At 59.9% G+C, this 57,671-nt stretch carries 48 protein-coding genes and 1 tRNA gene (1 of these 49 running past the window's edge); 25 read left to right on the forward strand and 24 right to left on the reverse strand.

The features are described 5' to 3' along the window. Together AOA61_RS14030 and AOA61_RS14035 are read left to right on the forward strand one after the other, a co-directional pair. Positions 1-4,314 (forward strand): S-layer family protein (locus tag AOA61_RS14030; RefSeq protein WP_143521212.1); only part of this gene is annotated, 4,314 nt, incomplete at its 5' end. Between the two features lie 124 nt (positions 4,315-4,438). Then, positions 4,439-4,777: a hypothetical protein gene (locus AOA61_RS14035; RefSeq protein WP_032890080.1), complete on the forward strand. Its 339-nt coding sequence runs from the start codon at positions 4,439-4,441 to the stop codon at positions 4,775-4,777. A 40-nt stretch (positions 4,778-4,817) separates the two neighbouring features. Here the strand turns inward: AOA61_RS14035 and lapD are convergent, their stop codons facing one another. After that, on the reverse strand, positions 4,818-6,776 hold the full coding sequence (lapD, locus tag AOA61_RS14040) for a cyclic di-GMP receptor LapD (RefSeq protein WP_099601985.1): 1,959 nt from the start codon (positions 6,774-6,776) through the stop codon (positions 4,818-4,820). Between the two features lie 11 nt (positions 6,777-6,787). Beyond that, positions 6,788-7,504 carry a cysteine protease LapG gene (gene lapG, locus AOA61_RS14045; protein WP_032890085.1) on the reverse strand — a complete coding sequence of 239 codons (717 nt, stop codon included), beginning with the start codon at positions 7,502-7,504 and terminating at the stop codon, positions 6,788-6,790. 267 nt (positions 7,505-7,771) lie between these two features. Between lapG and bcsQ the strand changes: the two genes are divergently transcribed. Then, positions 7,772-8,731, forward strand: coding sequence for a cellulose biosynthesis protein BcsQ (bcsQ, locus tag AOA61_RS14050; RefSeq protein WP_032890087.1), 960 nt, complete (start codon positions 7,772-7,774; stop codon positions 8,729-8,731). A 241-nt stretch (positions 8,732-8,972) separates the two neighbouring features. Here the strand turns inward: bcsQ and AOA61_RS14055 are convergent, their stop codons facing one another. The 5 genes from AOA61_RS14055 to AOA61_RS14075 all read right to left on the reverse strand — a co-directional run bounded on the left by AOA61_RS14055 (position 8,973) and on the right by AOA61_RS14075 (position 13,136). Then, a complete protein-coding gene (locus AOA61_RS14055; RefSeq protein ID WP_099601986.1) occupies positions 8,973-10,160 on the reverse strand; it encodes a methyltransferase in 1,188 nt (395 codons plus the stop codon). Continuing rightward, the gene (locus tag AOA61_RS14060; protein WP_032890091.1) at positions 10,141-10,830 is read right to left on the reverse strand and encodes an ABC transporter permease; all 690 of its coding nucleotides are present in this window, start codon (positions 10,828-10,830) and stop codon (positions 10,141-10,143) included. Before AOA61_RS14060 ends, AOA61_RS14055 begins: the two co-directional genes overlap by 20 nt. After that, on the reverse strand, positions 10,830-11,522 hold the full coding sequence (locus AOA61_RS14065) for an ABC transporter permease (RefSeq protein ID WP_032890094.1): 693 nt from the start codon (positions 11,520-11,522) through the stop codon (positions 10,830-10,832). Before AOA61_RS14065 ends, AOA61_RS14060 begins: the two co-directional genes overlap by 1 nt. Positions 11,523-11,596: 74 nt before the next feature. Then, positions 11,597-12,349, reverse strand: coding sequence for an ABC transporter substrate-binding protein (locus tag AOA61_RS14070; RefSeq protein ID WP_095186162.1), 753 nt, complete (start codon positions 12,347-12,349; stop codon positions 11,597-11,599). A 13-nt stretch (positions 12,350-12,362) separates the two neighbouring features. Continuing rightward, on the reverse strand, positions 12,363-13,136 hold the full coding sequence (locus AOA61_RS14075; protein ID WP_065925764.1) for an ABC transporter ATP-binding protein: 774 nt from the start codon (positions 13,134-13,136) through the stop codon (positions 12,363-12,365). 554 nt (positions 13,137-13,690) lie between these two features. Here AOA61_RS14075 and gabP point away from each other — a divergent pair. Then, on the forward strand, positions 13,691-15,082 hold the full coding sequence (gabP, locus tag AOA61_RS14080) for a GABA permease (RefSeq protein WP_099601987.1): 1,392 nt from the start codon (positions 13,691-13,693) through the stop codon (positions 15,080-15,082). 113 nt (positions 15,083-15,195) lie between these two features. Here gabP and AOA61_RS14085 read toward each other — a convergent pair whose 3' ends face one another. Continuing rightward, positions 15,196-15,609: a hypothetical protein gene (locus AOA61_RS14085; RefSeq protein ID WP_099601988.1), complete on the reverse strand. Its 414-nt coding sequence runs from the start codon at positions 15,607-15,609 to the stop codon at positions 15,196-15,198. Between the two features lie 203 nt (positions 15,610-15,812). Between AOA61_RS14085 and AOA61_RS14090 the strand changes: the two genes are divergently transcribed. Together AOA61_RS14090 and AOA61_RS14095 are read left to right on the forward strand one after the other, a co-directional pair. Further along, positions 15,813-16,778, forward strand: coding sequence for an arsenic resistance protein (locus AOA61_RS14090; protein ID WP_099601989.1), 966 nt, complete (start codon positions 15,813-15,815; stop codon positions 16,776-16,778). An 87-nt stretch (positions 16,779-16,865) separates the two neighbouring features. Further along, entirely contained in the window at positions 16,866-18,470 is a 1,605-nt protein-coding gene (locus AOA61_RS14095; RefSeq protein WP_099601990.1) for a glycosyltransferase family 39 protein, read from the forward strand. Positions 18,471-18,535: 65 nt separating this feature from the next. Here the strand turns inward: AOA61_RS14095 and AOA61_RS14100 are convergent, their stop codons facing one another. From AOA61_RS14100 to AOA61_RS14120, 5 genes are all read right to left on the reverse strand, one after another. After that, entirely contained in the window at positions 18,536-18,856 is a 321-nt protein-coding gene (locus AOA61_RS14100; RefSeq protein ID WP_095186158.1) for a hypothetical protein, read from the reverse strand. A gap of 417 nt (positions 18,857-19,273) precedes the next feature. Next, positions 19,274-19,349 (reverse strand) — tRNA-Phe (locus tag AOA61_RS14105). A gap of 103 nt (positions 19,350-19,452) precedes the next feature. Beyond that, entirely contained in the window at positions 19,453-19,725 is a 273-nt protein-coding gene (locus AOA61_RS14110; protein WP_095186157.1) for an oxidative damage protection protein, read from the reverse strand. Beyond that, the gene (gene mutY / locus AOA61_RS14115) at positions 19,722-20,789 is read right to left on the reverse strand and encodes an A/G-specific adenine glycosylase (RefSeq protein ID WP_099601991.1); all 1,068 of its coding nucleotides are present in this window, start codon (positions 20,787-20,789) and stop codon (positions 19,722-19,724) included. The genes AOA61_RS14110 and mutY overlap by 4 nt, the downstream gene beginning before the upstream one ends. After that, positions 20,786-23,005, reverse strand: a complete 2,220-nt coding sequence (locus AOA61_RS14120; protein WP_099601992.1) for an AsmA family protein — start codon at positions 23,003-23,005, stop codon at positions 20,786-20,788. Before AOA61_RS14120 ends, mutY begins: the two co-directional genes overlap by 4 nt. Positions 23,006-23,330: 325 nt before the next feature. On the opposite strand from AOA61_RS14120, the gene AOA61_RS14125 reads away from it, so the two are divergent. From AOA61_RS14125 to AOA61_RS14155, 7 genes are all read left to right on the forward strand, one after another. Continuing rightward, positions 23,331-24,992 carry an OFA family MFS transporter gene (locus AOA61_RS14125; protein ID WP_032890119.1) on the forward strand — a complete coding sequence of 554 codons (1,662 nt, stop codon included), beginning with the start codon at positions 23,331-23,333 and terminating at the stop codon, positions 24,990-24,992. Between the two features lie 269 nt (positions 24,993-25,261). After that, entirely contained in the window at positions 25,262-25,858 is a 597-nt protein-coding gene (gene hisB / locus AOA61_RS14130) for an imidazoleglycerol-phosphate dehydratase HisB (RefSeq protein WP_028615365.1), read from the forward strand. After that, positions 25,858-26,496 (forward strand): imidazole glycerol phosphate synthase subunit HisH, encoded by a 639-nt coding sequence (hisH, locus tag AOA61_RS14135; RefSeq protein ID WP_032890121.1) that lies wholly within the window; start codon positions 25,858-25,860, stop codon positions 26,494-26,496. The genes hisB and hisH overlap by 1 nt, the downstream gene beginning before the upstream one ends. After that, positions 26,497-26,754, forward strand: coding sequence for a DUF2164 domain-containing protein (locus AOA61_RS14140; RefSeq protein ID WP_032890124.1), 258 nt, complete (start codon positions 26,497-26,499; stop codon positions 26,752-26,754). It begins immediately after the preceding gene. A 39-nt stretch (positions 26,755-26,793) separates the two neighbouring features. Continuing rightward, positions 26,794-27,531 carry a 1-(5-phosphoribosyl)-5-[(5-phosphoribosylamino)methylideneamino]imidazole-4-carboxamide isomerase gene (gene hisA / locus AOA61_RS14145; RefSeq protein ID WP_003187784.1) on the forward strand — a complete coding sequence of 246 codons (738 nt, stop codon included), beginning with the start codon at positions 26,794-26,796 and terminating at the stop codon, positions 27,529-27,531. 9 nt (positions 27,532-27,540) lie between these two features. Continuing rightward, on the forward strand, positions 27,541-28,311 hold the full coding sequence (hisF, locus tag AOA61_RS14150; protein WP_003171107.1) for an imidazole glycerol phosphate synthase subunit HisF: 771 nt from the start codon (positions 27,541-27,543) through the stop codon (positions 28,309-28,311). Positions 28,312-28,377: 66 nt separating this feature from the next. Next, positions 28,378-29,133, forward strand: coding sequence for an ABC transporter substrate-binding protein (locus AOA61_RS14155; RefSeq protein WP_032890125.1), 756 nt, complete (start codon positions 28,378-28,380; stop codon positions 29,131-29,133). Positions 29,134-29,194: 61 nt separating this feature from the next. On the opposite strand, the gene AOA61_RS14160 is transcribed toward AOA61_RS14155, so the two are convergent. The 4 genes from AOA61_RS14160 to gpmI form a co-directional block, all read right to left on the reverse strand. Next, positions 29,195-29,968, reverse strand: coding sequence for a divergent polysaccharide deacetylase family protein (locus AOA61_RS14160; protein WP_099601993.1), 774 nt, complete (start codon positions 29,966-29,968; stop codon positions 29,195-29,197). Between the two features lies 1 nt (position 29,969). Next, positions 29,970-31,286, reverse strand: coding sequence for a S41 family peptidase (locus tag AOA61_RS14165; RefSeq protein WP_027605074.1), 1,317 nt, complete (start codon positions 31,284-31,286; stop codon positions 29,970-29,972). A 30-nt stretch (positions 31,287-31,316) separates the two neighbouring features. Further along, a complete protein-coding gene (locus AOA61_RS14170; RefSeq protein WP_032890130.1) occupies positions 31,317-32,612 on the reverse strand; it encodes a murein hydrolase activator EnvC in 1,296 nt (431 codons plus the stop codon). 256 nt (positions 32,613-32,868) lie between these two features. Continuing rightward, entirely contained in the window at positions 32,869-34,395 is a 1,527-nt protein-coding gene (gene gpmI / locus AOA61_RS14175) for a 2,3-bisphosphoglycerate-independent phosphoglycerate mutase (protein ID WP_032890132.1), read from the reverse strand. Positions 34,396-34,546: 151 nt separating this feature from the next. Here gpmI and AOA61_RS14180 point away from each other — a divergent pair, with 151 nt between their 5' ends. The 3 genes from AOA61_RS14180 to secB are packed head-to-tail and all read left to right on the forward strand — an operon-like array spanning position 34,547 to position 35,738. Then, positions 34,547-34,960 (forward strand): rhodanese-like domain-containing protein, encoded by a 414-nt coding sequence (locus AOA61_RS14180; RefSeq protein ID WP_032890134.1) that lies wholly within the window; start codon positions 34,547-34,549, stop codon positions 34,958-34,960. A 1-nt stretch (position 34,961) separates the two neighbouring features. Further along, positions 34,962-35,216 (forward strand): glutaredoxin 3, encoded by a 255-nt coding sequence (grxC, locus tag AOA61_RS14185; protein ID WP_032890136.1) that lies wholly within the window; start codon positions 34,962-34,964, stop codon positions 35,214-35,216. Positions 35,217-35,258: 42 nt separating this feature from the next. Then, positions 35,259-35,738: a protein-export chaperone SecB gene (secB, locus tag AOA61_RS14190; protein ID WP_014716520.1), complete on the forward strand. Its 480-nt coding sequence runs from the start codon at positions 35,259-35,261 to the stop codon at positions 35,736-35,738. Between the two features lie 127 nt (positions 35,739-35,865). Here secB and AOA61_RS14195 read toward each other — a convergent pair whose 3' ends face one another. Next, the gene (locus tag AOA61_RS14195; protein ID WP_010563141.1) at positions 35,866-36,321 is read right to left on the reverse strand and encodes a tRNA (cytidine(34)-2'-O)-methyltransferase; all 456 of its coding nucleotides are present in this window, start codon (positions 36,319-36,321) and stop codon (positions 35,866-35,868) included. On the opposite strand from AOA61_RS14195, the gene AOA61_RS14200 reads away from it, so the two are divergent. Next, positions 36,320-36,760, forward strand: coding sequence for a hypothetical protein (locus tag AOA61_RS14200; RefSeq protein WP_095186151.1), 441 nt, complete (start codon positions 36,320-36,322; stop codon positions 36,758-36,760). The two genes, AOA61_RS14195 and AOA61_RS14200, sit on opposite strands and share 2 nt — an antisense overlap. A 617-nt stretch (positions 36,761-37,377) precedes the next feature. Here the strand turns inward: AOA61_RS14200 and ntrC are convergent. From ntrC to glnA, 4 genes are all read right to left on the reverse strand, one after another. Next, positions 37,378-38,814, reverse strand: a complete 1,437-nt coding sequence (gene ntrC / locus AOA61_RS14210; RefSeq protein WP_032890139.1) for a nitrogen regulation protein NR(I) — start codon at positions 38,812-38,814, stop codon at positions 37,378-37,380. Continuing rightward, positions 38,811-39,896, reverse strand: a complete 1,086-nt coding sequence (gene glnL, locus AOA61_RS14215) for a nitrogen regulation protein NR(II) (protein ID WP_032890142.1) — start codon at positions 39,894-39,896, stop codon at positions 38,811-38,813. Before glnL ends, ntrC begins: the two co-directional genes overlap by 4 nt. A gap of 311 nt (positions 39,897-40,207) precedes the next feature. Beyond that, entirely contained in the window at positions 40,208-40,744 is a 537-nt protein-coding gene (locus AOA61_RS14220) for a chorismate mutase (protein ID WP_099601994.1), read from the reverse strand. 206 nt (positions 40,745-40,950) lie between these two features. After that, on the reverse strand, positions 40,951-42,357 hold the full coding sequence (gene glnA, locus AOA61_RS14225; RefSeq protein ID WP_032890148.1) for a type I glutamate--ammonia ligase: 1,407 nt from the start codon (positions 42,355-42,357) through the stop codon (positions 40,951-40,953). 334 nt (positions 42,358-42,691) lie between these two features. Between glnA and thiI the strand changes: the two genes are divergently transcribed. Together thiI and typA are read left to right on the forward strand one after the other, a co-directional pair. Beyond that, positions 42,692-44,146 carry a tRNA uracil 4-sulfurtransferase ThiI gene (gene thiI / locus AOA61_RS14235; RefSeq protein WP_032890151.1) on the forward strand — a complete coding sequence of 485 codons (1,455 nt, stop codon included), beginning with the start codon at positions 42,692-42,694 and terminating at the stop codon, positions 44,144-44,146. A 139-nt stretch (positions 44,147-44,285) separates the two neighbouring features. After that, positions 44,286-46,106, forward strand: coding sequence for a translational GTPase TypA (typA, locus tag AOA61_RS14240; protein ID WP_032890153.1), 1,821 nt, complete (start codon positions 44,286-44,288; stop codon positions 46,104-46,106). Positions 46,107-46,309: 203 nt separating this feature from the next. On the opposite strand, the gene AOA61_RS14245 is transcribed toward typA, so the two are convergent. Beyond that, positions 46,310-46,744 (reverse strand): YkgJ family cysteine cluster protein, encoded by a 435-nt coding sequence (locus AOA61_RS14245; RefSeq protein ID WP_003187815.1) that lies wholly within the window; start codon positions 46,742-46,744, stop codon positions 46,310-46,312. Between the two features lie 239 nt (positions 46,745-46,983). On the opposite strand from AOA61_RS14245, the gene AOA61_RS14250 reads away from it, so the two are divergent. From AOA61_RS14250 to AOA61_RS14275, 6 genes are all read left to right on the forward strand, one after another. Further along, the gene (locus AOA61_RS14250; RefSeq protein WP_032890155.1) at positions 46,984-49,434 is read left to right on the forward strand and encodes a glycogen/starch/alpha-glucan phosphorylase; all 2,451 of its coding nucleotides are present in this window, start codon (positions 46,984-46,986) and stop codon (positions 49,432-49,434) included. A 157-nt stretch (positions 49,435-49,591) separates the two neighbouring features. Next, the gene (locus AOA61_RS14255; RefSeq protein ID WP_099601996.1) at positions 49,592-53,107 is read left to right on the forward strand and encodes a DUF2339 domain-containing protein; all 3,516 of its coding nucleotides are present in this window, start codon (positions 49,592-49,594) and stop codon (positions 53,105-53,107) included. Further along, positions 53,107-54,459, forward strand: a complete 1,353-nt coding sequence (locus tag AOA61_RS14260) for a DUF3999 domain-containing protein (RefSeq protein WP_099602036.1) — start codon at positions 53,107-53,109, stop codon at positions 54,457-54,459. The genes AOA61_RS14255 and AOA61_RS14260 overlap by 1 nt, the downstream gene beginning before the upstream one ends. Before the next feature lie 109 nt (positions 54,460-54,568). Beyond that, positions 54,569-55,579: a class 1 fructose-bisphosphatase gene (locus tag AOA61_RS14265; RefSeq protein ID WP_003237460.1), complete on the forward strand. Its 1,011-nt coding sequence runs from the start codon at positions 54,569-54,571 to the stop codon at positions 55,577-55,579. A 176-nt stretch (positions 55,580-55,755) separates the two neighbouring features. Next, a complete protein-coding gene (locus AOA61_RS14270; RefSeq protein ID WP_032890159.1) occupies positions 55,756-56,010 on the forward strand; it encodes a lipoprotein in 255 nt (84 codons plus the stop codon). Between the two features lie 30 nt (positions 56,011-56,040). Beyond that, positions 56,041-56,610 (forward strand): lipocalin family protein, encoded by a 570-nt coding sequence (locus AOA61_RS14275; RefSeq protein ID WP_032890161.1) that lies wholly within the window; start codon positions 56,041-56,043, stop codon positions 56,608-56,610. 114 nt (positions 56,611-56,724) lie between these two features. On the opposite strand, the gene AOA61_RS14280 is transcribed toward AOA61_RS14275, so the two are convergent. Next, positions 56,725-57,671: the 3' portion of a formimidoylglutamate deiminase gene (locus tag AOA61_RS14280; protein ID WP_099601997.1), read on the reverse strand. 418 nt of this gene lie beyond the right edge of the window; 947 of the gene's 1,365 nt are visible here — the last part of the coding sequence; its start codon lies off the right edge, out of view — the gene reads right to left on this strand; it ends in the stop codon at positions 56,725-56,727.

A 57,671-nucleotide genomic window follows, 5' to 3' on the forward strand; every position in this document is an offset into this window, starting at 1 on the left:
AGCTTCGTAGCCACTGATGAAGAAACCCCGACGGCCAGCCTGAAAGTTGATTTCACCACCGGCACCAATACTCAGGGTTACTACACCCTGTCTGGTACCAACGTTGTGCTGACGCAGAAGGGTGCGGACTTCGTCAACGCCGGTAATCAACTGCCGAAAATTGACCTGACCGTCACCGACGCCGACAACGCCACTTCGCATAGCGATGCTCAGCCGGTCGTTACTTTGGTCAACGACATCCCGGTTATCACCGTGGCTGCGACCACCATCGTGGAGAACAGCGCCAAAGTCGGCACCGTCGCCGGTAGCTTCGTAGCAACTGACGAAGAAACCCCGACGGCCAGCCTGAAAGTTGATTTCACCACCGGCACCAATACTCAGGGTTACTACACCCTGTCTGGCACTAACGTGGTGCTGACGCAGAAGGGCGCGGACTTCGTCAACGCCGGTAATCAACTGCCGAAAATTGACCTGACCGTCACCGACGCCGACAACGCCACTTCGCACAGCGATGCTCAGCCGGTTGTTACTTTGGTCAACGACATCCCGGTTATCACCGTGGCTGCTACCACCATTGTCGAGAACACCGCCAAAGTTGGCACCGTGGCCGGTACTTTCTCGGCAAGCGACGAAGAAACACCGGTCGCCCAACTGAAGATCACCTTCACCACCGGCACCAATTCGGATGGCTACTACAGCCTGTCCGGCACCAACGTTGTGCTGACGCAGAAGGGCGCGGACTACGTCAACTCCGGTCATCAGTTGCCGAAGATTGACCTGACCGTCACTGACGCTGACGGCGCCAACTCACACAGCACTGGTCAGCCGACCGTGACGTTGGTCGACGACACTCCGATCGCCAGCAACGGCTACATCCAGGGCGACGAAGACACCCCGATCGAATTGACCTGGGCGACCTTCGGCGTTAGCGATGAGGACTCCACAAACCCGAAAGTGGTGTTCACCAGCCTGCCTGCCGGTTCCATCGAGTACTACTCCAACGGCGCGTGGGTCAAACTCAGCGCGACTGATCTGAAAACCGATACCTCTGCCGGTAAGTCGTTCAGCCAGGCGGACTTCGACGGCCACAACGTGCGTTACACCCCAGCAGCCAACGAATCGGGTGACAACACCTTCGCGGCCACAGGTGTGGGCAACAAGCAGACCGATTACACCCAGCTGAAATTCCAGGCTACCGACGGCAATTCCTACAGCGACACCAAGGTCATCACCGTGGATATCCACCCGGTGGCGGATGTGCCGGTTGTGACGGTTGGCGCGTTCGGCGCTGTTCCTACAGGCTTGGTCATTCAAACCTGGACTGGCGGCACTCTGCGCACTGATCTGGGGACCAACGGTAACGGTGTGGTCAATTCCAGCGATCTGATCCGTGTGATCGACGCCAAGACCGCTGCCAGCGCCGTCACCACCGGCGTGACCAGCAGCGTCAGCAACAGCAATGTGGCAGACGGTACCGCGACCAAAGTCTCCGGTCTGATTTACCTGGAAGCCGGCAAGAGCTACACCTTCACTGGTACGGCCGACGACAGCCTGGCAATCACCGTGGGCGGCAAGTTGGTTGCCACCGAGACGTGGAGCAAGGGCAGCGCGATTACCGGGTCGAGCTACACCCCGACCGAGTCGGGCTACTACACCCTGGATATCTACCACTACAACCAGGCAGGCGCGGGCAACTACGACGTCAATGTGTCGATCAACAACGGCGTGTCGATGTCCCTGGGCAACAGCGGCCTGCAGACCTACACCAGCGTGGACGCGTTGAAAGCCGCCGGTGCGGTACTCGGCGATAGCCATATCGTCAACGGCGAAGGTTATTACACTGGCTACGTCTACAACCGTGGTCTGGAAGACACCGCGATCAAGGTCAGCCCGATCACTACCACGTTTGTCGACAACGACGGCTCGGAGTCGCACAAGGTGGAAATCAGCGGCTTGCCAGCCGGCACCGTGATTACCGACGGCAACACTGGGCACAGCATCACGTCGAACGGCAGCGGCACGCTCTACGATGTCAGCACCTGGAACCTGAAAACCCTGACCGTTACGCCGCTCAAGGATTCGACCGCCAGCTTCGACCTCACCGTGAAAGCCACGGCCACGGAGCTGAGCACTGGCGCTTCGGCGGTAACGACCGGCAAAGTGAGCATCGTGATCACTGCGGTCAACGATGCCCCAACCCTGGACCTGAGCACGGCTGACGGCGCTGTCGCCACCGGCTACAACACCGCTTACACCGAACGCAGCACCACGGGTGTGGCGATTACCGGCAGCGTGGCCATTGGCGACGTCGACAGCACGCAGATGCAAAGTGCGACCATCACCCTGAAAAACGCCAGTTCGGGCGATGTGCTGAGCTCCAGTCTGGTAGCGGTGGGTGGTACCTACAAAGGCATCACCGTGACCAGCGTCGGGACTGACGTCAGCGGCAAGATCGTGCTGACCCTGTCGGGCGTGGCGGATGCGGCGACCTACAAGACGCTGCTTGAGTCGTTCCAGTACTCCAGTACCAGCAAGTACCCGACGCTGGGCGACCGCATCATTGATGTCGCGGTGACTGACAATGAGGGTGGCAACAGCCTGAGTTCGTTGGCGGCAACGACCACCATCACGGTCAAGCCTCAGGTCTACACCCCTGTTACGGAAGGCGGCGCTGCGGTGGATACCATCGACCTGGGCTCCACCTCGACCCACAACATCGTGATTGGCGACAAAGGTGGCATCACCACCCCGGGCACCAACTACAACATCGCGTTCATCGTTGACACCTCGGGCAGTATCGGCTCGAGCGCGATGACTTCGATCAAGTCCCAGTTGTCGACCATCTTCGATACCCTGATCGCCAACGCCAAGTTGACCGGTTCGGGTGTGGTGAAAGTGTTGCTGGTGGACTTCGATACCAAGGTCGAATCGCAAGTGTCGGTCAACCTGGCTGACCAGGCGGCTGCCAAGGATGCGTTGCAGGCTGTGTTGAACAACATGAGCTCCAACTCGACTGACGTGACCAACTACCAGGACGCCTTCAACACTGCGACGGCCTGGTTCAAGAGCTCTGAAGCGACCAGCAACGCCAGTGCGAAGAACCTGACGTACTTCATTACCGACGGTGCGCCGAACGTCTACAACTACACGTACAACAACCCCACTCTTGGCGCGACCAGCCGCTACGGCGATACGGTTTACTTCGACAGCAAGGTCAATAGCAAAAACTACACCCTGGGCCAGTCCACTGAGGTCACCGCAACGATCTACGGCAAGACCCAGGTCATCGTTGACAGCGAAGGCAAGGTCTATTCGTACAACTCGTCCGGCACCAAGACCTTTGAAGGTTATGTCGTGTCCGACGGCCGCGGTGGTTTCGACGTGGCGGGGGCTGTCGGCAACAGCAGCTACTACTACGACTATCCGTTGGAAGCGGCCAAAGACGCTTACGCGGCGTTGATCACTGCGGTCAAGGGCGGGGTTGAGGTTCAGGCCATCGGCCTGGGCAGCAGCGTCGACAAGGACATGTTGCAGAAGTACTTCGATACCGACAAAACGGTCAGCACGATCGACACCGCGAAGCTGGCGGACACCATTACCGGCCACACCGCCGATACCGGTGCCGACAACGTTTCCGGCGGTTCGGGCAACGACATCATCTTCGGCGACCTGATCAGCTACAAAGGCCAGGAAGGCAGCGCGGCACTCAAGGCATTCGCTGCCGAGAAGCTGGCGACCACGGTCGATCAGATCGACGACCGCACCTTGCATCAGTACATCACTGAGCATGTGCAGGACGTCGGTGCTTTGGCCAACGCGTCGAACATCTACGGCACCAACGATGGCGGCGACACCCTGATCGGCAACGCCGGCGATGACATCCTGTTCGGCCAGGGCGGTAACGACACGCTCTCCGGCGGCGCAGGCAATGACATCCTGGTGGGCGGCAAGGGCAACGACATTCTCACCGGCGGCGCGGGTGCCGATACCTTTGTGTGGCTCAAAGGCGACACCAACACCAACGGTGGCTTTGATCGCATCACTGACTTCAAACACGGTGAAGGCGACAAGCTGGACCTGTCCGACCTGCTGCAAGGCAATAACGACACCAACTTGTCGAGCTACCTGAGGTTGACCACGGATGCGTCGGGCAACTCGACGCTGAGCGTGAGCAGCACCGGGTCGTTCACCGGCACCAGTGGCGGCACGGCTGATGTCACGATCAAAGTGGATGGCGCCAGTTGGGGCTCGGGTTCCGCCGCGATCAATAGCCTGATCGCCGGTGGCGACTTGACCGTCAAGCACCACGACTGATCACCATGGGGGCGGCAATCTTTAGGGATTGGCGCCCCCATGGCATCCGCTTCGGCGAAATGTGTGTAATCTCTGTGGGAGCCGTGTGCGGCGCCTGCAGGGATTTTTTATTGGGAGAGGGCTGATGTTCTACGTGCTACGCGATCAATACAACGCTTTGGTGCGTGTCGAGGCGCAGGCCTTCGCTGAAGCCACTGAGACGCTACCGGCGGACCATCACGAGATCCAGGCGTGGTTTGCCGACGATGAGATCGAGACCAGCCTCAAGCAGCTCAAGAGCAGTGACCTTGAGATGATCCGCGTACTGGACGACTTGATTCAGGTGCTGATCACCAAGAACGTAATGAGCATCACCGACTTGCCGCCGGCGGCGCAGACCAAGTTCCTGGAACGCACCCAGGCCCGGGCGGCGCTGGGCGGTTTGAGCGAGCTGATCAATGATGATGAAACTGGCCTGATTTGACGCGCACCTCCTTCACGGCTTAACCGTCAAGGAGGCGTGATTATTCTGTGCTCCACTTCCAGGGCGCCGGTTCACCGACCAGTTGGCCTTGCACCCCTTCAATCCCCATCTCGCGGATCACCCGCAACTCACCCTCGGTTTCCACGCGCTCGGCAATCAGCGGCAGATCAATGCTGTGGGCCGCTCGCTGGATGGCCTCGATAAAGAAGCGCTTGTGGCTTTCCTGGTCAATGTCGCGGATGTAACTGCCGTCGATCTTGAGGTAGGCCAGGCCCAGATGTGCGAGGTTACCGATCATGCTGAAGCGCCCGCCGAAGCGTTGCAGGCCAAGGCTGTAGCCCAGACCGCGCATGCGCCGGATCAGGCGTTCCAGTTGTGCCTGTTCGGGGACTTGCTCCTCGCCGATTTCCAGGGTCAGGCGCTCGCCCAGCAACGGGTGTTGCGACAGGCGCTCGAACATGTGCTCCAGGGCTTGCGGGTCGTTCAGGGTAGCCGCCGACAGGTTCAGCGCGACCGATTGGTTGTGCTGGCCCAAGTGTTTGATCACCAGATCGAGCATTACCTGGTCGAGCCGCGCGGTCCAACCGAAGCGCTCCAGCCACGGTAGGAAATGCCCGGCGGCGATGGTCTGGTCCTGATTGTCGAGCAAGCGCGACAGCACTTTGTAATGCAGGACCTGGCGGGTATCGCTGCTGCTCACCACCGGCTGGAAGAACAGGCGGAAGCGACCCTGGCTCAGCGCATTGTCGAGCAAGGTGTGCCAGCTGTGCGGGTCGTCACTGACGGTGTCGAGGGTTTGATGTGACAGGCAGACCCAGCTTTGCAGGCTGTTGGCTTCGGCCTGGGTGAGCGCTTGGTCAGCCAGCATCAGCAGGTCTGCCGAAGCGTCGCCGGGGTTGTAAGGGGCCAGGCCGATGTGGGCCACGGTGGGCATGTCGGTGGCGCCGGTTTCGTGCAGGCTTTGCAAGGTGGTTTCCAGTTCCTGGGCCAACTGCACTGCTTCGTCGCGCACCAAGCCTGGCGCGAGCACGGCGAACTCGCCACCCCGGCTGCGGGTGATCAGGTTATTGGTTTCCGGGTATTTGGCACAGGTACGCACCAGTTGTTGGCTGACGGCTTGCAGCAACTGGTCGGTGCGTTGCCCGCCCAGACGCTGATTGAGGCCGCCCAGGTCGTTGACCCGCAACATCAGCAGGTAGCCTGAACTGGACTCCTCCATGTTGCTGACCCTCGATTGCAACTGCATCTCGAAATAACGACGGTTGGCCAGGCCGGTCAGGCTGTCCTGGTAGGACTCCACCCGCAGCTTCTCGCTGCGTTCGGTCTGCTCGTGGAACAGCGCCTTGAGTTTCTCCACCATCTGGTTCATGGCCTGCACCACGCGGCGTAATTCCGGGGTGCGGGGCAGGTCGGGCAAGCTGAGGAACTCACGACGCGCGATGGCGTGGGACTGCTCGACCATATAGTCCAACGGTTTCAGCTGGCGACGCAGCAACAGCGCGCCCAGCACTGCACTCGCGGCGCCGCAGATCAACAGCCAACCCAGGCTGCCGAGCGCGCTTTGCCAGAGTTTGGCCAGGGCAAACATCGGGTGACTGACCACCTCAACCCGCGCCGCCTGCTGCCAGCCACGGCTGACAATGGCATCGCCGCCAGCCGGCGCGAGGCCGATCATCTTCACGAACCAAGCCGGAACGCTGCTGGCATCCGGCTCGGCGGCCCGCTCCACCAGGATCTGGTTATTGCTCAGGTCCACCACACGGATGCTTGCGTAGTAGCCACTGTCAAAGATCGAGCTGACCATCAGTTCGGTCATCGCCGGGTCATCGATGTTCGGCGTCAACGACAGGGCCAGCGCCGTGGCCGCGTCCTGCGCGTGGGAGCGCAGTTGGTTGACGTACTGGGTACGCGAACTCTCAAGGCTGACGAAGAAGCTACCGCTGAACGCGACCACCAGGAACACGCAGATAGCGATCAGCAATTGTTTGAACAGTGACATCGTAGCTCCTGTTAATTATCCGAACTGGCCGGAAACCCTTCAGCGGTCATTTTTTTCAAGACATCCTGCCAACGTGACAGGCGCTTGGTGTCACCGACTTTTTTGTTGCCCGCCGCGCCGGTCAACCACAGCCCTTCACCGTTGAACGCGTACACCGGCAGCAAATCCGCGCGCTGGCTGGCGGGCAAAATGGCGTCCATCAGGCTGTCCAGTACCAAGGGCATGGCTTCGGGGCTGGCATAGTACGTCAGCACCATGTGCGCGCGATTCTGGCGTAACGCTTTAACGTAGGTAATGCGCAGTTTTTCGGCGGGGACGCCCAAGTGACGCAGGCTGAAGTACTTGGCGATGGCGTAGTCTTCGCAGTCGCCTGCGCCTTTCCACAGGGACTGAATAGGGGTCGCCCAATAATCAATCTCGTGCCACAGGTCGATGTCTTCCTCGTAGCGCAACTGGCGGTTGAAGAACAGATTCACCACTTTGAGCTGCTCGGCCTCACCCACTTGCTTCTGCGTTGACAGCAATTGCTGCCATGCATCAATGCGCTGACGCCCGGGGCCCAGTGGCCCGTAAAGCGACTCGGCGCGGCGGCTGATTTGGCTGAAATCCCAGTCGGCGAGCAAATCGCCCAGCAGGCCGCCACCCAGCAACAGCGTGATGGCGAGGCCGTACAGAATCCGAGGGAATTTAAAGCGTATCGCCACTGCGATTACCCAAGCTTGCAGCATTGAAGGTGCGGCAATGGTGCGGTGATAGCGGGTAAAAAACAATGGCACGATGAAATCACTGCCAGTGAATTGTAGTAAAAGTCCGTCAGTAAATTGGCTGTTTTCCGCTCGTCTGAAAGGGTGGTGGTAATTTCATCAAAATAATGACACTTCTTTAACGCTGTCACAGAATGAAGTCATGAGAACGCCTACAAAAAGACCTGCGGCGAAGCCATACCTTGCCGACCTTTTCACGTCTTTATATGGCGCCGTGAAGGAGCTCCGGCCATGAGCCGCACTGATGATCTATTTGCCCTGTTCGGCAAGAGCGTTTCCCGTGATCCCAAGGGAAGAAACGCTCGCCTGCATTTTTTCGGCAGCGTTCCCTTCGACGATGGCACTCGGGTGAACCATAAAGATGGCTCGCGCATGAGTACTCATGCGTCCCACGCCAATGAACATCATCACAATGAGCCACTGACCACGCTACGCCCGACGGTAGTGGCGCTGGTGTCCATCAATGGTGGTGTTGGCCGCAGTACGCTGGCCACGGCACTGAGCAGCGGTTTGCAGCGCCTGGGTGAGTCGGTCGTGGCATTGGACCTGGATCCCCAGAATGCTTTGCGCCAGCACTTTGGTGTTGATCATGAGCTACCCGGTGTGGGTCGCAGTAGTCTGCTCAACGCGCCATGGAGGACCATCCTGCAATCGGGTTTTGCCGGTTGCCAGGTCATTCCCTTTGGCGACACCGACACCCAGCAAAGGGAAAACCTGCAACGCTGGTTGACCCGCGAGCCGAAGTGGCTGACCCAGCGCCTGTCGGCATTGGGGCTGAGTGAACGGCACACAGTCATCGTCGATACCCCCGCAGGTGACAACGTTTATCTCCATCAAGCACTGAGCGTGGCTGACATCGTGCTGGTCGTCGCCCAACCGAATGCCGCTTGCCTCGGCACCCTGGACCAATTGGATGAATTGCTGGCGCCTCATCTTGAGCGTGAGCGTCCACCGCGTTGCCACTTGGTGATCAACCAACTGGACGAAAACTCGACGTTCAACCTGGAAATGCTCGACGCCTTCAAGTTGCGCCGAGGTGAGTACCCGCTGGAAGTCGTGCACCGTGATCCGGCGATCAGCGAAGGCTTGGCCTTTTCTACGGACCCTTTGGACAACACGGCGACGAGCCTGGCCGGTGACGATATCACCGACCTTTGCCGGTTATTGATCGCTCGCAGAAAACGCGTTTAAAGCGCGGTTTATACGCTTACCTCCAGATGCTTATGCACAATCGGTTGGATGCAGTTGTGATGAAACAGCCATTTTGTGGAGCGGTTCTCAACACAGTGCAACTGCCTGTTTTACGTGCGTTTTATTGTGTGAACAAAAAATGAACAGCGTGGCTTTTGTTCTGCAGCGTAGAGCGCTACAGGGTCTGTAACGAATTCATCAACAGAGTTATCCACAGGTTGGGGTGCGACAATTTCGCCCTTTAATCGCGCTCGGCGAGCACCATCAAGTTGCGCGGCGTTAACGTCGGGTCGCAAAAGCTGCCGACCTCAACCCTGTAGCCACGTTCGCTGAGAAACAGTGCCCGATCCAGCACCAGCCATAACTCCAGCGGGCGCCGAAACAGACCACGCACCAACTCCAGGTTCCTGACCTCGGCCAAGCGCTGCCAACCATGGGCCTCCAACGCCGCCCAGTCTTGTTCGCCTGTGGATAACCCTTTGAGGCGTGCCAGTTCGCGGCAGTAGTCAGCGAAGGGTTTGTCCAGCCAGTGGGTGGGCAGGGACGGGGTAGGCAGGTACTCGTCGCAGCCGCGTAACAGGCGTTGCAATTGATCGAAGCCGAGGCGCCGGGCCATGGAGGTGTCCCGTTGCAGGCGCACGCGTTTGCCGGCGGTGACGGTTTCGCTGAGGGGCAGGCCGAGGTCGTCGAGCGACAACAGCAAGGTGGAAGCGCGGCCCGCGTCGGACAGCGGCTGGTAGGTATTCCCCTGGATGCGGTTATAGCAGCACGGCGCCAGTGCCAGTTGCTTGCAGCCGGCGGCGCTGGCCACTTGCAGCAGGCGTACATGCAGGTCGCCGCAGGCATGCAGGGCCACGGGGGTGTGTTCGGCGCTTATGGCTACATCCGCCATCACGTCTTGCAGACGATGGGTGACGGGCAGGCCGTGGTGCTCGCTCAAGGCTTGGCCCGAAGCGATCAAGGCCGGGTCGTATTCCAGGCAGGTCAGCTGCTGGCCTGTGTGCAGCAGGCGGCGGCCAAGGTGGCCTTTGCCGGCGCACCAGTCCAACCAATGCCGGGGTGTTTGCGCAAACTGCAGCGCCGCGCCGAAGGCTTCGATCTGTTGCCATTTGCGGCCGGGCACATCGACCTTCAGGCGGTGCGCGGCGGGTTGCAAGGGCTGCGTTGGTAACTTATCCACAGTGCTGAGTTGCAGCGCCTGCGATGCTAACTGTGGAAAAGGTGCGGGGGCGAGCAGGCCATGGGGCTGGTTGTGATTGGCTTCGGCATCGGCCAACGAGCGTTGGCGCAGCCACTGGGCCAGTTCGGGGTATTCGTTTTCCCAAGGCAACTGGCGCTGAGTAAAGGGCCGTGGTCGCCACAGCCCTTGATGCTCGATCAGAAACGCATCCAGCGCCCGGAAGCGCGCTTCAACGTCCCTGGCAGGCATCGACGCGCAGCCAGCGTTCCAGCAGTTTGAAGCCGCGTACCAGTAGGAAGGAGATCAATAGGTAGAACACACCGGCGGTGAAGAACATTTCCACCGTCAGGTAGTTGCGCGCAATGATCGTGCGGGCCATGCCGGTCAGTTCCAGCAGGGTCACGGTGCTCGCCAGTGAACTGGCCTTGAGCATCAGGATCACTTCGTTGCTATAGGCCGGCAAACCGATGCGCGCCGCGCGGGGCAGGATGATATAGAACAGCGTTTTGGGCTTGGACATGCCCAGCGCTCGGGCTGCTTCAATTTCCCCAGGTGGAATGGCCTGGATGGCGCCGCGCAGGATCTCGGCGATATAGGCTGCGGTGTGCAGTGTCATGGTGGCGGTGGCACACCAGAACGGGTCGCGCAGGTACTTCCACATAAAGCTTGAGCGGATGCTGTCGAATTGGGCCAGGCCGTAATAGACCAGAAACAACTGCACCAGCAGCGGCGTGCCACGAAAGAAAAAGATGTAGGCGTAGGGCAGTGAGCGCACATACCAGCGCTTGGATGAGCGCGCGATACCCAGCGGGATGGCCAGGATCAACCCGAGGATCACGGCAATGCTCACCAGTTCCAGGGTCAGGATGGCGCCCTGGATAAACTTCGGCAGCCACTTGATGATGACTTCCCATTCCATTACGTCGTCCTCACGAAGCCGCGGGCGGCGCGTTTTTCCAGGAAGTGCATAGCCACCATCGACAGTGAAGTCAGGCCCAGGTAAATGAACGCGGCGACCAGGTAGAAGGTGAAAGGCTGTTTGGTGACGGTTACGGCGATCTGCGCGTGGCGCATGATTTCTTCGAGACCGATGACCGTGACCAGCGCGGTGTCCTTCATCAGGATCAGGAACAGATTGCCCAGCCCCGGCAGGGCGATGCGCCACATCTGCGGCATGATCAAGCGGGTAAAGATCCGGAACTTCGACAAACCCAGTGCCACACCTGCTTCGCGGTGGCCCTTGGGGATGGAGATGATTGCGCCGCGCAGTACTTCGGTGGCGTAGGCACCGAAACACAGCCCCAGCGCAATGACGCCGGCGGCGAAGGCGCTGAGGGACAGGTCGGGAATGTCGAGCAACTCACCCAGTGAGCGCATGGCGTTGATCGTGCCGAAGTAAATCAGCAACACCCACAGCAGTTCCGGCACGCCGCGAACGATTGTCGAGTAGGTACCGCCCAGCCATTGCAGCGGCTTGTACGGTGAAGTCTTGGCCAAGGCACCGGCGAGGCCGAGTACCAGCCCCAGGCATAACGCCGTGAGCGCCAGTTTGACGGTCATCAGCGCGCCGGCGGCGAGCGCGGGGCCGAATCCGTAGAGATCGAAATTCATGGTGTTTTCATATCGCGGCAGGCATTGCTGGAAGCCGACGCGCTCAAGTGAGCGCGTCGGGCAGACCGTTCAGGTCATTCGATGCTGAACGGGAAGTACTTGTCGTTGATCTTCTTGTAGGTGCCGTCTGCCTTGATCTCTGCCAGGGCTTTGTTCAGGCGCTCGCGCAGTGGGTCGCCCTTGCGCACGGCGATACCGATCTTGTCGCTTTCTACAACCGGGTCGCCCTTGAACTCGTAGGCGGAGCCGTCTTTGCTCTTGAGCCATTCGTACTGCACGTACTTGTCGGCGAGGATGCCGTCGAGGCGGCCGGACGTCAGGTCGAGGTAGGCGTTTTCCTGGGTGTCGTACAGCTTGGCTTCGGTGTCCGGCAGCTTGTCTTCCAGATAGGTACCGGCCAGGGTTGCACGCTGTGCACCGATGACTTTGCCCTTCAGGTACTCGGCGTCAGTTTTGAAGTCCGCAGTGGCTTTAGGTGCGATGAACTGCAGCTTGTTGGAGTAGTACGGGTCAGTGAAGTCGACGGCTTGCTTGCGTTCATCGGTGATGGACAGTGAGGACACCAGGAAGTCGAACTTCTTGGCGTTCAGGGCCGGGATAATGCCGTCCCAGTCGGACACATACACTTCGCACTTTTCGACTTTCATCTTGGCGCACAGGGCATCGCCGATGTCTTTGTCGAAGCCGACGACGTTGCCGCTGGCGTCTTTATTGTTGAAAGGTGGGTAAGCCGCTTCGATCCCCATCTTCAAGGTTTCTGCCATGGCCGTGGCGCTGAACGCCATCGAGACGGCCGCGGCCAGAAGGAATTTTTTATAGTTCTGCATGCATGTTGCTCCGTTAGCGGTTGCTGGACATGAATTGTTTGCAGCGCGCCGAAAGCGGGTTTTCAAACACCTGCTGTGGCGATCCTTGCTCTTCGATCAGGCCTTGGTGGAGGAACACCACTTCACTGGACACTTGGCGGGCGAAGCCCATTTCATGGGTGACCAGCAGCATGGTGCGGCCCTCTTCGGCCAGCGCGCGGATCACATTAAGTACTTCCTGAACCATTTCCGGGTCAAGGGCAGAAGTGGGTTCGTCGAACAGGATGACTTTGGGCTGCATCGCCAGGGTACGCGCGATGGCTGCCCGTTGTTGCTGGCCGCCGGACAATTGCGCGGGGTAGGCGTGGCGCTTGTCGGCGATGCCGACCTTGTCCAGCAGGGCCTCGGCCACTTCTATTGCCTCGGCCTTGCTCTGGCCGAGCACACGGCGGGGGGCCTCGATGATGTTGTCGAGGATGCTCATGTGTGGCCACAGGTTAAAGTTTTGAAATACAAAACCGATTTCGCTGCGCAAGCGGTTGATCTGCTTGCCGTCGGCGGCCATCAGTTCGCCGTTTTTCGCGGCCTTCAGCTTGAGTTCTTCGCCGGCCACCAGGATCTGGCCCTGGTGTGGGTTTTCCAGCAGGTTGATGCAGCGTAGGAACGTGGACTTGCCGGAACCGGAGGAACCCAGGATCGAGATCACATCGCCGTCGCGAGCGGTCAGCGAGATACCTTTGAGTACCTCCAGCTCACCATAGCGTTTGTGCAAGTTGCGGATTTCAAGCGCGGGCGTGGCCTCGGCCATGTGCGGTCCTCATTGTGTTCATTGCATTCCTGCTGTTGGGCCGCCTTCCTGGCGAGGCGCCAAGCTAGCATAGCGTCTTGATGGCAGCCAACAGCGTGGCCGGCGGTAAATGGGGCGTGTGCGGCAGGGTGTCGCATCGGCACAGCAGCGTGTCGCGCCCTCAACAACCGAACAACCGTTTGAACCCGATAAACCGCAGGCTTTGCGTAAAAAAGGGCGCGATGGTGCCAGCTTTGGCCGGGTGTTGGAAGGGTTAAACGGGCAAACGGTACCCATCGGCCCCTTTATGGCGCGTCACGTACTTTTTGTGTGTGTTTTTGGTGCGCTTGTTCGTCTTGAATGTGAGTCGCACGGTAACGCTATAGCGGAATGCCATTGTTCTCAATGACTTGCGACGACTGTCGAATCGTCCTACAGCCCGCGTCAATTGCGACTTCGTAACATTTTGGCGCAAATCTTGCGTAAAAAATAAAGAACGCCCTGTTGGTTTCTTTTCACGAAGAAGACACCAGGCCGGGTGGACCGTTTTCGCAATTCCTCGCAAAGGTGTGTCAATGAGTAGTACGCAAAGCTCCAATGACCTCGAACAGGGGCTCAAACCGCGTCACGTCACCATGCTGTCGATTGCCGGCGTTATTGGTGCCGGTTTGTTTGTTGGCTCCGGCCACGCGATTGCTGCCGCCGGCCCGGCCGTACTGCTGGCGTATGCCGCTGCGGGTACGCTGGTGGTATTGGTGATGCGCATGCTGGCCGAAATGGCCGTTGCCTCGCCGGACACCGGTTCGTTTTCCACCTACGCCGACCGTGCGATTGGTCACTGGGCCGGTTTCACCATTGGCTGGCTGTACTGGTGGTTCTGGGTGTTGGTGATTCCGTTGGAAGCCAACGCTGCTGCGACCATCCTCCACGCTTGGTTCCCTGATGTGGCCATCTGGGCCTTTACGCTGATCATCACGTTGCTGCTGACCGCGACCAATCTGTTCAGCGTGAAGAACTACGGTGAGTTCGAGTTTTGGTTTGCGCTGATCAAAGTCGTAGCGATCGTGGGTTTTGTGATCCTCGGCTTGGCGGCGATTTTCGGCTTCCTGCCGACCAGCCAGGTCAGCGGCGTTTCGCACCTGTTCGACACCCAAGGCTTTATGCCCAACGGCATGGGCGCAGTACTGGCGGCCATCCTGACCACCATGTTCTCGTTCATGGGTACCGAGATCGTCACCATCGCCGCGGCGGAATCGAAGAACCCAGGCCAGCAAATCACCAAGGCCACCAACTCGGTGATCTGGCGGATTGGTTTGTTCTACCTGTTGTCGATTTTCATCGTCGTGTCCCTGGTGCCGTGGAACGATCCGACACTGGCGGCGGTAGGTTCCTACCAGACCGTGCTGGAACGCATGGGCATCCCGAATGCCAAGCTGATCGTCGATCTGGTGGTGCTGGTTGCCGTGACGAGCTGCCTGAACTCGGCGCTGTACACCGCGTCGCGCATGCTGTTCTCCCTGGGCCGTCGCGGTGACGCTCCGGCAGTGGCCAAGCGCACTAATAAGAGCGGCACGCCTTACTGGGCTGTGTTGCTGTCTACTGGTGCTGCGTTCCTGGCGGTCTTTGCCAACTATGTGGCGCCGGCAGCGGTGTTCGAATTCCTGCTGGCCAGCTCCGGCGCCATCGCGTTGCTGGTGTACCTCGTCATCGCTGTGTCGCAACTGCGCATGCGTCAGAAGCGTACGGCGGCGGGCGAGAAAATCGTCTTCAAGATGTGGCTGTTCCCTGGCCTGACCTATGCGGTGATGGTGTTTATCGTGGGGACGCTGACGATCATGCTGTTCCAGGAAGCGCACCGGGTCGAGATTATCGCGACCGGCGTTCTAAGCTTGCTGGTAGTGGCGGCGGGGGTGTTTGTGTCGAGCCGTCGCAAGGCGCAGAGAGCAGGCGCTGCGGTGCTTAACTGACCGCAGTCCCAATGTGAGAGGGGGCTTGCCCCCGATAGCGGTGCGTCAGTCGACATCTAATTGACTGAAAACACGCTGTCGGGGGCAAGCCCCCTCTTACATTTTGTTTTGCGTCAGTCCTGGGAAGTCACCAGCGCCTGGGATGCGGCGACGTAATCCGCCTGGAACTGCGGCGACTCGACCCACGCCAGTGCGGCGGCTTCATCGTCGCTGTCCGTGGCCCACTGCCGATATTCGATCAGCGCTGCCAGGATGAAGTCGGTGGCTTCTTCTTCACCTTCCTGTTCCAGCACCAGCGCCAGCAGCGGGTGGGCCAGGAATGCCGCGCACAACGCCTGTTGGCTGGTCTCGCCAGCGACGCGCATCTCTTCAAACAGCTCAGTCAAATCGACCGACTCTAGGTCAATGCGACTGTCATCGCCTGCAAACGCATCCGGCTTGGTCGCTACGGCGCGCTGAGTGCGGTTTTGCTTAGTCTTGGTCTTTGCCCGCTGGGCACGTTTTTGCTGCTTGTTCGGCGAAGCCATGGGCTCGACATCCTAAGGTTCTGGATCTGGGTGGGGTATTGAAGCGCAGGTTGGAGGAAATCCCAAGGGCATCCTCAGAATTGGCGGCGTTGGCGCGTCGTTACGCTCATGGCTTCTGCGGTTGTTGTGAACGGGTAGTACGGGTCGACCCTGTGCGAGTAGGCGCATAAGCTGGTGCCTTCGCAATTTTCTCGAGCGCCTTCATGTCCCGCGACACCCTCGAACACAACCAGATCCCCATCTACTTTGTCGCCATCCTGCTGGCTGCCGTCGTCGGCCTGTTCGCGCCCCACTCCGCCCACAACCTCAACGTATTGATCACCCCCGTCATCGCAGTGCTTATGTACGCGATGTTCCTGCAAATCCCCTTTCTGGACTTGCGCGAGGGCTTGAGCCACAAGCGCTTCCTGTCGGCGTTGTTGTTGGCCAATTTCATTCTGGTGCCGCTGCTGGTGTGGGTATTGACCCGTGGCCTGGTGGAGCGCCCGGCGTTGCTAGTGGGCGCGTTGTTGGTGTTGCTGACGCCGTGCATCGATTATGTGGTGGTGTTTACCCATATCGGCAAAGGCGATTCGCGGTTGATGCTGGCGGCGACGCCGGTGCTGTTGTTACTGCAGCTGGCGCTGTTGCCGGTGTACCTGGGGTTTATGCTGGGCGCGCAGTCCGAAGTAGTGGTTGCGGTGGGACCGTTTGTTCAAGCCTTTGTAGAGTTGATCGTGGTGCCGATGGTGCTGGCGGTGCTCACGACGTCCCTGGCGCGGCGCTACGCAATTGTCAATGCGTGGAATAACGCCTGGGCCTGGTTGCCGGTACCCGCCATGGCGCTGGTACTGTTCGTGGTGATCGGCTCGCAAGTCACCTCGGTGGTGCGCGATATCGGCCTGTTGGTGCCAGTGATTCCGGTCTATCTGGGCTTTGTGCTGCTGGCGCCACTGATGGGGATGCTGGCGGCGCGGCTGTTCGCGCTGCCGGCGGTCACGGCGCGGGCGGTGACGTTCAGCGCATCCACGCGCAATTCGCTGGTGGTATTGCCCCTGGCGCTGGCCCTGCCTGAAGACGTACGGGGGTTGGCCGCCACGGCGGTGATCCTGCAGACCTTGGTCGAGTTGGTGGCTGAGTTGATCTACGTGCGTCTGATCCCATGGGCGGTGTGGCCCGCAGGTCGGTAGCTGGGTGAATGTTCAGGTCTGTTCAGGCGATGTTCAGGGGCGTGCTCGGCACCATAAGTCAGCGCTTCCCACCTGACAGGCCTACCGATGGATCAACGCAACCGTTTTCGCCTGGAATCCCTGGGCATTTTCCTGTTTGCCTTGCTGCTCTTTACCCTGGGGATCTGGGATCAACAGCCCCAGGGATTTGACGGACGTTGGGCGCTGTTCCTGCAAGAAATGTTTCGCCATGGTGCGAGCCTTTTTCCCACGACCTACGGTCAGCCCTACGCGGACTACCCTGGCACCGCTACCTTCTTCAGTTTTGTGTTTGCCCGGTTATTCGGTGCGCCCAATCACCTGGCGAACGTACTGCCCACCGCACTGGCGTCTGCTGGGGTGATTGCGCTGCTCTATCGCCTGCTGGTTCCTGCGAGTCGGCAGTGGGCGCTGCTCTCCGTTTTGTTGACCCTGCTCACCACTCAACTGCTGGAAAAGTCTCGTTCGGTTTGCCTGGATCAGATGGTGGCTTTGCTCTGCGTTGGCAGTTTCTACCTGCTGCACAGTGGCGAGCGCCTGGGCTCGCGATTGAGGCAGTTGGCGGTGTTCCCGCTGTTCATCTTCGGCTTCGCCATACGTGGGCCATTGGGGTTGATTGAGGTCTGCGGCGTGGTGTGTGTGTATTGGGCGCTTGGTAATCCGGGGCAACGGGTCAGGCAGGTGCTGATTCACGGCCTGGTTGGTCTGGCGTTGTTGGCGGTCTGTTGGTGGCTGCTGATAAAGCTGGCGCGCATCAGTGGTGGTGATGGGTTCGCCGAAGAGGTGTTCAGGATGCAAGTGGGCGGGCGCCTGGATGAAAGTGGCGAGCCGTTCTATTTCTATCTTCAACTGAGTTTGTACCGTTACTTCCCTGTGGTGCCGTTGGCGCTGGCCACGCTGGTTGCGTTGCGTCATCGCTGGCGTGAACGGTTTGATGAGCCCGTGCAATTGGTTGCGCGGCTAGGCGCTTGCGGCCTGATGATTTTGATTGGGTTGTCGGTGCCGCACTTCAAGCGCGCCTATTACATTCTGCCCATGGTGCCGATGTTTGCGGCTGTCGCGGCCTATGGGCTCCTCCAGGCGCAAGGCTGGCTTGTGGGCGTGCGTCGATGCTATGAGGGGCTTGTCGCGGCGCTACCGGCGTTGTGTGTGGTTGTAGTATTTGTCTGTCGGCATGGGTGGCAAAAGCACGGTTACTGGCCAGACGTTTCGCTGCCGTTGTGGGTGGGCGTGCTGGTGGTGCTGCAAGTCGCTGCGTTGATCGCCTGGCGGCGCATCGCGCGGCTGGTGTCGCTCAGCTTGATTGCGTTGGTGGCGCAGTGGTTGCTGCTGGTGGTCGTGGTGGAGCCGGCCAAGGACTTACAGTTCGATACCCGGCAGTTTGTCAGCCAGGTTGAAGCGCTACGTGCCACGCGGCCGGGCCCGCTGGTGTTTATCGACCTCGGTCGGGATACCTGGGCGGTGCGTTACATGATGAACCTGGATCACGACGAGCAACCGGTGTTCATTGGTGGTCATGAGCTTGAACAATTAGCTCGTGTGCATCGGCCAGCCTGGGTGGTCGTGGCGCGCAAGGAGGTCGCACTGCTGGCGGGGACGTCGCTGGAGCATCAGCCTCCCGACTTTGAAGGACGGTTGAACGACAATCCGTTGCTGGTGTTCTTGTTGCAGTGAGTCAGCCGGTCAGCAAAAAGCCTGCATTCAGCAGGCTTTTTGTCGGATACGGTTTCCGCCTTCGATTACGCGGCTTCCAGCTGTGGGATCTGCATGCCGATCTTCGCCGACGCGAAGTTCATATCGCCACTGGCAATGGATTGAGCCTTGAAGCCTTGGCCGATCAGATCCTTGATGTAGAGCTTGTTGTAGATGAACGCAAAGACGATGTTGCTAAGGCCCATGGTCACCATCGCAATGACGAACTGGATCACGCCATATTTCACGTCGCCGCGAAACAGTGCCGGGAAGCAACCGAAAAAGAAGGTTGTCCACGAAAAACCGACTGGAGCTTCCTTCATCGCGCCCGTATTCGGGTTTTTGAAAATGATCGATGTGTATGCCATTTGTTTCTCCATGTGCCCGTATGAGTAAGCGATACGCTGGGCTGCGCATCGCCGGATGATGTGTCCTTGTGCCGCTGCGCTTGCGTGCGCTCCCTCACCGCTTGGGCGTGACCCTGGGCTGTGTTGAGGTGGGGGAGAGAGGCTGCAGCGTGTAGAGGGAGGCTCGTGGGGATACAGGATCCGCCGTCGTTGCCTACTCCGATACTAGGTGGCATTGGCTGACGGGTTACAGGAGGGATGCATCCGCATACTGTTAATCGCCTACCTTGGCACATTTTGAATCATATCATAGCGCTACTAGTGCGCGGCGTAACGAAGAGGCGGGTTAGGAGGTTAAATCCTGGGCAACAAAAAACCCGCACTTGGCGGGTTTTTTGTGTATTTCAGATGACGTTTGCACCACCTGAAACTAATTAGTGGTGCCCAGAGACGGAATCGAACCGCCGACACGGGGATTTTCAATCCCCTGCTCTACCGACTGAGCTATCTGGGCAACGGGGCGCATTAAACTGGTTTTTCAGGGGGTCGTCAAGCAAGTTTTCAAAAAATATTTAATTATTACCGTCGCTTACGTGCCGACCCCGGTTTTTGATCAATTATTGAGCAGGTGGTACGTAGCCGTCGGCCTTGGCGTAATCCTCGCCGGAAAAGAACTTGTCCATCTCGCCCGCAAGGTATTTACGATCTTCTGCGTTCATCATGTTCAGGCGTTTTTCGTTGATCAGCAGGGTCTGGTGTTTAAGCCAGTCGCCCCAGGCTTTGGCAGAGACGTGATCGTAGATGTCCTGGCCCTTGGCACCTGGGTACGGAGGGCGCTCCAGGGCTGGCAGTTCTTCTTTGTACTTGCGGCACATTACGGTGCGGGTCATGACGACACTCCTGCGTTCAATACTTCAGCCGCGCGCTTCAGCAGTTTCTTTACCGGGGCGGCAAGGCCCAGGCGCGGCGGGGTGGCGAGGTTATACCAGAGCCAGTCGGCCTCGGCCACGTGATGGGCGGATTCCTCGACCTGGACCAGCCAGGGTTCGATAGCCAGTTGAAAGTGGCTGAACGTGTGGATCAGCCCTGGCAGTTCCTGGTGCTTGCCCAGTTCGAGTGCGTGTTGTGTGGCCAAGTGTTCGAGGTCTTGCAGGTCGTCCAACTCGGGCAGGCTCCACAAACCGCCCCACAAACCTGTGGAAGGGCGGCGGTAAAGCAGGATCGCGCCCTCGGCGTTGGCCAACATCGGCATCAGCGTGCGCTTTTGCGGGACGGCCTTGCGCGGCTTGGGAATCGGGTAGTGTGTTTCAAGGCCGAGCATGTGGGCTTCGCAGCCCTTTTCCAGCGGACATAGCAGGCAGCTGGGTTTGCTGCGCGTGCACAGGGTGGCGCCCATGTCCATCATCGCCTGGGTGTAGGCGTTGACGCGATCATGGGGCGTGAAGCGCTCTGCAGTGGCCCACAACTGCTTGGCCACCTTCGGCTCGCCTGGGTAACCCTCTTGTGCAGTAAAGCGCGCCAGCACGCGCTTGACGTTGCCGTCGAGGATCGGTGCGCGCAGGCCCATGCTCAGGCTGGCGATTGCGCCGGCGGTGGACAGGCCGATGCCGGGCAGGTCAGTGAGCTTTTCGACATCCTTGGGAAATTCGCCGCCGTACTCGGCCACGATGATCTTCGCAGTCTTTTGCAGGTTGCGCGCCCGGGTGTAGTAGCCAAGGCCAGTCCACAGGTGCAGCACTTCATCTTCCGGTGCGGCGGCCAGAGCTTCGACCGTTGGCAAAGACGCCATAAAACGGTCGAAGTAATTGAGCACGGTGCTCACCTGAGTCTGTTGCAGCATGATCTCCGAGACCCATACCCGGTAAGGCGTGATGCCCTGTTGCCAGGGCAGGTCATGGCGACCGTGGCGGTCGTACCAGTCCAGCACCGCCTGTGAAAACTGCTCGTTTCTCATCGCTTGAACAGGCCCTTTAATGCATCTTTCAATTGCGGGTTTACCTTGTCGAGCTTCTCTTCCAGCTTCTCGCTGAGCTTGTTACCGGCCGCCTTGATCGCGACTTGGCTCAAGCCATCTTTATCCAGGCGGCACGCCTTGGCACCCAATTCCAGCGGGCCGCGGCAGCGCAGCGGTACTTCGATGTTGCGGAAGTTGGAGCCCACTTCGCAGGCCGGATCCGGCACTTCGCGCTGGTCGCCTTCGACGATGATGCCGACGCGGTAGTCCATGCCCAACACGCGCAGGTCGATGTCACCGTTGCCGTTGACGGCCAGGCCCGGAATGCGCACTTTCAGGTCAGGGTTATTGGCCACGCCATTACGGAAGGTCAGGTTGCCCTTCAGCTCTTGGAAAGGCGTGTCTTTGCCCCGCTGTTCGCCGCTCAGGGTCTTGCGATTGAGCATGGCGATGCCTGTACACAGCTGCTGTTCAAGGTTGGCATTGAGCAGCACACCGTTGTTGATCACAAAGCTGGCAGTGCCGTTGAGGCTGTCGATCAGCGCCTTTTGGCTATTGCCACGGCCGCTGAGGTTGCTGTCGAGGGTGACCTGGCCCTTCACGGGTGGGGTTTGCCCCTGGGCCTGCAGGATGCGTTCGACCGGCACTTGCTTGATCCGGCTTTGCAGTGCCAGCACTGGAATATCCTGGCGCACATCGAGTGTGCCGTTGGCTTGGAAGCTGCCGTTGTAGAGGCCGCCACTCAGGGTGTCGAGCTTGAGTTGGCCGTCGATGCCGGACGCTTTGAGCACGGCATTCTGGATCGGCAATTTGCTCAAGGTCAGTTGGCCGAAGGCGAGATCAGCATCGACATCCAGTTTGCGCAGGTGCGCCAGAGGCAGCAGCTTGTCGGTGCTCCAGGCGCCTTTGGTAGGCGCATCCGGTAGCGGTGTGGTGCCGCCGGCAGCCATGGCGCCGGCTTCGCTGTTCTGCACTTCGGCTTGGCGGGCGGCGGTTGCGCCTTTGGCAGATTCGGACTTCGCCGGCAGGTAGTTGTCGGCGTTGAAGCTGTCGCCCTTGAGTTGCACGCGAAGCGACTGTTTGGCGAAATCGTCCACGGCGACGCGGCCGGTGAAGGTGCTGCCGTCGAGCTTCAGGTTCAGGTCTTCCAGGGCCAGGCTGGTTGGCGTGCCCTTGAGGCGGCTGACCAGTTCGACTTTGCTCAGGCTGCCCTCGGCCATCGGTGGCAGTGGGCTGCCGACGCTGTCGAGGAACTTGGCCAAGTCGAACTGGGCGATGGACAAGGCGCCGCTGAGCTGTGGGGTCTTGTCCAGGTCATTGACCTTCAGCTCGCCCAAGGCGCGCAGTTGGTTGGCCGACAGTTTCAGGTTGGTCCATTCGGCAATGTTGGCCGCTTGGTCCACCAGCAACTGACCCTGGGTGGAGAAGGTCACGGTCTTGCCCTGCAGCGGCTCGCCAGTGGCTTCGCCGCTGATACGCATGTCTTCGAACTGGTAGCGCTTGAGGGCGCGCTGAATGCGCAGATTGCCGTTGAGCTCGGTCTTGACGCGCATTACCGGCTGGTTGCTGCCGAAGAAGGCGGTGAGCTTCACCGGAATGCTGGCGCCTTCGTGCACGGCACCGGCGCTCAACTGGATGCTCTCGGCGCTGAACTGTTTGCCGGTCTGCTCATCGTTGTATTCGATGCGGGCGTTGTTGACCGTCAGGCTGTCGATATCCAGGCGGATCGGCTGGGCCGGCTTCTCTGGCTTGGCTTCGGGTGACGGTTGCGCCGGGGGCGGCGTGGTGGGCGTATCGGTGGTGGCTACCGGTGCAGTCTTGCCGATGTCTTCCCAGTTGCCGTGACCCTGCTTGTCGCGGTTGAGGCGCAGGTTGAGGCCTTCGACACGCACGTCGCTCATCTGCACTTCGCGGCGCAGCAGCGGTAATACGCGTACTGACAGGCCGAGCATCTGAAGGTCGGCGAAGGGCTGGGTCGGGGTGGTCAGGGTCGCCACGCTGGCTTCGTGCAGTTCAAGGCCGAGCCAGGGGAACAGGCTCCAACCGATATCGCCATTGAGCGTCAGCTCGATGTGGGCCTTGTCGCGGGCAATCTGGCGAATCTCTTCTTTGTAGTCGTTGGGATCGAAAAGATGGGTCAGGGCGAAGCCCAGAGCCACAATGATCAGCAACAGCCCGAGAAGTACCAGACCCAGGATTTTGCCGAACGCTTTCATGGGCGAGTCCTTGTATGTCGATTTTAAAATTTAGCCGCAGAGTATAACGCCCGATGACCGGCGTCAGGTCACCGATCGTTACATTGTATCCGCGGGCCAGGTAGCGGGATTCTGGCGTCAAAAAAAGAGAATTTCCTGAAAAAAGTGATATCAGTTTGGTTTTTCCGTCATCCGCAGGTGCTAATCTCTGCGTGTTCGTCCGCCTTCTGCGACCTATCGTCGCGCCAAAATGGAGCTTCACTCATCAAAAACGGCCACGCTCTGCGTGCAAGGCCGAGGGAGAGAGCGCCTGACGGACGCATACTAATAACTGGGGGAAACACCAATGAGCACTAGCACTGCGGCCGGTTCTACCGCCGCACAGCCTGCGTTCCTGTCCAAGGAGCGCATCATCGCCAAGCCCGGGTTCAACCGCTGGCTGGTTCCACCGGCCGCCCTGGCCATCCATCTCTGCATCGGCATGGCCTATGGTTTTTCGGTGTTCTGGCTGCCGCTGTCCAAGGCGCTGGGTATCACCAAGCCCGTTGCCTGCGCGCCAGACATGAGCTTTATCGCCCAAGTCTTCTCGTCCCAATGCGACTGGCCCATCTCCATGCTGGGCTGGATCTACACCCTGTTCTTCATTTTCCTGGGCTGCTCGGCAGCGATCTGGGGCGGCTGGCTGGAACATGCCGGGCCGCGTAAGGCGGGTGTTGTATCGGCGTTGTGCTGGTGCGGCGGCCTGTTGATCTCGGCATTGGGTATTTACACCCACCAGATCTGGCTGATGTGGATCGGTTCCGGCGTCATTGGCGGCATCGGCCTGGGCCTGGGCTATATCTCGCCCGTGTCGACCTTGATCAAGTGGTTCCCGGACAAGCGTGGCATGGCCACCGGTATGGCGATCATGGGTTTCGGTGGGGGCGCGATGGTCGGTGCACCCCTGGCCGCAGCGCTGATGGGGCACTTCGCTTCGCCGACCAGCGTGGGCGTCTGGCAGAGCTTCCTGGTGATGGCCGCGATCTACTTCGTGTTCATGATCGGCGGTGCGCTGTCTTATCGCGTGCCACCGACCGGCTGGAAGCCTGAGGGCTGGACCGCGCCGGCGAAAAAAGCCAGCAATGCGATGATCACCCACCGTCACGTGCATGTGAGCGTGGCGTGGAAAACCCCGCAATTCCGTCTGGTATGGCTGGTGTTGTGCCTGAACGTATCGGCCGGTATCGGCATCCTCGGCATGGCTTCGCCGCTGCTGCAGGAAGTGTTCGGTGGCAAGCTACTGGGTGTTGATGTGCCGTTCGGTCAACTGGATGCCGGGCAACTGGCGTCGATCGCCGCGATCGCCGCGGGTTTCACCGGTCTGTTGAGCTTGTTCAACATCGGCGGCCGGTTCTTCTGGGCGTCGTTCTCCGACTACCTGGGCCGTAAAAATACCTACTTCGTGTTCTTCGCCCTGGGCTTTGCCCTCTACGCGCTGATCCCGAACCTGGGGCACCTGGGCAACGTGGCGCTGTTCGTGGCCGCGTTCTGCATCATCCTGTCGATGTACGGCGGTGGTTTTGCCACCGTTCCGGCTTACCTGGCCGACCTGTTCGGCACCCAGATGGTGGGCGCGATCCACGGTCGCCTGCTGACCGCTTGGGCTGCTGCGGGCGTATTGGGCCCGGTGTTGGTGAACTACCTGCGTGAGTATCAACTGAGCATCGGCGTTGAACGCGCTGCGGCCTATGACATCACCTTGTACATCCTCGCCGGCCTGCTGGTGTTGGGCTTTATCTGCAACATGCTGGTACGGCCGGTGGCCGACAAGTACTTCATGACCGACGCCGAACTGGCTGCCGAACAGGCGCTGGGCCATGACAAGGGCGCGGATGCCACCACTTCCCTGGAGTGGAAAGCAGCCCCCGGTACGGTGCCATTGGCCATTGCGGCCTGGCTGGTGGTGGGTATTCCGTTGGCGTGGGGTGTGTGGGTGACCCTGCAGAAGACGGCGGTACTGTTCCACTAACACCGCAAAACCATTGTGGGAGGGGGCTTGCTCCCGATAGCGTCAGATCAGTCAGCCACTAGGCGACTGAGCCACCGCCATCGGAAGCAAGCCCCCTTCCACATTGGCCGTGCAGAGTTTTCATAAGTGGATTCGCACTTGTATGCACATGTCTATCCCCGACACCCCCCGCTTCAACTCGTCAGTCTTATCCCCTTCGATGTTTCTGTTTAGCGCCCGCGCCCCTATAATGGCTGCCTTTTTCGCCCAATGATTTTGCGGAGCTGGTGATGGCCGAACGTAAGGCGTCCGTCGAGCGCGACACTCTGGAAACCCAGATCAAAGCCTCGATTAACCTGGATGGCACCGGAAAGGCCCGATTTGATATCGGTGTACCTTTTCTTGAGCACATGCTGGACCAGATCGCCCGTCACGGGCTGATCGACCTGGATATCGAAGGCAAGGGCGACCTGCACATCGACGACCACCACATGGTGGAAGACGTAGGCATCACCCTCGGCCAGGCATTTGCCAAGGCCATCGGCGACAAAAAAGGCATCCGTCGCTACGGTCACGCCTATGTCCCGCTGGACGAAGCGCTGTCGCGAGTGGTCATCGACTTCTCCGGCCGCCCAGGCTTGCAGATGCACGTGCCGTACACCCGTGCCAACGTGGGCCGCGGCTTCGACGTCGACCTGTTCCAGGAATTTTTCCAGGGTTTCGTCAACCACGCGCTCGTCAGCCTGCATATCGACAACTTGCGCGGCACCAACACCCACCACCAAATCGAAACCGTGTTCAAGGCTTTCGGCCGCGCGCTGCGCATGGCTGTAGAGTTGGATGACCGCATGGCCGGGCAAATGCCCTCGACCAAGGGCGTTCTGTAATGCAGACGGTCGCGGTTATCGATTACGGCATGGGTAACCTGCACTCGGTGGCCAAGGCCCTCGAACACGTAGGTGCCGGCAAGGTGCTGATCACCAGCGATGCCAACGTGATTCGCGAAGCTGACCGCGTGGTGTTCCCCGGTGTCGGCGCGATTCGCGATTGCATGGCCGAGATCCGCCGTCTGGGCTTTGATAGCCTGGTGCGCGAAGTCAGCCAGGATCGCCCGTTCCTCGGCATCTGCGTGGGCATGCAAGCCTTGCTCGACCGCAGTGAAGAGAACGACGGCGTCGACTGCATCGGCCTGTTCCCTGGCCAGGTGAAGTTCTTCGGCAAGGACCTGCACGAAGATGGCGCCCACCTGAAAGTGCCGCATATGGGCTGGAACGAAGTCAGTCAGACGGTGGATCACCCGCTCTGGCACGACATCCCGGACCTGGCGCGTTTCTATTTCGTGCACAGCTACTACATCGCCGCCGGTAAGCCGGGCCAGGTGGTGGGTGGCGGGCACTACGGCGTCGACTTCGCCGCAGCGTTGGCCGAAGGTTCGCGTTTTGCTGTGCAGTTCCACCCGGAGAAGAGCCATACCCATGGCCTGCAATTGCTGCAGAACTTCGCCGCGTGGGACGGGCGCTGGTAAATGGCCAGGAAGCCGAAGCTGCCGATCTTGAACCTCACGCCTGAGCAGGAGAGTGAGGCTACCCTCAAGATCAAACGCTTCATGGAAGATCGCTTCGAGCTCAAGCTGGGCTCGTTCGAGGTCGCCGAGATTCTTGAGCTGTTCACCACCGAAGTGGCTCCGCACTATTACAACAGGGCGATTTTCGATTCGCAGACGCTCCTTAAAGAAAGGTTCGAAAGCATCGAAAGCGACCTGTGGTCGCTTGAGAAACCCTGATTTCCCAAGCATTGCTGAATATCGAATAAGGTTTGCCAGATGCTGATTATCCCCGCTATCGATCTCAAGGACGGCGCCTGCGTACGTCTGCGCCAAGGCCGCATGGAAGACTCCACCGTGTTCTCCGATGACCCGGTGAGCATGGCTGCCAAATGGGTAGAAGGGGGCTGCCGTCGTCTGCATCTGGTGGACTTGAACGGCGCCTTCGAAGGCCAGCCGGTCAACGGTGAGGTGGTTACCGCCATCGCCAAGCGCTACCCGAATCTGCCGATCCAGATCGGCGGCGGTATCCGCTCCCTGGAAACCATTGAGCACTACGTCAAAGCTGGCGTGAGCTACGTGATCATCGGCACCAAGGCTGTGAAAGACCCGGCCTTCGTTGCTGAAGCCTGCCGCGCGTTCCCAGGCAAAGTTATCGTGGGTCTGGACGCTAAAGATGGCTTCGTCGCCACCGACGGCTGGGCTGAAATCAGCACCGTGCAGGTCATCGACCTGGCCAAGCAATTCGAAGCCGACGGCGTGTCCGCCATCGTTTATACCGACATCGCCAAAGACGGCATGATGCAGGGCTGCAACGTACCGTTCACGGCCGCGCTGGCTGCGGCGACGAAGATCCCGGTGATTGCTTCCGGCGGTATTCACAACCTGGGCGATATCAAGTCGCTGTTGGACGCCAAGGCGCCAGGGATCATCGGCGCCATCACCGGCCGCGCGATCTATGAAGGTACTCTGGACGTCGCCGAAGCCCAGGCTTACTGCGATGCCTACAACGGCTGAGGACTGACCATGGCGCTGGCCAAACGCATCATCCCTTGCCTGGACGTCGACAATGGTCGCGTGGTCAAGGGCGTCAAGTTCGAGAACATCCGTGATGCCGGCGATCCGGTGGAAATTGCCCGTCGCTACGATGAGCAAGGTGCCGATGAGATTACTTTTCTCGACATCACCGCCAGCGTTGATGGCCGCGACACCACGCTGCACACCGTCGAGCGCATGGCCAGCCAGGTGTTTATCCCGCTGACCGTGGGCGGCGGCGTGCGCACCGTGCAAGACATCCGCAACCTGCTCAACGCTGGCGCGGACAAGGTCTCGATCAACACCGCAGCGGTGTTCAACCCGGAGTTCGTCGGCGAAGCCGCGCAACATTTCGGCTCGCAATGCATCGTAGTGGCTATCGACGCCAAGAAAGTCTCCGGCCCGGGCGAAACCCCGCGCTGGGAGATCTTCACCCACGGCGGTCGCAAGCCGACTGGCCTGGACGCGGTGGAATGGGCGATGAAGATGGAAGGCCTGGGCGCTGGTGAGATCCTGCTGACCAGCATGGACCAGGACGGCATGAAAAACGGCTTCGACCTGGGCGTGACCCGTGCCATCAGCGACGCGCTGGGCATTCCAGTGATCGCTTCCGGCGGCGTCGGCAACCTGCAGCATCTGGCCGACGGCGTAATCGAAGGCCACGCCAGCGCAGTGCTGGCGGCGAGTATTTTCCACTTTGGCGAATACACCGTTCCTGAGGCCAAGGCCTATATGGCGGCGCGCGGTATCGTCGTTCGTTAAACGTTGCTGGACACCATGGCGGGCGCGCGGCACTCTCTGCGCTTGCCATGGATTCCGGTAGCCTTCATGTTCAAGACCCTCTTACTTGCCCTCGCCAGTTCGTCCCTGTTGTTAGTCGGTTCGGCCCATGCCGAGGAGCCGTCCGACGCCTCCCTGGTGTTGCTGACGGAAAACTTCCCGCCGTACAACATGGCGAAAAACGGCAAGAACTTCGCCAAGGAAGAAAACATCGAAGGCATCGCCGTGGATATCGTGCGCGAAACCTTCAAGCGTGCGGGCATTTCCTACAACCTCACCCTGCGTTTTCCTTGGGAGCGAATCTACAAGCTCGCCCTGGAAAAACCCGGCTATGGCGTATTCGTAATGGCACGTTTGCCGGCTCGCGAAGCGCTGTTCAAGTGGGTCGGCCCCATTGGCCCGGATGATTGGGTGCTGCTGGCCAAGTCGGACAGCAAGATCCAGCTTGCCGAACTTGAGCAAGCGCGGCGCTACAAGATCGGCGCCTATAAAGGCGATGCCATCGCCGAGACCCTGGAGAAACAGGGCCTCAACCCGATCGTAGTGCTGCGTGACCAGGACAATGCGCAAAAGCTCGTGGATGGCCAGATCGACTTGTGGGCTACCGGCGACCCGGCCGGGCGTTACCTGGCACGCCAAGTTGGGGTGACCGGGCTCAAGACCGTGCTGCGATTCAACAGCGCCCAGCTCTACCTCGCGTTGAACAAGGATGTGCCGGACGACTTGGTAGCCAAGCTTCAGGCCGCGCTGGACCAGTTGCGTAAAGACGGCGTCGTCGACGAGATCACGGCGAAGTATCTGTAAAAGACCCGAAATTCTGTAGGCGCTGGCTTGCCAGCTCTTACTGGGGATCGTTGCGGAGTTTCTAGCGGTAAACCCCGTCCTTCCCGTGTCCAGCCATGGCTTGATTGCTGCGCACGCTGATCATCAGCTTAATATCAATCCACTCGATGCCCTGGGCCTTGAGCTTGGGCAGCTCGCGCTCCAGCACTGCCAGGGTTTGTGGGTAAGGGTGGCCGATCATCACGGCCGAGCCTTGTTTGTGGGCCAGCTTGATCGCGGTTTGCAGCTGTGTGGTGATCGCCGCTTCGGTGCGTTCGTCGTCCAGAAACACGTCCCGCGAAACACTCGCCAGACCGATCTTCTGTGCCTCGGCGGCTGCCACGGTCTGCGCGCTGGTACGGCTGTCGACAAAGAACTTGTTGCGCCGCTGCAGCTCGGCCATCAACCAGGCCATTGCCGCAGGTTGAGCGGTCATGCGGCTGCCCATATGGTTGTTGATGCCGGCGGTGTAGGGCACGGCGTTGAACGCGGCGTCCAGGCGTTTGGCGAGTTCTTCGATAGGCAGCTCAGGGTGCCAGGCGAACGGGCCGGTGGCCGGGTCCATGGGCATGTGCAGGATCACGATCTTGCCGGCCTTGTGGGCTTCGCGGGCGAATTCTGCAGCGTGGGGGGTGTCGGGCATGATCGCCGTGGTCACCGGCCCAGGCAGGGCCAGCACGCGGCGATCCCGAGGCAGGTTTTGCCCCAGGTCGTCGATGATCAGTGTCAGATAGGCTTTGTGAGGTTCGCCTGTGGGAGTCGCTTGGGCGACTCCCACCAGGCTGCACAGCAGAGCAAGGATCAGGGCAAATCGCATATCAACGGCTGCGCGTGATGCTCAGCCCCTTGAGCAGGCTCAGCGCCTGAGCCAGTTGATAGTCGTCGTCCTGTGGCATCGGCTTGGCTTTCTTGCTGCTGCCGGTCGGCTGGTCGGCACCGCCGTTGCCATTGCCCAGGTGGCCTTGCAGGTCTGCCTCTTTGTAGTACTCGCTGTCGATCTCGTTAGTGATCTTGGCCTTGCGCACTTCGATGTCCGGCACGATGCCCTGGGCCTGGATGGAGCGGCCGTTCGGCGTGTAGTACAGCGCAGTGGTGATCTTCAATGCGCGATCGTTGTTCAGCGGTAACACGGTCTGCACCGAGCCTTTGCCGAAGCTGGTGGTGCCCATCAGCACGCCGCGTTTCTGGTCCTGCAGGGCACCGGCGACGATTTCCGAAGCCGAGGCGCTGCCGCCGTTGATCAGCACGGCCAGTGGCACGTTCTCGCTGAGGTCGTTGCCGGTGGCCGAGAAGCGCAGCTCGGAGTTGGCGATACGGCCCTTGGTGTAGACGATCAGGCCTTTGGTAATGAAGTGGTCGACCACTTCCACCGCCGACTGCAGCACGCCGCCTGGGTTGTTGCGCAGGTCGAGCACGATGCCGCTGAGTTTCTTGCCGTTGTCCTTGCGCAACTTGGCCAGTGCCTTGGCCACTTCGTCGCCGGTCTTGACCTGGAATTGGGTGATGCGGATGTAACCGTAGCCCGACTCCAGCAGCTGACTCTTCACGCTCTTGACCACGATGGTCGCGCGGGTGAGTGTCACGTCGAACGGGTTGCCACCGTCGCGTACCAGGGTCAGGGTGATTTTCTGGCCGATCTTGCCGCGCATCTTGTCCACGGCTTCGGTCATGGTCTGGCCACGGGTCGGCTGGCCGTTGATCTTGACGATAAAGTCACCCGCCTGGATGCCGGCCTTGGACGCCGGGGTGTCGTCGATGGGTGACACCACCTTGATGTTGCCGTCTTCGGCGCCGACTTCAATGCCCAGGCCACCGAATTCACCGCTGGTGCTTTCCTGCAGTTCAGCGAAATCTTCAGGGCCCAGATAGGCGGAGTGCGGGTCGAGGTTGCTGAGCATGCCCTTGATGGCATTCTCCAGCAGAGTCTTATCGTCTACTGGTTCGACATAGGCTGCCTTGATGCGGTCCATGACCTCGGCAAAGGTGCGCAACTCGTCCAGCGGCAACGGGGCCTTGGTGGTCGCGGCCGTGGCAGCAGGTGCAGCCGGAGCGGCCTGGTCGGCGAAAGCCAGAGGCGCGCCGATCACCAAGGCGATCGTCAGGGCCAGCGAAGTGAGGCGGGACAAATGCAGCATGTCGAACGAACTCCTAATGTAGATGCGGCCCTATCCTTGGGAACGGCACCATTGTGCGGGATCGCTCGGGCGACCCTGCTGACGAATAGCGAAGTACAGCGCCGGGGTGTCCTGGCCACCACTGTTACCGACAGTGGAGATGGATTCACCGGCTTTTACAACATCACCTGCCGACTTGAGTAACGTCTGATTGTGGCCGTAAAGGCTCAAATAGCCATTACCGTGGTCAAGAATCACCAACAAACCGGCGCCCCGCAGCCAATCGGCAAACACCACGCGCCCGCCGTGAACGGCGTGGACCTGGCTGCCGGCGGAGGCGCTGATCATCACCCCATCCCACTTGGCGCGGGTGTCGTCGCCACGAGTTTCACCGAAGCGTGCCAGTAGTCGACCATCAACAGGCCATGGAAGTTTTCCTCGTGCTGAAGCAAAAGGGCCTCCGAAGGACTCGCCGGCGCTGGAAACCAACGGGCCAGGCGCTGCATGTGCCGGTTTACGTGGCGCCGGAGCGTCAGTGGTGGCTGCCAGTTCGGCCTCACGCTGACGCTTTTTTTCGGCTTCCTGCTGGGCGATCAGCGCTTTCTGGCGCGCTTCTTCGGCCTCGCGTGCCTGGCGCGCCAGGGTTTCTTCGATGGTCTTGAGCACTTTGGCCAGGTCGGCTTGGTCTTGCTCGCGGGCCTGGAGCTTGGCGTCGCGGGCTTTCACGTCGTCATTGAGCTTGGCCAGGGCCAGCTGGCGCTCCTTGCGGACCTTGTCCAGCTCATCGCGCTGGGTGTCGAGGGCGCTTTTCTGGTCTTCCAACTGCGACTGCTGGTTGGCGATTTCCTGTTCGACGTTGACCAACTGGCGCAGAGTCTCGTTGAAGCTTTTCAATTGCTCCAGGCGGGCTTTGCTCAGGTAGTCGTAGTAGGTCAGGGTGCGCGCGAATTTCTCAGGGTTCTGCTGGTTGAGCAGCAGCTTGAGGTATTCCTGGCGGCCACTCTGGTAGGCGGCGCGGGCCTGGATCGCGATCAGACGTTGCTGTTCAACGCGTGCGCTCTGGAGTTTTTTTTTCTCAGCGTCGAGTCGCTCCAGTTCCGACTCGCTCTTCTTTAATTCTTTTTGCAGCTCCTGGACTTGCTTCTCTAGCTTGCCCATTTCGGTTTCCGTGCCGCGCAGGTCTTTCTGCACCCCGGATTTTTCTTCCTGGAGCTTGCCGAGCAGTTTTTTCAGCTCGGTAATGTCCTGACGCGTAGCGTCCAACTGTTGTTGGGTTTGTGCGCGCTCATCGGCAAACGCCGGTTGGAGCAGGCAGACAAGAGCAAGGGTAATCAAGGCGCGAAGCATAGAGGCGGGCGACACCAGGGAAAGGGACGGCCTAGTATGCCCGCCAAGCGCTGCAAAAAAAACGCCCAATTGGGGCTGGCGGGCAAGATAGGCGCCGAGTGGCGGGGGGATGGCAAAAAGACATCTTCCAAACACGGGAGATCCAATGTGGGAAGGGTTTGCCCCCGATTGCAGTGTGTCAGCTGAATATGTGTTGGCTGACCCATTGCTATCGGGGGCAAGCCCCCTCCCACACTGTTCAGTGGTGTGGTTGAAATCAAACCAGAATCGAGGTCCCGGTCATCTCCGCTGGCTTCTCCAGCCCCATCAGCATCAGCATGGTTGGCGCCACATCCGCCAACACCCCGCCGTCACGCACTTTGAAGTCGCGCTTGCCCACGTAGATGAACGGCACTGGCTCAGTGGTGTGAGCCGTGTGTGCCTGGCCGGTGGACTCGTCGGACATCTGCTCGCAATTGCCGTGGTCGGCCGTGATCAGCGCTTCGCCGCCGACTTTTTCCAGGGCGTCGACGATGCGACCGACGCACAAGTCCAGGCATTCCACGGCCTTGGTCGCGGCTTCCAGGTTGCCGCTGTGGCCAACCATGTCGCCGTTGGCGTAGTTGACCACGATCACGTCGTAACGCTGGTGGTCGATGGCGTCGACGATTTTATCGGTGACTTCCGGCGCGCTCATTTCCGGCTGCAGGTCGTAGGTGGCGACTTTTGGCGACGGGATCAGGATGCGCTCTTCGCCTGGGAACGGTTCTTCACGGCCGCCGGAGAAGAAGAAGGTCACGTGGGCGTATTTTTCAGTTTCGGCAATGCGCAGTTGGGTCTTGCCGTTTTTCGCCAGGTAATCGCCGAGCACGTTGTCCAGGCTGCCCGGAGCAAAGGCGGCGGGGGCCGGGATGCTCGCGGCGTATTGGGTCAGGCCGACGTAGTGCACTTTTGGCTGGCGGGCGCGTTCGAACTCGCTGAAGCCGTCTTCGACGAACACGCGGCTCAGCTCGCGGGCACGGTCGGCGCGGAAGTTCATGAACACCACGGCGTCGCCGTCTTCGACTTTTACCGGCTCGCCGATGGTAGTGGCCTTGACGAACTCATCGCTTTCGCCACGGGCGTAGGCGGCTTCCAGGCCTTCTTGGGCAGTGGCGGCGTTGAATTCGGCCTGACCGTCGACGATCAGGTTGTAGGCTTGGGACACTCGGTCCCAACGGTTGTCACGATCCATGGCGAAGTAACGGCCCACGATGCTTGCAATGCGGCCCTTGCCCAGGGCGGCGAATGTGGCGTCCAGCAGCTCGATGGACGATTGCGCGCTTTTTGGAGGAGTGTCGCGACCGTCGAGGAAGGCGTGCAGGTAGATCTTCTCGGCGCCGCGCTTGAAGGCCAGTTCGGCCATGGCAACCAGATGGTCTTGGTGGCTGTGTACACCGCCGTCGGACAATAGGCCCATGAAGTGCACGGCCTTGCCGTCGGCTACTGCTTTATCTACCGCTGCGCAGATGGTCGGGTTCTCGAAGAACTCGCCGTCGCGGATCGCTTTGGTCACGCGTGTGAAGTCTTGATATACCACTCGTCCGGCGCCGAGGTTCATATGGCCGACTTCCGAGTTGCCCATCTGCCCGTCGGGCAGGCCCACGTCCATGCCCGAACCGGAGATCAGGCCGTTGGGGACGCTGGCGGTCAAGCGGTCCAGTACAGGCTTCTTGGCCGCGTATACCGCGTTGTCGTGGTGGCTTTCACTGTGTCCGAAGCCATCGAGAATTATCAGGACCAAAGGTTTAGGCGTAGTAGTCATAGATCCTCTCGCGGCGGTAATAAAGGAAGGCAATTGAAAAGGGAGTGGCAGTTTAAAGCGAAGTTCCGACCACGTCACCGCTTTACGGGGGTTGGCCCCCCCTGACGGCTGTGTATACTTACCGCCATTTTAACGCCCTGGAACCTCCTTGATGGTTGATCACCTGATTGCATTTGCCACTGCCCACTATCTGCTCGTGGGTGCCTTCGTCATCCTGCTGGCGCTGCTGATCGCTCACGAATTGAGCCGTGGTGGTCGCAGCCTGAGCACGTCGGAGCTGACCGCGCTGGTCAACAAGGATGAGGCCATTGTGGTGGATATCCGCCCAGCCAAGGAATTCGCTGCCGGCCATATCGTCGGTGCACTGAACATTCCACAGGACAAGCTGATCGCGCGCCTGGCCGAGCTGGAAAAACACAAGGCCAAGACCATCATCCTGGTCGACGCCCAAGGTCAGCACGCCGGCACTCACGCCCGCGAAATGCTCAAGACCGGTTTCACCGCGGCCAAGCTGTCCGGTGGCATCAGCAGCTGGCGCGCCGATAACCTGCCGCTGGTGAAGTGATATGAGCCAGGTTGTCGTCTACTCCAGCGATTATTGCCCTTATTGCATGCGAGCCAAGGCTCTGCTGGATAAGAAGGGCGTTGCCTTCGAAGAGATCAAGGTCGACGGCAAGCCCCAGGTGCGCGCCGAAATGGCCCAGAAGGCGGGACGCACGTCTGTGCCGCAGATCTGGATCGGCGCCAAACACATCGGTGGCTGCGACGACCTGTTTGCCCTGGAGCGCGCCGGTAAACTCGATGCGCTGCTGCTCGTCTGACTCCTAAACCCTAAAAGACCCCAAGATCAAGAAGGATCTGCGATGACTGACCAACAGAACACCGAAGCAGCAGAAGCTCAAGGCCCACAGTTCTCGCTGCAGCGTATCTACGTGCGTGACCTGTCGTTCGAAGCGCCGAAAAGCCCGGCCATCTTCCGCCAGGAGTGGACCCCAAGCGTTGCGCTGGACCTGAACACCCGTCAAAAGGCACTGGAAGGCGACTTCCACGAAGTTGTGCTGACCCTGTCGGTCACCGTCAAGAACGGTGAAGAAGTGGCCTTCATTGCTGAAGTGCAACAGGCCGGTATCTTCCTGATCCAGGGCCTGGACGAAGCGTCCATGAGCCACACCCTGGGCGCGTTCTGCCCGAACATCCTGTTCCCGTATGCCCGTGAGACCCTGGACAGCCTGGTCACCCGTGGTTCGTTCCCTGCGCTGATGCTGGCTCCGGTGAACTTCGATGCCCTGTACGCTCAAGAGCTGCAGCGCATGCAACAGGAAGGCGCACCGACGGTTCAGTAATCTCGAACCCGACGCAGAACCCAATGTGGGAGGGGGCTTGCTCCCGATAGCGGTGGATCAGTCAGATAGATGTCGACTGACACTCCGCCATCGGGGGCAAGCCCCCTCCCACATTTTGTTTGGTGTGTTATTTGAAACCGAGTTGGCGCCAACCTTCGTACACGGCAACGGCTACGGTGTTGGACAGGTTCAGGCTGCGGCAGCCTTCGCGCATTGGCAGGCGAAGGCGATGCCCATCGGGCAGGGCGTCGAGCACCTCGGCCGGCAGGCCACGGCTCTCCGGGCCGAACAGGAAGGCATCGCCCTCAGCAAAACTGGCATCATGGAACGGTCGCGAACCCTTGGTGGTGAACGCGAACAAGCGCGGATGCCCCAGGCTTTCCAGGCAGCTGGCCAAGTCGGCGTGGCGCTGGAGCGTGGCGTACTCGTGGTAGTCCAGCCCGGCACGGCGCAGACGCTTGTCGTCCATGTCGAAGCCCAGGGGCTCGATCAAATGCAGGTGGCAGCCACTGTTGGCGCACAGCCTGATAACGTTGCCGGTATTCGGCGGAATTTCTGGTTGAAAAAGGATGACGTGAAACATGCACGGCTCCGAAGGCAAAGATGCGCTGCATTCTACCCCTGAAGAAGACCCAAGACCGAAGCTATTGCCAAGGGTCATGGGCTCGCTGGCGATTGTCGGCTTGATGGTGGGTCTGATGATTGGCCGGCTGACCACAGCGGACCCGGTCGAACTGCAACAGGTAGAGACGACCACGGATGGCGTAGTGGTGTGGTTCAACAGCGAACCCAAGCTGCACGGCGAGCATATCGATGGCACCGTGGCGTTGCTGTTTGATGCCCAAGGCAAGGCCAGCACCGGGCAACTTAAGGTCAACGACAAGGACGTGAACTGGCGCGTGCGCAAGACCGATGGCGGCCTGCTGCTGAACCTGGTCGCGGCTCGGCCGTTGCGCGGGGAGTGGAAGGGAGAAGAGGTCGATGACCGCTGGCGGTTGGAGATCCATCTCCAGGAGCAATAAAAGAGGGAATCCCCGGCCTGCCTGTACCAAGGTCCCCAAAACGGGCTGGGGCTATGGGCGCTGTGCCACATAAGTCCCGGTGTAAAGAAGGGAGTTCCCGGCCTGCCTGTACCAGGGCTCCCAAAACGGGGTGAAGCCATCAAGGCTTCGGTGTTAAAGAGGGAGTCCCCGGCCTGCCTGTACCGAGGTTCCCCAAAGCGGTGTGGAGCGCGACGCGGTTCGCATCAAGCACCCCGGGTGTAAAGAGGGGATTCTCGGCCTGCCTGTACCAAGGTCCCCGAAACTGGGTTGTACTTGGGTTGTTGCAGGGCGCGTGCCAGAGTGGCTAAGTTGTGCCAAAAAAATTCTTCAAAAAGCGCAAAGCCCCGGATTACGGGGCTTTGGTGTTTTCGGAATTCAGCATTCTCTTAACAAAATGGTTGGTTCGGGCGTGGAACGTGTGCGCGATGCTAGAACAGGGTGCATTGAAGCGGTGCACGGTTCTGAGTCCGTGTGGAGGTCTAAATGTGGGAGGGGGCTTGCTCCCGATGGCGGTGTATCAGGCACAGATGTTGTGACTGACCTACTGCTATCGGGAGCAAGCCCCCTCCCACATTAGACCTCAGTGGATTCGAGATTCAGGCGTCGTCGCCCTCATCGTCGTCACCACCGTCCACTTTCATGCCCAGCTCCTTGATCTTGCGCGTCAGGGTATTGCGACCCCAGCCCAGCAACACCGCAGCATCGCGCCGGCGGCCGGCGGTGTGCTTGAGGGCGGTCTCGATCATGATCCGCTCGAACGCTGGTACGGCGCTGTCCAGCAGGTTCGACTGGCCCCGTGCCAGTGCCTGGTCGGCCCATTGACGCAGCGCCTGCTCCCAGTTGGTCACTGGTGCCGAATCCTGCGGCAGGCTCAAAAGCTCCGGCGGCAGGTCGCCGATATGCACTTCGCGCCCGGACGCCATCACCGTGATCCAGCGGCAGGTGTTCTCCAACTGGCGCACGTTGCCTGGCCATGGCAGGTTCTTCAGGTATTCCTCGGTCTCGCTTTTCAAAAGCTTCGGCTCGACCGCCAGCTCCAGGGCGGCGCGGCTGAGGAAGTGGCGGGCGAGGGTGGGGATATCTTCGCGGCGGTCCGACATGCGGGGGATGTGGATGCGAATCACGTTGAGGCGGTGGAACAAGTCCTCACGGAACTTGCCCGCATGCACCAGGGTTTCCAGGTTCTGGTGAGTCGCGGCGATGATGCGCACATCAACCTTGACCGGTGTGTGACCGCCAACGCGGTAGAACTCGCCGTCCGCCAGTACGCGCAGCAGGCGAGTCTGGGTGTCGGCCGGCATATCGCCGATCTCATCGAGGAACAGCGTGCCACCATCCGCCTGTTCAAAGCGTCCGCGACGCAGGTTGGCGGCGCCGGTGAACGCGCCTTTCTCATGGCCGAACAACTCGGACTCCATCAAGTCCTTGGGGATCGCTGCCATGTTCAGTGCGATAAACGGCGACGCTGCCCGTGGGCTGTGACGGTGCAGAGCGTGGGCTACCAGCTCTTTACCGGTACCCGACTCGCCGTTGATCAGCACGGTGATGTTGGAGTGGCTCAAGCGCCCGATGGCGCGAAACACTTCCTGCATCGCCGGCGCTTCACCGATGATTTCCGGGGTGCGGGTCAGGGCCGGCGGGGCTTCCTGATTCTGTTGTTCCTGGGCGTGCTGGTTGGCGCGCTTGACCAGCGCCACAGCCTCGTCCACGTCAAACGGCTTGGGCAGGTATTCGAATGCGCCGCCCTGGTAAGACGCGACAGCGCTGTCCAGGTCGGAGTGCGCAGTCATGATGATCACCGGCAGGCGCGGGTGCTGCTCGCGGATGCGTGCCAGCAGGTCCAGGCCACTGGCGCCTGGCATGCGGATGTCAGAAATAATCACGTCGGGCTGCTGGCGTGCCAGGCGGCTCATCACCCCGTCGGCGCTGTCGAAGCTCTGGGTGGTCATGCCTTCCTGTTGCAAGGCTTTCTCAAGGACCCAGCGGATAGAACGGTCGTCATCGACGATCCAGACAGTTTCACTACGGCTCATGTCGATGGGGCTCCTTGTTCCAGAGGCAGAAAGATCGAGAACGTGGTGTGGCCGGGATGGCTCTCACATTCGATCAGACCCTGGTGCTGGCTGATGATGTTCTGGGTGATGGCCAGGCCCAACCCGGTACCGTCCGGGCGGCCGCTGACCATGGGAAAGAAGATAGTTTCCTGAAGTTCCGCAGGAATGCCTGGGCCGTTGTCGATGATCTCGACCTTGGTCACCAGGCGATGGCGCACGTGGCCGATGGTGAACTGGCGCAGTGCGCGGGTGCGCAGGCTGATGCGGCCCAGGCGCAATTCGTTCTGGCTGCTGATGGCCTGCATGGCGTTGCGCACGATGTTGAGCACCGCTTGGATCATCTGTTCGCGGTCGATCAACACGTCGGGAATGCTCGGGTCGTAGTCGCGCACCAAGGTGATGCAGCCCTGGCTTTCCGCCTCTACCAGATGACAGACGCGCTCAAGTACTTCGTGCACGTTGGTCATCGCTAGGGACGGCAGCTTGTTGGAGCCGAGCATGCGGTCCACCAAGTTACGCAGGCGGTCGGCTTCTTCGATGATGACGTTGGTGTAGTCCTTGAGGTTCTCGTCCGGTAACTCGCGGGCCAGCAACTGCGCTGCGCCACGGATGCCGCCCAACGGGTTCTTGATCTCATGGGCGAGGCCACGTACCAGCATCTTGCTGGTTTCTTGCTTGGACAACTGCGCTTCTTCTTTGGTGATGCGCAGCAGGCGGTCACGGGGATGTACTTCAAGCAGCAGCAGGGTCGCGCCGTTGCTCAGGATCGGGGTCACAGCGTAGTCGACGGTCAATGTCTGCCCGGTAAGGGCCGTGAGCATCGCTTCACGCTTGGTGAATGGATGCGCCTGCTCCACCGCCTGGCGTAACGAGCTCAAGGCTTCGGCCGACTCGGTGAACAGCTCGCTGATGAACTGCCCATGGCTGCGCTGGCCACTGATGGCCAGAAGCATCTCCGCCGCCGGGTTCATGTACTCAAGACGCAAGTCGTCATTGAGCAGGATGGTCGCGGTGGTCAGGTTGTCGAGTAGCAAACGGTGCAGTGCATCGCTGATGGTCATCAGGACCTCTTTTGGAGCAAGGCGCGGGCTTGAGGCACACGCTGATACAAGGAAAATGCAAAAACCAAACCAAGGCTCCGAAAAGAAGCGCGAAAGCCCTGAAATGGGGGGTTAGGGCCCGAAACTGTGGCGTTCTGCCAGCTTGAACGGGAAGTTTCGAACCAAAATGGTGTTAGTCGTTGGGGTGGGTGCAGGATGTCGCACCAATATAGTGCGGTTTTGTGAAGGTTGTTCAGGAAGTGCCGAAATCATATAAATCAAATGTGGGAGGGGTTGCCCCTCTCCCACATTTTTGGATCGGGGTTACAGTTTTAGTCTTTGTAGATACACAGCTCGGCCGTAGCGCGGATCATCGCCAATTGCCGCAGTGGGTCGTTCAGCGGCTCATGTACCGCTTCGGCCAGCCATTGAGGGCACTGCGGGTCGGTACGTTGTGGAGTGAAGTCCGCCAGTTGTTGCAGCAGGCGTTTTTGCAATTGATCCAGTTGCGGGCGAATCTGCTTTACCAGGTCCGGGCGCGGGTCGTCGGGTGCCTTGCCCTGGAACTGCCAGTCGGACAGGTGGGTGTACTGCACCAGCTTGTTTGCTTCGATCTGCGCCGAGAAAAATTGCTCGGCGGCGGCGGGCTCCAGTTTGTAGCTCGGTGCCTGGGCAATGACGCTGGCGAGCACATCTTGCTCGCGCTTTTTGTCTTCTACCGGTTTTTTGCTGTCCCATTTGCTCAGGGCCACCTGGTCGGCAATGGTCAGGCGTTCGGCGATGCTGTTGAGCAATGGCTCCAGTGTCGGCGGTGCAGCGAATGCACTGGCGCTGACGAATAACAGAGCGAACACAAGTCGACGTTTCAATGCTGATCTCCTTGTGGGAGGGGGCTTGCCCCCGATAGCAGAGTGTCAGTCAGCACCTGTATGAGCTGACCCACCGCTATCGGGAGCAAGCTCCCTCCCACCTTTTTGATTAGGTTTGCAGGTGTGGAACTGTGTAATTCACGGGCAAAAAAAGACCTCCCGAAGGAGGTCTTTTTTGTCACGCCACTTTAAGCAGCGCTACCGGATCAGCAGCTGTAGTACAGCTCGTATTCCAGTGGGTGTACGAAGGTACGAACCTTGATTTCTTCTTCGCTTTTCAGGCCGATGTAAGCGTCGATGAAGTCGTCGCTGAACACGCCGCCTTTGGTCAGGAACGCACGGCCCTTGTCCAGCTCTTCCAGGGCTTCTTTCAGGCTGCCGCACACTTGTGGGATCTCTTTGGCCTCTTCAGGCGGCAGGTCGTACAAGTTTTTGTCGGCAGCGTCGCCAGGGTGGATCTTGTTCTGGATACCGTCCAGGCCGGCCATAACCAGAGCAGCGAAGGCCAGGTAAGGGTTGGCTGCTGGATCCGGGAAGCGAGCTTCGATACGGCGAGCGCGTGGGCTGGAGACGTAAGGAATACGGATCGAAGCGGAACGGTTGCGCGCCGAGTAGGCCAGCATTACCGGAGCTTCGAAACCTGGGACCAGACGCTTGTAGGAGTTGGTCGAAGGGTTGGTGAAGCCGTTCAGGGCCTTACCGTGCTTGATGATGCCGCCGATGAAGTACAGGGCGGTATCGGACAGGCCGGCATAACCTTCGCCAGCGAAAGTGTTCTTGCCATCTTTGGCGATGGACAGGTGAACGTGCATACCCGAACCGTTATCGCCGTACAGAGGCTTAGGCATGAAGGTCGCGGTACGGCCGTAGGCAACGGCAGTGTTGTGTACGCAGTACTTCAGGGTCTGAACTTCGTCAGCCTTGGCAACCAGGGTGTTGAACTTCACACCGATTTCGTTCTGGCCGGCAGTCGCCACTTCGTGGTGGTGAACTTCGATGACCAGGCCCATGTCTTCCATGGCGTTGCACATGGAGGTACGGATTTCGTGGTCGTGGTCGAATGGCGGAACTGGGAAGTAACCACCTTTGATGCCTGGACGGTGGCCATGGTTGCCGCCTTCCACGTCCTGATCGGACATCCACGAACCTTGTTCAGAGTAGATCTTGAACATGGAGCCGGAGATGTCGGACTTGAACTTCACTTGGTCAAAGATGAAGAATTCTGGCTCTGGGCCTACGAATACGGTGTCACCGATACCGGTCGACTTCAGGTATTCCTCGGCACGCTTGGCGATCGCACGTGGGTCGCGGTCGTAGCCTTGCATGGTCGAAGGCTCGATCACGTCGCACACCAGGATCAGGGTGGCTTCTTCGGTGAACGGGTCCAGCACGGCAGTGCTGTCGTCCGGCATCAGGATCATGTCGGAGGCTTCGATGCCTTTCCAGCCAGCGATGGAGGAACCGTCGAACATTTTGCCTTCTTCGAAGAACGCATCATCCAGCGCATCGCGAGCCGGCATGGTCACGTGGTGCTGAGTGCCTTTGGTGTCCGTGAAGCGCAGATCAATCCATTTAACGTCATGATCTTTGATGAGTTGAACCGACTTCGACATAGTGTCCTCCGGGTGGCTTCGGGCTGGGGTAGTGGAGTTAGCCCTTAGAATGTGGGTGATGCCGGCGCGGATAGTCCGCCATGGCAACCTGCCTCACAAGAGAGCAAATTGCATGCCAGTGCGCCAACATGGGTTTTTTGCTCCAAAAACGCCCCTATAAAGGTGCATTGCGACAAAAGCGCGAAATTAGCGCACTGCAATGTGGCGCTGATGCATGCAAATGCACTGCTTTAGTGCGAGTCGAGTGATGTGCATATTAACTGGTTAAACCTTGAGCGATTTCCGCTATAATCCGCGCCCCCCTTTTTCGGCAGGCCCTGCGCGCGCTGTTTCCATGAAATTAATCGTTAAAGTCTTCCCCGAGATCACCATCAAGAGCCGACCGGTACGGATGCGTTTCATCCGTCAGTTGGCCAAGAACATCCGTGCCGTGCTCCGCGATCTGGACCCGGCTGTGGTGGTGAACGGTGTGTGGGACAACCTCGAGCTGGAAACCCGCCTCACCGACGCCAAAGCCTTGAAGGACATGACCGAGCGCCTGAGCTGCATGCCGGGTATCGCGCATTTCCTGCAGGTGGATGAGTACCCGCTGGGCGACTTCGACGACATCACCGAAAAATGCAAACGGCACTTCGGTGACAGCCTTGAAGGCAAGATTTTTTCGGTACGCTGCAAGCGTGCCGGCAAGCACCCATTCAGCTCCATGGACGTCGAGAAATACGTCGGCAGCAAGCTGCGTCGCGAGTGCGGCGCCGCCGGAATTTCCTTAAAAGCGCCACAAATTGAAGTGCGCATGGAAATTCGCGACCAACGGTTGTTTGTGATTCACAGCCAGCACGACAGCATCGGCGGCTACCCGTTGGGCGCCCTGGAACAGACCCTGGTATTGATGTCCGGCGGTTTCGATTCTACGGTCGCGGCCTATCAGATCATGCGCCGCGGCCTGATGAGCCACTTCTGCTTCTTTAATCTGGGTGGGCGTGCACACGAATTGGGCGTGATGGAAGTCGCGCACTTTATCTGGAAGAAGTACGGCAGCTCCCAACGCGTGCTATTTGTGAGCGTACCGTTTGAGGAAGTGCTGGGCGAAATTCTCGGTAAAGTCGATAACAGTCATATGGGCGTAGTATTGAAGCGTATGATGTTGCGCGCTGCGTCTCGGATTGCCGATCAGTTGCAGATCGACGCCCTGGTGACCGGCGAAGCGATTTCCCAGGTTTCCAGCCAGACGCTGCCGAACCTGTCGCTGATCGACTGCGTGACCGAGAAGCTGGTGTTGCGCCCACTGATCGCCAGCCACAAGCAGGACATCATCGATTTGGCAGAAGAAATCGGCACCGCCGACTTCGCCAAGCATATGCCTGAATACTGCGGGGTCATCTCGGTGAATCCCAAGACCCACGCCAAGCGCAACCGCGTGGAGTACGAAGAACAACAGTTTGATATGGCGATTCTGGAGCGTGCGCTTCAGAACGCCAAGCTGGTCCCGATCGATCGTGTTATCGACGAACTGGGCCAGGATGTGCAGATCGAAGAAGTCAGTGAAGCCCTGGCCGGCCAGATTGTTGTCGACATCCGTCACCCGGATGCCGCTGAAGATGAGCCGCTGGAAATTCCTGGCGTCGACGTACAAACGCTGCCGTTCTACGCATTGAACGCGCGTTTCAAGGAACTGGATGACAGCCGTCAGTACCTGCTGTATTGCGACAAAGGCGTGATGAGTCGCCTGCATGCCCACCATTTGCTCAGTGAGGGGCATGCCAATGTGCGCGTTTATCGACCGAGCTAAGAGCCCGGGGCTGTTTGCCTGTGGCCTGCGTCACCGGCCCCCCGACTCTGCCGTCAAGCTGTAACGGCAAGGCCTGACTCTACTGTAAATCGCTGCCACGACCTGTCAGCACACCGAATCCTCTGATCGAGATACACAAGTGATCGAAAATCTACGTAACATCGCCATCATTGCTCACGTTGACCATGGTAAAACCACCCTGGTAGACAAACTCCTGCGTCAATCCGGCACCTTGGAGCGCAACGAGCTCAACGACGAGCGCGTGATGGACTCCAACGACCAGGAAAAAGAGCGCGGTATTACCATCCTGGCAAAAAACACCGCTATCAACTGGAACGGCTACCACATCAACATCGTGGACACCCCGGGCCACGCCGACTTCGGCGGCGAAGTAGAACGCGTAATGTCGATGGTTGACTCCGTTCTGCTGCTGGTTGATGCCCAAGACGGCCCTATGCCGCAAACCCGTTTCGTGACCAAGAAGGCTTTCGAAGCCGGCCTGCGTCCGATCGTGTGCATCAACAAGGTTGACCGTCCAGGCGCGCGTCCGGACTGGGTTCTGGACCAGATCTTCGACCTGTTCGACAACTTGGGTGCTACCGAAGAACAGCTGGACTTCAAAGTCGTGTACGCCTCGGCCCTGAACGGCATTGCCGGTCTGGAACACACCGACATGGCTGAAGACATGACCCCGCTGTACCAGTCGATCGTCGACAACGTACCGGCTCCAAAAGTTGACCGTGACGGCCCGTTCCAGATGCAAATCTCGGCACTGGACTACAACAGCTTCCTGGGTGTTATCGGCGTTGGCCGTATCGCTCGTGGTAGCGTCAAGCCGAACACCCCAGTTGTTGCTATCGGCGCCGACGGCAAGAAGCGTAACGGTCGTATCCTGAAGCTGATGGGTCACCACGGTCTGCACCGTATCGACGTTGAAGAAGCTTTCGCTGGCGACATCGTATGCGTGAGCGGTATGGACTCCCTGTTCATCTCCGACACCCTGTGCCAGCCGGACAACGTCGAGGCGATGAAGCCTCTGACCGTTGACGAACCAACCGTTTCCATGACCTTCCAGGTAAACGACTCGCCTTTCTGCGGTAAAGAAGGCAAGTTCGTGACTTCCCGTAACATCAAGGAACGTCTGGACAAAGAGCTGCTGTACAACGTTGCACTGCGCGTTGAAGAAGGCGACTCGGCTGACAAGTTCAAGGTTTCCGGCCGTGGTGAGCTGCACCTTTCGGTACTGATCGAAACCATGCGTCGCGAAGGCTTCGAAATGGGCGTTGGTCGTCCAGAAGTGATCATCCGTCAAGTTGACGGCGTGAAGCAGGAACCGTTCGAAAACGTAACCATCGACACCCCTGAAGAATCCCAGGGCAAGGTCATGGAAGAGATGGGCCTGCGTAAAGGCGACCTGACCAACATGGTGCCGGATGGCAAAGGCCGTGTGCGTCTGGAATACAACATCCCTGCTCGTGGTCTGATCGGTTTCCGTAACCAGTTCCTGACCCTGACCAACGGCGCTGGCATCCTGACCTCGATCTTCGATCGCTACGACACCATGAAGTCCGGCGACATGTCCGGTCGTCAGAACGGTGTTCTGGTATCGGTTGAGACTGGCAAGGCACTGACCTACTCCCTGGAAACCCTCCAGGCGCGTGGCAAGCTGTTCGTTGAACACGGTCAAGAGATCTACAACGGTCAGATCGTTGGTCTGAACAGCCGTGACAACGACATGGGCGTCAACCCAACCAAAGGCAAGAAGCTCGACAACATGCGTGCTTCGGGCAAAGACGAAACCATCGCTCTGGTCCCACCTGTTCGCTTCACCCTGGAACAGGCCCTGGAATTCATCCAGGACGACGAGCTGTGCGAAGTTACGCCTAAGTCGATCCGCCTGCGTAAGAAGATCCTGGACGAAGGCGAGCGTACCCGCGCTGCCAAGAAAGCCAAGAACTGAGTTAACTCAGGCTGAATGAAAAACGCCCCCGGTCGAAAGGCCGGGGGCGTTTTTTTATGCCTGCTGGTTTTGTGGTGGTTGTACCGGCCTCATCGGGGGCAAGCCCCCTCCCACATTTGACCGAGTACAGCCATTTGGAATGCGGTCAGTGTGGGAGGGGGCTTGCCCCCGATAGAGCCCTTGAGCCCCCTGCAAAACCCGGATCAGAACTTGTCGAGGGTCTTGAAATTGGTCTCGCGCACCACTTCCTTCGGCTTGTACGCGCAATACCCCGGCCGCGGTCCGATCTTCGGGTGATTGCGGCAGGTATCGGGGCGCTTGTCATAAATAGTGCAGAAGCGCGTCTTACGATCCAGGTACAGGCAATCGTTGTTGCTCATGCGCTGCAGGGTAAAAATCTCGGATTTGTTGTTGTAGCGCTCGACGATGCCTTCCTTCTGCAACCGCTTGGCGATGTTCTTCGGCGGATCGCCGCGTTCGAACTCATCGACGATGCCAATGCGGATCAGGTCCTTGATCTTCACTTCGACCGGCAGCGTGCAGCAGCTGGACACGCAGCCACCGCACATGTGGGCGGAATATTTCTGCCAGGTCTCAAGACGGTCGAGTTCCGCGGCGGCGATCAGTTGAGGCTTCATCAAGGTTCCAAAAGGTGGGGCTGTATCCGGGCGCGGGATCATACCGGGATTGGTGGTTTTTTGAACAATATTTTGCGTATTTCATCCCGAACGGTGCGATGGGCGAAAGCAGGCACGGCCAATGCATCAAAACCCGCTAAAGGTAAATGCGTTAAAAAACTGCCGAACCAGAGCGTCTACCGTCTGTCAGACCGTCTAGGCTCTAGCAACTCCTTCTATCTCGCCCGAGGTCGCAATTGATGTCTCAGGAACCACTTGCACGAGAAGCAGAGGTAGCCGCATTTCGCGATGCCGTCTTGACCAAACTCACCTACGCGGTGGGCAAGGACCCGGATCACGCCTTCGACCACGACTGGTTCGAAGCCATTGCCCTGGCCGCACGCGACCAGATGGTCGATCACTGGATGGACCACACGCGGCGTATTTACCGCAAGGGCCAGAAACGTGTGTATTACCTGTCCCTCGAATTCCTCATCGGCCGTTTGCTCTACGACAGTCTGAGTAACCTTGGTGTGTTGGAGATTGCCCGCGAAGCGCTCAGCGAACTTGGCGTCGACCTTGAGCGTATCCGCCTGCTGGAGCCTGACGCGGCGCTCGGCAACGGTGGTCTGGGCCGCCTGGCCGCATGCTTCATGGAAAGCATGTCGACCTTGGGCATTGCCGGTCACGGTTATGGCATCCGTTATGAACATGGCCTGTTCCGCCAGGCGATTGTCGATGGCTGGCAACAGGAGCAGACCGAACGCTGGCTGGATTTCGGCAACCCGTGGGAGTTCGAGCGCGCTGAAGTGATCTACCCGATCGGCTTTGGCGGCAGCGTGGAAACCCTGCCGGACGCCGCCGGCAAGCTGATCCAAGTGTGGACGCCCAGCGAGACCGTGCGCGCCGTGGCCTATGACACGCCGGTGGTCGGTTGGCGCGGTGCAAGCGTCAACACCCTGCGCCTGTGGCGTGCACGGGCGGTGGAAGACTTGCACCTGGAGCGCTTCAACGCCGGTGACCACCTGGGCGCCGTCGCCGAAGTGGCCCGCGCTGAAAGCATCTCCCGGGTGCTTTACCCGGCGGATAGCACCGAAGCAGGGCAGGAGCTGCGCCTGCGTCAGGAATACTTCTTCGTCTCCGCCTCTCTGCAAGACCTGCTGCGCCGCCACAAAAACATGCATGGCTCGGTATTGAGCCTGGGCGAACACGCGGCGATCCAGCTCAACGACACCCACCCGTCCATCGCCGTGGCCGAGTTGATGCGCCAACTGGTGGATTTGCACGACATCGCTTGGGACGCCGCTTGGCAGGTCACGGTCGAAACCTTGTCCTACACCAACCACACCTTGCTGCCCGAGGCGTTGGAAACCTGGCCGGTAGGCCTGATGGAACGCATGTTGCCTCGGCACATGCAGATCATCTACCTGATCAATGCCCAGCACATCGACTCGCTGCGCGCCAAAGGTATCCACGATTTTGACGTGCTGCGCGCTGTGTCGCTGATCGAAGAAGACAATGGTCGCCGCGTGCGCATGGGAAACCTGGCGTTCCTCGGCTCCCACAGCGTCAATGGCGTGTCGGGCTTGCACACCCAACTGATGCGCAGCACGGTGTTCTCCGAACTGCACAAGCTCTACCCAGACCGCATCAACAACAAAACCAACGGCATTACCTTCCGCCGCTGGCTGTACCAGGCCAACCCCAAGCTCACCGAGATGCTGGTGGAAGCCCTGGGTCCGGACATTCTCGACACCATGGAAACCCGCTTGGGCGAATTGGAAACCTTCGCCGAGAAACAGACCTTCCGCAAAGCCTTCGCCGACCAGCGCCTGCACAGTAAGCGTGCACTGGCCGAGATCATCCACGAGCGCCTGGGCATTTCGGTGAACCCGGCGGCGATGTTCGACGTGCAGGTCAAACGCATCCACGAGTACAAGCGCCAGCTGCTCAACCTGCTGCACACCGTGGCGCTTTACCAGGCGATCCGTGCCGAGCCGGGCACCGACTGGGTGCCGAGGGTGAAGATCTTCTCCGGCAAGGCGGCGGCCAGTTATCACCAGGCCAAGTTGATCATCAAGTTGACCAACGACATCGCCCGCACCGTCAACAACGATCCGACTGTGCGCGGGTTGCTCAAAGTGGTGTTCCTGCCTAACTACAACGTCAGCCTGGCAGAAAGCATCATCCCGGCGGCGGACTTGTCGGAGCAGATATCCACGGCCGGCTTTGAAGCGTCGGGCACCAGCAACATGAAGTTCGGCCTCAACGGCGCGCTGACCATCGGCACCATGGACGGCGCCAACGTGGAGATGCACGAGCGCGTGGGCGCCGATCACATGTTTATCTTCGGCCTTAGTGCACAGCAGGTGGAAGCCCGAAAACACGCTGGCGAGTTCAACGCCGGGCCTGATATTGCTGCGTCCCATCGCCTCAACGATGTGCTGCAAGCGATCCGTGGCGGGGTGTTCTCGCCGGATGATCCGGGCCGCTATGTGGGCTTGATCGACGGGTTGATCGACTACGACCGCTTCCTGGTGTGTGCCGACTTCGACTCCTACTGGGATGCCCAGGCGCGGGTCGAAGCGCATTGGCATGACTCCAAGGCATGGTGGCGTTCGGCGGTGCTCAATACCGCGCGCATGGGTTGGTTCTCGTCGGACCGGACGATCCGCGAGTACGCCACGGAGATCTGGAAAGCGCTCGACTAAGCACCCTGGATCCAAATATGGGAGGGGGCTTGCTCCCGATAGTGGATGGTCAGTTGACGAATATGTCGACTGACACGCCGCTATCGGGGGCAAGCCCCCTCCCACATTGGTTGCGCGTCGATATACTGAGCGCCGGTTTGCTTAGGGAATATCGACCATGCAATGGATTTTCATGCTGATTGGCCTGGTTGTCGGCTGGACGCTCGATGAGTCGTTCTATGACGCAGGCATCGGCGCACTGCTGGGGTTGGGCATTGGACAAGCCATTGGCCTGTCGAAGCTTGCGGCCCAGGTGCGACAGCAGGCGCGTCAGTTGGAAACCTCGCAGAAGTCGGTGATCGCCCTCGGTGAGCGACTGCGGCAATTGGAAGTGCGCGCGCCGGCCAGCCCCGCGGTGGTCGAACCCTCCATCCCTGAACCGACACCCATCACCAAGGCCCCCGAACTGGTTTGGGAGCTGCCGGCCGAATTGGCGCCCGTCGCCATGATCGCCGAACCAAGCCCTGCATTGCCCGAAGACGCCTGGAAGCCTGCTCCGGCTCCGCGCCCTCCTGAAGAGCCTGCTATCCCCCGTGGCCCCAACCTGTTCGAACGTGCCCTCGCTGGTGCACGCAATTGGCTGTTTGGTGGCAACACCGTCCTGCGCGTCGGCGTGGTGCTGTTGTTTCTCGGCCTGGCGTTCCTGCTGCGTTATGCCACTGAAGGCATGGTGGTGCCGATCGAGTTGCGTTACGCCGGTGTGGCTGCTGCCGCCGTCGGCCTGCTGGGCCTGGGCTGGTGGCTGAGACTGCGCAACAGCAACTACGGCTTGATGCTGCAAGGCACCGGGATTGCGGTGCTGTACTTGACGGTGTTTGCCGCGATGCGCCTGCATCCGTTGATCGACCCGAGCGCGGCGCTGGGCCTGCTGGTTGCGGTCACGGTGTTCTCGGCGATCCTGGCGGTCACCCAGGACGCATTGGGCCTGGCCTGCGCGGCAGCACTCGGCGGTTTTGCGGCACCGATCCTTACGTCCACCGGTGCCGGTAACCATGTTGCGCTGTTCAGTTATTTTGCCCTGCTCAACGCCGGTATTCTCGCCATCGCCTGGTTCAAGGCCTGGCGCTTGCTCAACCTGATCGGGTTCGTCGGTACCTTCGGCATCGGCTTCGCCTGGGGAATGCGTTCCTACACGCCGGAATTGCTGTGGAGCACCGAGCCATTCCTGATCCTGTTCTTCCTGATGTATCTGGCCATCGGCCTGTTGTTCGCCCGACGCAAATTGCTGGAGCTGGGCGACGCGCCCGAAGGCCGTGATGCGTTGTTGCGCTGGTCGGCTGCCAAGGGTGATTACGTTGACGGCGGCATGCTGTTCGGCCCGCCGCTGGTGGGCTTTGGCTTGCAGTTCGCATTGGTACAGCATCTGGAATTCGCCGCGGCGTTCAGTGCGTTGGGCCTGGGCATTATCTACATGGGCCTGGCGCGGTTACTCAGTGGCGGACGCGCGTTGCTGCTGGGGGAAACGTGCCTGGCCCTGGGCGTGATCTTTGCCAGCCTGGCGATTCCTCTGGGCCTTGATGCACGTTGGACGGCTGCGGCGTGGGCGGTGGAAGGCGCCGGGATCTTCTGGCTCGGTTTGCGCCAGCAGCGGCCGTTGGCGCGTGCGTTCGGCTTGTTGCTGCAATTGGGCTCAGCGCTGGCCTTCCTCAGCGAACTGCGCATTGGCGAACGCAGCCTGCTCGACGGTGCGCCGCTGGGTGCGTTGTTGCTCGGCGCCGCGTTGCTGTTCAGCTTCGATCAGTTGCGCAAGGCATCGGCGCAGCACGCGGCAGAGTGGGAGCGCAAAGGGCTGCCGGTCCTGGCGTCTCTGGGCTTGAGCTTTTTGTACCTGCTGGCGCCCTTGCTGTTGCTGACCCAAGGTACCGCCATCAGTTGGGCCATCGCCGGTCTGGCGACCCTGTTTATCGGCCTGCGCATTGGCTCGCGCACTTTCCTGTTCACTGCGTTCGCGGTGCAATTGCTGGGTGGCGCGTTATTCCTGGTGCGCTTGCAGGGCGGGGAGGGCGCGGCGGTATTCAATGCGGGATGGAGTGGTTTGCTCACGGCCTCCCTGATCGGCCTGGCCTTGATTGGCGGCATGCTGTTGGCGGCACGCGACGACATGGTGCGCAGCGATGTGCGGCTGTTACGTGGGTTGTCGGTGGTGCTGCTCGCCGGTCTGGTGTTGATCAATCTGGCGGTGCTGTTTGTGCTGCCATGGGAAAGCGCCAGCGGCGTATGGGCTGCCAGTGGGTTGTTGATCATCTGGCTGAGCTTGTACCTGCAACAACGCGTCAGTTTTGTATTTGGGTTGCTGCTGCAACTGGTCGGCGGGGGTTCGTTCCTGCTGGCGGTGCCGCAATTGCTCGGGCCGTTGACCGGCGAAGGCCTGCGTCCGCTGGCGCACAGTGGTTTCTGGACGCCGATGGTGTTGGGCCTGGCCGCCTTGATCGGCGCCTGGCGCTTGCAACGTGAGCCCCATGCGCCGGTGTTTGCGGTGCTGAAGCTGCAACGCTTGTCCGACCTTTTGCTGGTGTGGGGTGCGGCGTGGTGGACATTGGCGCTGGGCGGCGAAGTGTTGCGCTTTGTTCCGCAAGCGTTGCTTGGTTCTTTCCTGCTGGGGCTTGCCGCAGTGAGCGTGGCGATCTGGGCGTTGCTCGCGGCGCGACTGCGCTGGGCATCCCTGGGTGTGCTGTGCACCTTGCTGATGCCGGCGGCGGGCGTGGCGTTGCTGGTGTCTGCCCACAGCTACTATCACCCGGCGGCGCAGTACGGCTGGCTGGCCTGGTTGGCGGTGTTTGTGGTGCATTTCATCTCGCTGCGCCGCTTGGCGCCGGTGGTTCCGGCCAGGATGCTGAGTATTGCCCATGTCCTCGGTTGCTGGATGCTGATCGGCGTGCTGGCACTGGAATTGCGCTATGGACTGTTGCGCCTGTCGGCTGAATACAACGCCTGGCGCTGGTTGGGCTGGGCCATCCTGCCAAGCCTGTACCTGGTGCTGGCCGCCGCACCGCGCACCTGGCCGTGGCCAGTGTCGGCGTACCCAAGGGAGTACCGAGTCCTGGCCGCGCTGCCATTGGCTGTACTGATGCTCGGCTGGTTCTGGCTGGCGAATACCTTCAGCGATGGCACCGCCAATCCGTTGCCTTACGTGCCTCTGCTCAACCCTCTGGAACTGGGCCTGCTCTTCGCGCTGCTGGGTGTTTACCTGTGGTCCCGAAGCGTGGCGCCACAACGCGGGCCGCGTGCCGAATTGGCCGCACAAGGGATCGCGGGTCTCTCGCTGTTTGCGTTCTTCACGGCACTGGTCATGCGCACCGCGCACCACTGGGGCGGCGTGCCGTTCCATCTGGATGCGTTGCTGGAGTCGATGCTGGTGCAAGCCGGCCTGTCGATTGTGTGGACTCTGATCGCCCTCGGCCTGATGATCGGCGGCCACCTGCGCCATCGTCGCGAAGTGTGGTTGATCGGCGCCGCGTTGATTGCGGTGGTGGTGGCCAAACTGTTCTTTGTCGAACTGAGTAACCGTGGCGGCCTGGCGCGGATCGTGTCGTTTATCGGCGTGGGCGGGCTGTTGCTGGTGGTGGGTTATTTCGCACCGCTGCCACCTAAGCGGGCCGAACCTGTGATGGAAACTGAAGGAGCATCCTCTTGATCGGTAAGTTGAGCGTGGCCATGGTGGGCATGTGTGCGGCGCTGGCGGCGTCGGCCCAGGAAGCCCCGGCTGATTTCACCCACCATGTGCCGCTGAGTGTGAGCGGCAATGGCCCCTGGTATCGCCTTGAATTGCCGTTGGCTGTGCAACTCAACGCGCGCCAGGCGGACCTCGGTGACGTTCGCGTGTTTAACGCCGCCGGTGAGCCCCAGGCCTATGCGCTGTCGCGACAATCTTCCCAGCGCACCGAAAGTCGCAACGTCGCTGATGTGAAGTGGTTCCCGCTGTACGCCGCCGACACTCAGGAAAGCCTGCCAGGCGTGGTGATGAAAACCACCACCGAAGGCACCCTGGTGGAAATCAAACCGTCTTCTGCCGCCAAGCCCGGCAAGCAGGTGTTGCGCGGCTGGGTGCTGGACGCCAGCGCGATCAAGGCACCGTTGCAGCAACTGAGCCTGGACTGGAGCCGTGAGCAAGAGGGCTTCCAGCGTTTCAGCATTGAAGCCAGTGATGACTTGCAGCGTTGGGAGCCTTGGGGCGAGGGGCAGGTGGCACGCTTGTCGTTCGCCGACGAACGGGTCGAACAGCATGACGTCAGCCTGCCAGGACGCTCAGCGCGCTACCTGCGTCTGGTATGGAAGGGGCAGGCGGCGCCGCTGCTGACCTCGGCCAAGCTGGTGAGTGCTACGCGCAGCAGTCTGCCAATGCCGTTGGTGTGGTCACAGCCATTGGCGGGAACGCGACTCAAGGCTGGGGAGTACAGCTGGCAGTTGCCGACTGGGTTGAGTGTCGAGCGTTTGCGCATTGAGTTGAAGCAGCCCAACACGCTGGCACCGGTGACATTGGCGGGACGCAGCGATGCCAAACAACTGTGGCAGCCATTGAACAATGGCTTGCTGTACCGCCTGACGCAAAACGGCCAGGACGTGGTGCAGGATGAGTTGCAGTTGCCGGGTCAGGTCGTGACCGAACTCAAGTTGCAGGTGGACGAGCGCGGTGGCGGTTTGGGCGCCGATGCGCCGGCGCTGCGCTTTGCGGTGCGCGCTACCCAGTTGGTGTTCCTGGCGCGGGGTGAGCCGCCGTTCAGTCTGGCGTTGGGCAATGCGTCGGTGAAAGCCGCAAGCCTGCCGCTGTCGACCCTGATCCCCGATTACAGTGCCGAGCGCCTCAATACGCTGGGACAGGCCAAGGTTGTGGGGGACGTTGCGGTCGCGTCGCCGGTGGTCGTAGCCGCTGTGGAGGACGGGCCAAACTGGAAAAAACTCGGACTCTGGGCCGTCTTGCTGCTCGGCGTGGCGGCACTGGGCGCCATGGCCTACAGTTTGCTGCGCAAGCCACCGGCGGCGCGTTAAATAAAGTCCATGAACTCTATTGGGTTTAAATCCTCTGATAGGAGGAAATACGCCCCGACTCGCGTTAAACTGCGCGGGTTTTCAAGCCCCCCATTCTCCGGAGCCTTACATGTCCCGCGTTACCTTGAGTCGCTATTTGATTGAGCAGACCCGCAGCAACAACACGCCTGCCGATCTGCGCTTCCTTATCGAAGTGGTCGCGCGTGCATGCAAGGAAATCAGCCATGCCGTGTCCAAAGGCGCACTGGGTGGTGTCCTGGGCAGCATGGGCACTGAAAACGTGCAGGGCGAAGTACAGAAGAAGCTCGACGTAATCTCCAACGAGATCCTGCTTGAAGCCAACGAATGGGGCGGTCACCTGGCCGGCATGGCGTCCGAAGAAATGGACAATGCCTACCAGATCCCGGGTAAATACCCGAAAGGTGCCTACCTGCTGGTGTTCGACCCACTGGACGGTTCGTCCAACATCGACATCAACGCACCGGTCGGCACTATCTTCTCCGTGCTGCGCTGCCCGAACGAATACCTGAGCCAGAACGAAGCCCTGAACGAAAAGGCTTTCCTGCAGCCAGGCACCGAGCAGGTCGCTGCCGGTTACGCGATCTACGGCCCACAGACCATGCTGGTGCTGACCCTGGGTGACGGCGTTAAAGGTTTCACCCTGGACCGCGAAATGGGCAGCTTCGTACTGACCCACGAAGACATCACCATTCCTGCGTCCACCCAGGAATTCGCGATCAATATGTCCAACCAGCGTCACTGGGAAGAACCGGTTACCCGCTACGTGGGCGAGTTGATGGCCGGTGAAGAAGGCCCGCTGAAGAAAAACTTCAACATGCGTTGGGTCGCGGCGATGGTAGCCGACGTGCACCGCATCCTGACCCGTGGTGGCTTGTTCATGTACCCACGTGACAGCCGCGAGCCATCCAAGCCGGGCAAACTGCGCCTGATGTATGAAGCCAACCCGATGTCGTTCCTGGTTGAACAAGCGGGCGGCGCGTCCACTGACGGCCACCAGCGCATCCTCGACATCCAGCCGGAAGGCCTGCACCAGCGTGTAGCGGTGTTCCTGGGTTCGAAGGAAGAAGTTGAGCGCGTGACGGCCTATCACAAGAAGTAAGCTGCGGCGAGAAGTGATCGGCGTTGTTGTGAGCCGGTTCACCCTTAAAGAAGCCCCGAAACGTTTCAGCGTTTTCGGGGCTTTTTTGTTTTTACTCGTCGGGAACCAGACACCTGTTTTCCCTTCTAAGCTTCTGGCAGATACCCACGCTGCCTTGTCCCTCCAGGAGTTATTCCATGTCGTTACGCCGTCTCGCTTTGCTGGCTTTTTGCGTGCTGTTGGCCGCTTGCAGCAAGATCAACCAGGAAAATTACGCGAAGTTGTCGGCCGGCATGCCCAAGGCCGAGGTGGAGTCGTTGTTGGGTAAGCCGACCGATTGTTCCGGCGCACTGGGCATGTCCAGCTGCACGTGGGGCGATAAAACCAGCTTTATCAGCGTTCAATATGCCGGTGACAAAGTTCTCATGTTTTCCGGGCAAGGCCTGAAGTAAACCGGGGCGAGAGCCTGCGGGAGAAGAAGAATGATGCGTTTTGTTTTGTTCCTTTGTGCCAGCCTGTTTTTGGCGGGCTGTGCCAGCCATTCTGGCGATGATCTGCAACCCAAGACTGCCGGCAGCGTCAACCTCAAGCGTTACCAGGGCACCTGGTATGAGTTGGCCCGATTGCCGATGTACTTTCAGCGCAACTGCGCGCAGTCCGAAGCACGCTACACCTTGTTGCCCGATGGCGACATGTCGGTGTTTAACCGCTGCCTGACCACCGAATGGAAGTGGGAAGAAGCCAAGGGCACCGCCACCCCGCAAGTGCCTGGCAAGACTGACAAGCTCTGGGTGGAATTCAACAACTGGTTCACGTCACTGCTGCCGGGCGTCGCCAAGGGCGATTACTGGGTGCTGTACGTCAGCGATGACTACAAGACCGCCATCGTCGGCAGCCCGAGCCGGCGCTATATGTGGATCCTGTCGCGCACGCCAACGGTCAGTGCCGATACTCGCGAAGACCTGCTGAGCAGGGCGCGACAGCAGGGGTATGACACCACGCGGTTGATCTTCCGGACATCGGATAAGCAGATGGCCAAGACTTCGCAATAACCTGATAGCCCCTCAATCCAATGTGGGAGGGGGCTTGCCCGCGATAGCGGTGTGTCAGTATCTGATTTGCTGGCTGACACTCTGCAATCGGGGGTAAGCCCCCTCCCACATGTTTTAACCGAGTAAGTCCCTTAGCACCTGCGTAAATGCCCGGCTGCTTTCTTCTTCGCCTGCATGACGCCCGTCGCGCACCACCCATTTCCCGTTGACCAGCACATCACGCACCTGGCGATCACCGCCGGCAAACAGCCAGCGATTGAGAATGCCATCCTCTGTTGCTGTCGCCAGGTAAGGGTCATTACCGTCAAGCACGATCCAATCCGCACGCTTGCCCACTTCCAGTCGACCAATTGGCTGCCCCAGTGCCTGTGCGCCACCGTCCAGCGCAGCATCGAACAACGTACGACCAACCATCGGTTGGTCACTGCGATACAAGCGGTTGCGCCGTTGATCGCGCAGGCGCTGGCCGTATTCCAGCCAGCGCAATTCCTCCACTACGCTCAATGACACATGGCTGTCGGAACCGATGCCCATGCGCCCGCCCTGGGCGAGAAAATCCACTGCCGGGAAAATCCCGTCGCCCAGGTTGGCTTCGGTGGTCAGGCACAATCCGGCAATCGCCCGGCTCGCTGCCATGCGCGTCACTTCTTCCGGGTTGGCGTGAGTCGCGTGCACCAGGCACCAGCGTTCATCCACCTCGACATTGTCATACAGCCATTGCAGCGGACGCTTGCCGCTCCAGGCCAGGCAGTCGTCGACTTCTTTTTGTTGTTCGGCAATATGGATATGCACCGGGCACGTCTTGTCGCTGGCGGCCAGGACTTCATTGATTTGTTGTGGCGTAACAGCGCGCAGGGAGTGGAAGCACAAGCCCAGTTGCTGCGCCGGTTGCGCCGCGAGGATCGGTTTGAGGCGCGCCTGCAGGTCCAGGTAGTTTTCGGTGCTGTTGATAAACCGTCGCTGGCCTTCGTTCGGCGCCTGCCCGCCAAAACCCGAGTGGGTGTAGAGCACGGGCACCAAGGTCAGGCCAATACCGCTGCTGGCGGCCGCGTGGCTGATCT

Origin of the sequence: Pseudomonas sp. 2995-1, from assembly GCF_002742505.1 — a bacterium.
Taxonomy (GTDB): domain Bacteria; phylum Pseudomonadota; class Gammaproteobacteria; order Pseudomonadales; family Pseudomonadaceae; genus Aquipseudomonas; species Aquipseudomonas sivasensis.

What these genes read in the sequence shown, in the direction of transcription:
- AOA61_RS14035 (WP_032890080.1), top strand. Translation starts at nt 4,439, where the DNA reads ATGTTCTACGTGCTACGCGATCAATACAACGCTTTGGTGCGTGTCGAG.
- lapD (WP_099601985.1), bottom strand. Translation starts at nt 6,776, where the DNA reads ATGTCACTGTTCAAACAATTGCTGATCGCTATCTGCGTGTTCCTGGTG.
- lapG (WP_032890085.1), bottom strand. Translation starts at nt 7,504, where the DNA reads ATGCTGCAAGCTTGGGTAATCGCAGTGGCGATACGCTTTAAATTCCCT.
- bcsQ (WP_032890087.1), top strand. Translation starts at nt 7,772, where the DNA reads ATGAGCCGCACTGATGATCTATTTGCCCTGTTCGGCAAGAGCGTTTCC.
- AOA61_RS14055 (WP_099601986.1), bottom strand. Translation starts at nt 10,160, where the DNA reads ATGCCTGCCAGGGACGTTGAAGCGCGCTTCCGGGCGCTGGATGCGTTT.
- AOA61_RS14060 (WP_032890091.1), bottom strand. Translation starts at nt 10,830, where the DNA reads ATGGAATGGGAAGTCATCATCAAGTGGCTGCCGAAGTTTATCCAGGGC.
- AOA61_RS14065 (WP_032890094.1), bottom strand. Translation starts at nt 11,522, where the DNA reads ATGAATTTCGATCTCTACGGATTCGGCCCCGCGCTCGCCGCCGGCGCG.
- AOA61_RS14070 (WP_095186162.1), bottom strand. Translation starts at nt 12,349, where the DNA reads ATGCAGAACTATAAAAAATTCCTTCTGGCCGCGGCCGTCTCGATGGCG.
- AOA61_RS14075 (WP_065925764.1), bottom strand. Translation starts at nt 13,136, where the DNA reads ATGGCCGAGGCCACGCCCGCGCTTGAAATCCGCAACTTGCACAAACGC.
- gabP (WP_099601987.1), top strand. Translation starts at nt 13,691, where the DNA reads ATGAGTAGTACGCAAAGCTCCAATGACCTCGAACAGGGGCTCAAACCG.
- AOA61_RS14085 (WP_099601988.1), bottom strand. Translation starts at nt 15,609, where the DNA reads ATGGCTTCGCCGAACAAGCAGCAAAAACGTGCCCAGCGGGCAAAGACC.
- AOA61_RS14090 (WP_099601989.1), top strand. Translation starts at nt 15,813, where the DNA reads ATGTCCCGCGACACCCTCGAACACAACCAGATCCCCATCTACTTTGTC.
- AOA61_RS14095 (WP_099601990.1), top strand. Translation starts at nt 16,866, where the DNA reads ATGGATCAACGCAACCGTTTTCGCCTGGAATCCCTGGGCATTTTCCTG.
- AOA61_RS14100 (WP_095186158.1), bottom strand. Translation starts at nt 18,856, where the DNA reads ATGGCATACACATCGATCATTTTCAAAAACCCGAATACGGGCGCGATG.
- AOA61_RS14110 (WP_095186157.1), bottom strand. Translation starts at nt 19,725, where the DNA reads ATGACCCGCACCGTAATGTGCCGCAAGTACAAAGAAGAACTGCCAGCC.
- mutY (WP_099601991.1), bottom strand. Translation starts at nt 20,789, where the DNA reads ATGAGAAACGAGCAGTTTTCACAGGCGGTGCTGGACTGGTACGACCGC.
- AOA61_RS14120 (WP_099601992.1), bottom strand. Translation starts at nt 23,005, where the DNA reads ATGAAAGCGTTCGGCAAAATCCTGGGTCTGGTACTTCTCGGGCTGTTG.
- AOA61_RS14125 (WP_032890119.1), top strand. Translation starts at nt 23,331, where the DNA reads ATGAGCACTAGCACTGCGGCCGGTTCTACCGCCGCACAGCCTGCGTTC.
- hisB (WP_028615365.1), top strand. Translation starts at nt 25,262, where the DNA reads ATGGCCGAACGTAAGGCGTCCGTCGAGCGCGACACTCTGGAAACCCAG.
- hisH (WP_032890121.1), top strand. Translation starts at nt 25,858, where the DNA reads ATGCAGACGGTCGCGGTTATCGATTACGGCATGGGTAACCTGCACTCG.
- AOA61_RS14140 (WP_032890124.1), top strand. Translation starts at nt 26,497, where the DNA reads ATGGCCAGGAAGCCGAAGCTGCCGATCTTGAACCTCACGCCTGAGCAG.
- hisA (WP_003187784.1), top strand. Translation starts at nt 26,794, where the DNA reads ATGCTGATTATCCCCGCTATCGATCTCAAGGACGGCGCCTGCGTACGT.
- hisF (WP_003171107.1), top strand. Translation starts at nt 27,541, where the DNA reads ATGGCGCTGGCCAAACGCATCATCCCTTGCCTGGACGTCGACAATGGT.
- AOA61_RS14155 (WP_032890125.1), top strand. Translation starts at nt 28,378, where the DNA reads ATGTTCAAGACCCTCTTACTTGCCCTCGCCAGTTCGTCCCTGTTGTTA.
- AOA61_RS14160 (WP_099601993.1), bottom strand. Translation starts at nt 29,968, where the DNA reads ATGCGATTTGCCCTGATCCTTGCTCTGCTGTGCAGCCTGGTGGGAGTC.
- AOA61_RS14165 (WP_027605074.1), bottom strand. Translation starts at nt 31,286, where the DNA reads ATGCTGCATTTGTCCCGCCTCACTTCGCTGGCCCTGACGATCGCCTTG.
- AOA61_RS14170 (WP_032890130.1), bottom strand. Translation starts at nt 32,612, where the DNA reads ATGCTTCGCGCCTTGATTACCCTTGCTCTTGTCTGCCTGCTCCAACCG.
- gpmI (WP_032890132.1), bottom strand. Translation starts at nt 34,395, where the DNA reads ATGACTACTACGCCTAAACCTTTGGTCCTGATAATTCTCGATGGCTTC.
- AOA61_RS14180 (WP_032890134.1), top strand. Translation starts at nt 34,547, where the DNA reads ATGGTTGATCACCTGATTGCATTTGCCACTGCCCACTATCTGCTCGTG.
- grxC (WP_032890136.1), top strand. Translation starts at nt 34,962, where the DNA reads ATGAGCCAGGTTGTCGTCTACTCCAGCGATTATTGCCCTTATTGCATG.
- secB (WP_014716520.1), top strand. Translation starts at nt 35,259, where the DNA reads ATGACTGACCAACAGAACACCGAAGCAGCAGAAGCTCAAGGCCCACAG.
- AOA61_RS14200 (WP_095186151.1), top strand. Translation starts at nt 36,320, where the DNA reads ATGCACGGCTCCGAAGGCAAAGATGCGCTGCATTCTACCCCTGAAGAA.
- AOA61_RS14195 (WP_010563141.1), bottom strand. Translation starts at nt 36,321, where the DNA reads ATGTTTCACGTCATCCTTTTTCAACCAGAAATTCCGCCGAATACCGGC.
- ntrC (WP_032890139.1), bottom strand. Translation starts at nt 38,814, where the DNA reads ATGAGCCGTAGTGAAACTGTCTGGATCGTCGATGACGACCGTTCTATC.
- glnL (WP_032890142.1), bottom strand. Translation starts at nt 39,896, where the DNA reads ATGACCATCAGCGATGCACTGCACCGTTTGCTACTCGACAACCTGACC.
- glnA (WP_032890148.1), bottom strand. Translation starts at nt 42,357, where the DNA reads ATGTCGAAGTCGGTTCAACTCATCAAAGATCATGACGTTAAATGGATT.
- thiI (WP_032890151.1), top strand. Translation starts at nt 42,692, where the DNA reads ATGAAATTAATCGTTAAAGTCTTCCCCGAGATCACCATCAAGAGCCGA.
- AOA61_RS14245 (WP_003187815.1), bottom strand. Translation starts at nt 46,744, where the DNA reads ATGAAGCCTCAACTGATCGCCGCCGCGGAACTCGACCGTCTTGAGACC.
- AOA61_RS14250 (WP_032890155.1), top strand. Translation starts at nt 46,984, where the DNA reads ATGTCTCAGGAACCACTTGCACGAGAAGCAGAGGTAGCCGCATTTCGC.
- AOA61_RS14255 (WP_099601996.1), top strand. Translation starts at nt 49,592, where the DNA reads ATGCAATGGATTTTCATGCTGATTGGCCTGGTTGTCGGCTGGACGCTC.
- AOA61_RS14265 (WP_003237460.1), top strand. Translation starts at nt 54,569, where the DNA reads ATGTCCCGCGTTACCTTGAGTCGCTATTTGATTGAGCAGACCCGCAGC.
- AOA61_RS14270 (WP_032890159.1), top strand. Translation starts at nt 55,756, where the DNA reads ATGTCGTTACGCCGTCTCGCTTTGCTGGCTTTTTGCGTGCTGTTGGCC.
- AOA61_RS14275 (WP_032890161.1), top strand. Translation starts at nt 56,041, where the DNA reads ATGATGCGTTTTGTTTTGTTCCTTTGTGCCAGCCTGTTTTTGGCGGGC.